General features: G+C 68.4%; 29 protein-coding genes. 21 read left to right on the forward strand and 8 right to left on the reverse strand.

Going from position 1 to position 40,498, the window contains the following annotated elements:
- Positions 1–147: 147 nt before the first annotated feature.
- A complete protein-coding gene (locus tag ARC63_RS19450; RefSeq protein WP_029379706.1) occupies positions 148–522 on the reverse strand; it encodes a DUF4124 domain-containing protein in 375 nt (124 codons plus the stop codon).
- 80 nt (positions 523–602) lie between these two features.
- Here ARC63_RS19450 and pssA point away from each other — a divergent pair, with 80 nt between their 5' ends.
- The 3 genes from pssA to rimI are packed head-to-tail and all read left to right on the forward strand — an operon-like array spanning position 603 to position 2,379.
- Entirely contained in the window at positions 603–1,379 is a 777-nt protein-coding gene (pssA, locus tag ARC63_RS19455) for a CDP-diacylglycerol--serine O-phosphatidyltransferase (RefSeq protein WP_057504174.1), read from the forward strand.
- Positions 1,376–1,885, forward strand: a complete 510-nt coding sequence (locus ARC63_RS19460) for a hypothetical protein (RefSeq protein ID WP_049482122.1) — start codon at positions 1,376–1,378, stop codon at positions 1,883–1,885. The genes pssA and ARC63_RS19460 overlap by 4 nt, the downstream gene beginning before the upstream one ends.
- Positions 1,882–2,379, forward strand: coding sequence for a ribosomal protein S18-alanine N-acetyltransferase (gene rimI, locus ARC63_RS19465; protein WP_010480714.1), 498 nt, complete (start codon positions 1,882–1,884; stop codon positions 2,377–2,379). Before ARC63_RS19460 ends, rimI begins: the two co-directional genes overlap by 4 nt.
- A gap of 104 nt (positions 2,380–2,483) precedes the next feature.
- Here rimI and ARC63_RS19470 read toward each other — a convergent pair whose 3' ends face one another.
- The 4 genes from ARC63_RS19470 to ARC63_RS19485 form a co-directional block, all read right to left on the reverse strand.
- The gene (locus ARC63_RS19470) at positions 2,484–3,305 is read right to left on the reverse strand and encodes an EamA family transporter (protein WP_057504175.1); all 822 of its coding nucleotides are present in this window, start codon (positions 3,303–3,305) and stop codon (positions 2,484–2,486) included.
- 106 nt (positions 3,306–3,411) lie between these two features.
- A complete protein-coding gene (locus tag ARC63_RS19475; protein ID WP_049482118.1) occupies positions 3,412–6,240 on the reverse strand; it encodes a valine--tRNA ligase in 2,829 nt (942 codons plus the stop codon).
- A gap of 72 nt (positions 6,241–6,312) precedes the next feature.
- A complete protein-coding gene (locus tag ARC63_RS19480; protein ID WP_010480719.1) occupies positions 6,313–6,738 on the reverse strand; it encodes a DNA polymerase III subunit chi in 426 nt (141 codons plus the stop codon).
- Positions 6,739–6,820: 82 nt separating this feature from the next.
- Positions 6,821–8,299 (reverse strand): leucyl aminopeptidase, encoded by a 1,479-nt coding sequence (locus ARC63_RS19485; RefSeq protein ID WP_010480720.1) that lies wholly within the window; start codon positions 8,297–8,299, stop codon positions 6,821–6,823.
- Between the two features lie 104 nt (positions 8,300–8,403).
- Here ARC63_RS19485 and lptF point away from each other — a divergent pair, with 104 nt between their 5' ends.
- Both lptF and lptG read left to right on the forward strand, forming a co-directional pair.
- Positions 8,404–9,486 (forward strand): LPS export ABC transporter permease LptF, encoded by a 1,083-nt coding sequence (gene lptF, locus ARC63_RS19490; protein ID WP_049410571.1) that lies wholly within the window; start codon positions 8,404–8,406, stop codon positions 9,484–9,486.
- Positions 9,483–10,589 (forward strand): LPS export ABC transporter permease LptG, encoded by a 1,107-nt coding sequence (gene lptG, locus ARC63_RS19495; protein WP_043403322.1) that lies wholly within the window; start codon positions 9,483–9,485, stop codon positions 10,587–10,589. The genes lptF and lptG overlap by 4 nt, the downstream gene beginning before the upstream one ends.
- Positions 10,590–10,679: 90 nt before the next feature.
- On the opposite strand, the gene ARC63_RS19500 is transcribed toward lptG, so the two are convergent.
- Positions 10,680–11,171: an RDD family protein gene (locus ARC63_RS19500; RefSeq protein WP_057504176.1), complete on the reverse strand. Its 492-nt coding sequence runs from the start codon at positions 11,169–11,171 to the stop codon at positions 10,680–10,682.
- 56 nt (positions 11,172–11,227) lie between these two features.
- Between ARC63_RS19500 and xerD the strand changes: the two genes are divergently transcribed.
- Positions 11,228–12,205, forward strand: coding sequence for a site-specific tyrosine recombinase XerD (gene xerD / locus ARC63_RS19505; protein WP_057504177.1), 978 nt, complete (start codon positions 11,228–11,230; stop codon positions 12,203–12,205).
- A gap of 100 nt (positions 12,206–12,305) precedes the next feature.
- Positions 12,306–13,091, forward strand: a complete 786-nt coding sequence (locus ARC63_RS19510) for a thioredoxin fold domain-containing protein (RefSeq protein WP_010480725.1) — start codon at positions 12,306–12,308, stop codon at positions 13,089–13,091.
- Positions 13,092–13,211: 120 nt separating this feature from the next.
- Here the strand turns inward: ARC63_RS19510 and ARC63_RS19515 are convergent, their stop codons facing one another.
- A complete protein-coding gene (locus ARC63_RS19515; RefSeq protein ID WP_057504178.1) occupies positions 13,212–15,311 on the reverse strand; it encodes a glycosyl hydrolase family 18 protein in 2,100 nt (699 codons plus the stop codon).
- A 454-nt stretch (positions 15,312–15,765) separates the two neighbouring features.
- Here ARC63_RS19515 and purL point away from each other — a divergent pair, with 454 nt between their 5' ends.
- The 14 genes from purL (at position 15,766) to gspD (ending at position 40,111) form a co-directional block, all read left to right on the forward strand.
- Positions 15,766–19,650: a phosphoribosylformylglycinamidine synthase gene (purL, locus tag ARC63_RS19520; RefSeq protein ID WP_231298666.1), complete on the forward strand. Its 3,885-nt coding sequence runs from the start codon at positions 15,766–15,768 to the stop codon at positions 19,648–19,650.
- A gap of 438 nt (positions 19,651–20,088) precedes the next feature.
- Complete coding sequence (locus ARC63_RS19525) at positions 20,089–27,270, forward strand: ESPR-type extended signal peptide-containing protein (protein ID WP_057504180.1); 7,182 nt, start codon at positions 20,089–20,091, stop codon at positions 27,268–27,270.
- Between the two features lie 157 nt (positions 27,271–27,427).
- Positions 27,428–29,281 carry a S8 family peptidase gene (locus ARC63_RS19530; protein ID WP_010482036.1) on the forward strand — a complete coding sequence of 618 codons (1,854 nt, stop codon included), beginning with the start codon at positions 27,428–27,430 and terminating at the stop codon, positions 29,279–29,281.
- A 136-nt stretch (positions 29,282–29,417) separates the two neighbouring features.
- Entirely contained in the window at positions 29,418–31,142 is a 1,725-nt protein-coding gene (gene gspE / locus ARC63_RS19535; protein WP_057504181.1) for a type II secretion system ATPase GspE, read from the forward strand.
- A 24-nt stretch (positions 31,143–31,166) separates the two neighbouring features.
- Positions 31,167–32,387, forward strand: a complete 1,221-nt coding sequence (xpsF, locus tag ARC63_RS19540) for a type II secretion system protein XpsF (protein WP_057504182.1) — start codon at positions 31,167–31,169, stop codon at positions 32,385–32,387.
- A gap of 49 nt (positions 32,388–32,436) precedes the next feature.
- Entirely contained in the window at positions 32,437–32,880 is a 444-nt protein-coding gene (gspG, locus tag ARC63_RS19545) for a type II secretion system major pseudopilin GspG (protein ID WP_057504183.1), read from the forward strand.
- Positions 32,881–32,886: 6 nt separating this feature from the next.
- Positions 32,887–33,381 carry a type II secretion system protein XpsH gene (gene xpsH, locus ARC63_RS19550; protein WP_010482028.1) on the forward strand — a complete coding sequence of 165 codons (495 nt, stop codon included), beginning with the start codon at positions 32,887–32,889 and terminating at the stop codon, positions 33,379–33,381.
- Positions 33,378–33,797 carry a type II secretion system protein XpsI gene (gene xpsI / locus ARC63_RS19555; RefSeq protein WP_010482027.1) on the forward strand — a complete coding sequence of 140 codons (420 nt, stop codon included), beginning with the start codon at positions 33,378–33,380 and terminating at the stop codon, positions 33,795–33,797. Before xpsH ends, xpsI begins: the two co-directional genes overlap by 4 nt.
- Positions 33,794–34,426: a type II secretion system protein J gene (locus ARC63_RS19560; RefSeq protein ID WP_010482024.1), complete on the forward strand. Its 633-nt coding sequence runs from the start codon at positions 33,794–33,796 to the stop codon at positions 34,424–34,426. The genes xpsI and ARC63_RS19560 overlap by 4 nt, the downstream gene beginning before the upstream one ends.
- Positions 34,423–35,286 carry a type II secretion system minor pseudopilin gene (locus ARC63_RS19565; protein WP_010482023.1) on the forward strand — a complete coding sequence of 288 codons (864 nt, stop codon included), beginning with the start codon at positions 34,423–34,425 and terminating at the stop codon, positions 35,284–35,286. The genes ARC63_RS19560 and ARC63_RS19565 overlap by 4 nt, the downstream gene beginning before the upstream one ends.
- The gene (locus ARC63_RS19570) at positions 35,283–36,428 is read left to right on the forward strand and encodes a PilN domain-containing protein (RefSeq protein WP_057504184.1); all 1,146 of its coding nucleotides are present in this window, start codon (positions 35,283–35,285) and stop codon (positions 36,426–36,428) included. Before ARC63_RS19565 ends, ARC63_RS19570 begins: the two co-directional genes overlap by 4 nt.
- Positions 36,403–37,116 (forward strand): type II secretion system protein GspM, encoded by a 714-nt coding sequence (gene gspM, locus ARC63_RS19575; protein ID WP_010482015.1) that lies wholly within the window; start codon positions 36,403–36,405, stop codon positions 37,114–37,116. Before ARC63_RS19570 ends, gspM begins: the two co-directional genes overlap by 26 nt.
- A complete protein-coding gene (locus tag ARC63_RS19580) occupies positions 37,106–37,900 on the forward strand; it encodes a hypothetical protein (RefSeq protein ID WP_057504185.1) in 795 nt (264 codons plus the stop codon). Before gspM ends, ARC63_RS19580 begins: the two co-directional genes overlap by 11 nt.
- Positions 37,901–37,909: 9 nt before the next feature.
- The gene (gspD, locus tag ARC63_RS19585; protein ID WP_057504186.1) at positions 37,910–40,111 is read left to right on the forward strand and encodes a type II secretion system secretin GspD; all 2,202 of its coding nucleotides are present in this window, start codon (positions 37,910–37,912) and stop codon (positions 40,109–40,111) included.
- Between the two features lie 187 nt (positions 40,112–40,298).
- On the opposite strand, the gene ARC63_RS23760 is transcribed toward gspD, so the two are convergent.
- A partial coding sequence (locus ARC63_RS23760) for a hypothetical protein (protein WP_231298667.1) occupies positions 40,299–40,498 on the reverse strand: 200 nt, incomplete at its 5' end.

Genomic DNA, 40,498 nt, shown 5'->3' on the forward strand with positions numbered 1-40,498 from the left:
CATGGATGCGGCGACCAAGCCCCCAGGGATGGGTTTACGGCGTCCCCGCAAACCCACAGTGCCCCGCCATCCCTCAGGAAGCCGCTTTGGCGTTTGACGTTGCCGTTGCTTGAAGCAGGTGCAGGGCTGCAAGCCCTGCCGATACCCTCACTCCGCCGGGCAGTAAGCCTTGATGGCGGCTTCAGCCAATCCCTTCTGCGCACTGCGCTGCTCCGGAGCCAACGGGGTATCGGCCTTGCCATCGCCATCGGTGTCCTGCATCACCTGGCCGCCACCGTCCAGCAGGGCCAGGTTGGCCCGGGCCGTGCTGCACTGCTCAGGCACCGGTGCGGCGGGGGTCTCGGCGCTGGCCGCAGCCTGTGGGCTGCGCGCCTGCGCACGGGTCTCGAATTTCCTGCCCGCCGGAGGGGTCTCCGAATACTGGGTCACGCCATTGGCGTCCTTCCATTTATAGACCGGGCCAGCCACGACGTTGGCACTGGCCAACAGCAGCAGGCATCCAAGGCAGGACAGGGCACGCATGGCAAACTCCACGGAATGGGCGTAGAACGCCGATTGCAGCATTGGCGCCGAGCACTGGCAAGTCGATTAAACTGGATTCCATGGACCCGATCACACCGCCGCCGCGTTCGCGCACGATTTACCTGCTGCCCAACCTGTTCACCACCGCCGGCCTGTTTGCCGGCTTCTACGCGATCATCGCCGCGGCCAACGGGGACTTCGTCAACGCCAGCATCGCCGTGTTCGTGGCAGCGGTGATGGATGGCCTGGATGGGCGCGTGGCGCGCCTGACCGGTACCAGCAGCGAATTCGGCGTGCAGTACGACTCGCTGGCCGATCTGGTCAGCTTCGGCATGGCCCCGGCACTGGTGATGTACCACTGGGCGCTGTCGTGGCTGAAGTTCGATGACCCGCTGCTCGGCCGCGTCGGCTGGGCCGTGGCCTTCCTGTATGCCGCCTGCGCGGCGCTGCGCCTGGCCCGCTTCAACACCCAGGTGGCGGTGGTCGACAAGCGCTGGTTCGTCGGCCTGGCCAGCCCGGCCGCGGCCGGCCTGATGATGTCCTTCGTCTGGGCGTTCGCCGATGGCAACCTGGGCTGGGACGGCAACCAGCTGCGCTACGTGGCGCTGGCGGTGACGATCATCGCGGCGCTGCTGATGGTCAGCCGCATCCGCTTCTGGAGCTTCAAGGGCGGCGCTGCCAAGGGCACCCGTTCGGACCGCGTGCCGTTCCTGGTGCTGGCACTGGTACCGGTGGCCATCGCCATCGCGGTCATCGATCTGCCGCGCGTGCTGTTCGCGGTGGGCATCCTGTACGCCTTGTCCGGCCCGGTGATGTGGGCCGTGCAGCGCCTGCGCAAGAAGCCCGAGGCCGCGTGAGCCAGGACCTGCCCGTGCTGTGGTCACCGGCCCAGCAGGCCTGGCTGCAGGCCATGGGCTACACCGTCTACCACGACGGCCAGTTGGCCGCGGAACTGGATGCCGCGCTGCAGCTGAGCGTGGCCGAAGCCGAGACGGCTGCCGCGCCAGCGGCGGAGCAGGCGCGGGCATCCACCGCACCCGCGCGCGAGCCTCTGGCTGCGGCCACACCGGTTTCCCGCCAGGAGCGTCCGGCACCCCCGCGTCGCGAGACCCCGGTCAGCGCACCGGACACCGCGCCTGCCGCTGCCCGCCCGCTGCCCGGCGGCAATGCCCGGCAGCCGGTGGTGCGGCTGCCGGATCGCCTGCAGATCGCCTTGCTGCGCGCGTCCGGCTGCAACCCCAACGATCCGGCCACGCAGGCGCTGATGGACAGCTGGCCGCTGGACCAGCTGCGCCAGGACCCGGCCGCCAAGCGCGCGCTGTGGCCGCAGCTGCGCACCCTGCGCAAGCGGGGTACGCCATGAGTGCGGTCAGCCAGCCCGGTCCGGTCAGCCTGCGTGCGCTGCGCGAGAGCGACCTCAACGCGGTGATGGCGATTGAAGTACGCGGCTATCCGTTTCCCTGGACCCGCGGCATCTTCGTTGACTGCCTGCGTGCCGGTTATCCCGGTCTGGCGATGGAGCGCGATGGCCAGCTGATCGGCTACGGCGTGCTCAGCATCGCCGCCGACGAGGCCCATGTGCTGAACATCTGCATCGATCCGTTCACGCAGTCGCGTGGCCTCGGGCGGCAACTGCTGCGGGCGCTGGTGCAGCTGGCCGGCGACCGTGGCGCGCAGCGGGTGTTCCTGGAAGTGCGTCCGTCCAACACGCCGGCGCTGGCGCTGTACCACAGCGAAGGCTTCAACGAGATCGGTCGCCGCCCGCGTTACTACCCGGCCGCACAGGGCCGCGAGGACGCGGTGGTGATGGCGATCGAACTGGTCGACGGCGACCTGCAGGCGATGCCGCCGCTGTAACCGGGAAGGATTGCCGGCCAGCGGCCGGCACTACCGACGGATCTCCGCTGTCATCGACACATCACCTGCCGTGGTAGGTGCCAACCTTGGTTGGCACGCATTGCTCACGCCAACCGCAGTGCCAATACACCGCCTACGATGAGCGCCGCCGCCAGCCAGCGCGCACGCGGAATGCGCTCGCGCAGCAGGAACACCGAGATCAGCAGCGCGAACAGGATCGAAGACTCACGCAGCGCGGAGACCATCGCCACCGGCGCCTGGGTCATCGCCCACAACGCCATCGCATAGGACGCCGTGGTGCCGACGCCGCCGGCCAGACCGAGAGGCCAATGCTGCCGCGCATAGTCCAGCACCGCGCCGCGCCGGGTGTACAGCGCCCACAATGGCAGGGGAATGCCCGACAGCAGGTACAGCCACAGCGTGTAGCTGAGCGCACTGCCGGACTGGCGCGCACCCTGCGCGTCGACCAGGGTGTAGGTGGCGATCATCGCCGCGGTCAGCAGTGGCAAGCGCAGTTGGCCGCCACGCGCACCCAGTGCCATGCACAGGATGCCGGTGCTCACCAGCACCACGCCCAGCCACGCGGCAGCTGGCAATGGTTCGCCCAGCAGGGTGCCGGCCAGCGCAACCAGGATCGGCGCGCTGCCACGCATCAGGGGATAGGCCAGGCTCATGTCGACCTGCTGGTAGCAGCGTGCGACCAGGCTGTAGTACGTCACCTGCAACAGCACCGACGCGCCCAGCCACGGCAAGCAGTGCGCGGCCGGGAACGGCAGGAAGGGCAGGGCGGCCGCCGACAGCAGCGCGGCGCTGCCCGTGACCAGCACGGTGCCGAGGAATTTGTCTGGTCCGCGCTTGACGATCGCATTCCAGCTGGCATGCAGGGCCGCAGCCGCGAGGACCAGCAGGAAAATGGAAAGAGGCATCGGGCGATGATGCCATGTCGGGAAAATGTTCCGGGTTTGGTGGGTGCCAACCTTGGTTGGCACATCGCTCAGTGCGGACCGAGGTCCGCACCCACCAGCATGGTGCTTACAGCTTCGCGCGCTGCTCGCGCAGGCCGGCCAGCTGGGTGTTCCAGTCGACCAGGCGCACGCGTTCCTGCTCGACCACCGCCGGTGGCACCTTGTCGGTGAACCTGGCCAGCTTGGTCTCGCTCTTTTCCTTTTCGGCTTCGACGCGGGCGATTTCCTTGTCCAGGCGCACGCGCTCGGCGTCGAGATCGACCAGGCCTTCCAGCGGCACCAGCAGCTTCAGCTCGCCCACGATCGCAGCGGCAGCCGGCGGTGCGCTTTCGCCTTCGGCCAGCCACTGGATGCTGTCCAGCTTCAGCAGGAACGACAGCGAAGCGCTGAAGCGTTCGATGCGCACGCGGTCCTGTGCCAGGCCGGCCTGCAGGCGCAGCGGCACCAGCTTGGACGGGGCGACGTTCAATTCGCTGCGCACGCGGCGCACGGCACTGATCACCGCCTTCAGCCATTCCACGTCGGCCTCGGCCTGGGCGAAATCGCCCTCGAACTCGGCCGCGGTCGGGTACGGGCGCAGCGACAGCGTGGTTTCGGCCAGGCCCAGGCGCGGGGCCAGCTGCTGCCACAGCTGTTCGGTGATGAACGGCGTGAGCGGGTGCAGCAGGCGCAGCAGCGCTTCCAGCACGTACAGCAGGGTGTGGCGGGTGCTTTCGGCATCGGCGCCGTCGGCACCGTTCAGGGCCGGCTTGCTCAGTTCCAGGAACCAGTCGCAGAACGCGTTCCAGGCGAACTCGTACAGGCACTGTGCCAGCAGATCGAAGCGGTAGGCGGCGAAATGGCCCTGCGCTTCGGCAGTGGTGGCGGCCAGGCGCGCGAGGATCCAGCGCTCGGCATCGGTGCGCGGCTTCGGCACGCCGGTGAACGCGGCACCTTCAGTGTTCATCAGCGCGAAGCGGCTGGCGTTCCACAGCTTGTTGCAGAAGTTCTTGTAGCCCTCGGCGCGGTTCATGTCGAACTTGATGTCGCGGCCGTGGGTGGCCAGCGCGGCGATGGTGAAGCGCAGCGCATCGGCACCGTGGGCAGCAATGCCGTCCGGGAATTCCTTGCGGGTGGCCTTTTCGATCTTCTCCACCATCTTCGGCTGCATCAGGCCGCCGGTACGCTTGGCGACCAGGTCGTCGATGGTGATGCCGTCGATGATGTCCAGCGGGTCGAGCACGTTGCCCTTGCTCTTGGACATCTTCTGGCCCTGGCCGTCGCGGATCAGGCCGGTGAAGTAGACGTCCTTGAACGGGATCTTCCCGACCAGGTTGTCGGTGGCCATGATCATGCGCGCCACCCAGAAGAAGATGATGTCGAAGCCGGTGATCAGCACCGACGACGGCAGGTAGCGGTCGAAGCCGCGCTCGGCCATCGCCTGTTCGTTCGGCCAGCCCAGGGTGGAGAATGGCCACAGCTGCGAGGAGAACCAGGTCTCCAGCACGTCGCTTTCCTGGTTCAGCACCACGTCGCTGCCGAGGTTGTTCTTCGCGCGCACTTCGTCTTCGCTGCGACCGACGTAGCAGTTGCCGGTGGCGGCGTCGAACCACGCCGGAATGCGGTGGCCCCACCACAGCTGGCGGCTGATGCACCAGTCCTGGATGTTGTTCATCCAGTGGCGGTAAGTGTTGATCCAGTTCGGCGGAACGAAGGCGATGCTTCCGTCCTCGACCAGTTCCAGGCCACGCTTGGCCAGGTCGTCCATCTTCACGAACCACTGGTCGGTCAGGTACGGCTCGATCACCTGGCCGGTGCGATCACCGCGCGGCACCTGCAGCTTGTGCGCCTTGGTCTCGACCAGGATGCCCAGGTCTTCCAGCTCGGCCAGCACGGCCTTGCGCGCGGCGTAGCGGTCCAGGCCCTGGAAGCGTTCGGGTGCGTTTTCATTCAGCGCCGCCACCGGGGTGAACAGGTTGATCATCGGCAGGCTGTGGCGCACGCCCACTTCATAGTCGTTGAAATCGTGCGCCGGGGTGACCTTGACCACGCCGGTGCCGAACGCACGGTCCACGTAATCGTCGGCGATCACCGGCACGCGGCGGCCGGTCAACGGCAGCACCACCTGCTTGCCGATCAGGTGCGCATAGCGCTCGTCTTCCGGATGCACCATCACCGCCGTATCACCCAGCAGGGTTTCCGGGCGCGTGGTGGCGACCACCAGGTAGTCGCGGGTTTCGCGCAGGGTTTCCACGCCGTCGGCATCGCGCTCGACGTGCTCGTAGCTCAGGCCTTCATCCAGCGTGTAGGCGATCGACCACAGGAAGCCGTCTTCCTCGGCGCTCTCCACTTCCAGGTCGGAAATGGCGGTCTTCAGCACCGGGTCCCAGTTGACCAGGCGCTGACCACGGTAGATCAGGCCCTGCTCGTACCAGCGCACGAAGGCTTCGTTGACGGCGGCCGACGGCTGCGGGTCCATGGTGAAGGTGCTGCGCGACCAGTCGGCGGAGGTGCCGAGGCGGCGCATCTGGCGCTCGATGGTGTCGCCGGACTGCTGCTTCCACTCCCAGACCTTGCCGATGAAGCCCTCGCGGCCCAGCGAATCGCGGGTCTCGCCCTTGCCTTCCAGCGCCAGGTTGCGGCTGACCACCATTTCGGTGGCAATGCCGGCATGGTCGGTACCGACCTGCCACAGCGTGTCGTAGCCACGCATGCGGTGGTAGCGCACCAGCGCATCCATCAGGGTCTGCTGGAACGCGTGGCCCATGTGCAGGGTGCCGGTTACGTTCGGCGGCGGCAGCAGGATGGTGTACGGCTCGCCCGTGCCGGACGGCTTGAAGTGGCCGGCCTTCTCCCAGGCCTCGTAGAGGTCGGTCTCGAAGGACTTCGGGTCGTAGCTGGAGGCGAGTTGGGTCATGCGGGGGAACCAGGAGGTAATCGTTGAAGGATCAGGGCGCGGCGGCGGCCCATCAAGGGGGCCGGGGCGCGCTTACATGTCGTGCTTGTTCAGGTCGTAACCGGCGGCCTTGTACTGGCGCCAGCGTTCGCGCAGCGGTTCGCGCGCTTCCGGGTCGGCCGGAACCACTTCCAGCACGCGCTCGCACTCGCCCAGCCAGGGTTCATCACGCAGGTTGATCACCAGCGGACGCGCCGGTGCCCCGGTGCCGGGTACGGCGATCAGCACCAGCGCTTCTTCCTCGTCCATGTCCTCGCCGGCGATCTGGTGCGGGATGTAAGCGTCGTTGTCGAACGCCCACAGCAGTTCGTCCAGCTCCTCGGCCTGGGCCTGGTCGCGGGCCAGCACCAGGGTGAACAGCCCGGCGTCGTTGGCCTTGCGTGCCAGCTCGCAGACCAGGCGCAACGGCTCGGTCAGGAAGCGGGGCTTGGCGATCAGGTAGAAGTCGGCGCGGGGCATGGCAGGGTCCGGGTCAGGCAGGGTTCCGGCGGTGCCGGGCGAGGCCCCGGCCGGCGGGCGCCGGCCAGGGTCGGGTACGGCATCAGGCGCGGGCGGCCTGGTCCAGCAGCCACTGGCTCAGCAGGCCGACCGGGCGGCCGGTGGCCATGCCACGCTTGCCTTCATCGCTGGCCACGCCGGCGATGTCCAGGTGGGCCCAGCGCTGGCCTTCGGTGAAGCGCGACAGGAAGCAGCCAGCGGTGATCGCGCCGGCCCAGCGGCCGCCGATGTTGTAGACGTCGGCGAAGGTCGAATCCAGCATCGGCTGGTACTCGTCCCACAGCGGCAGGCGCCAGGCGCGGTCGAACACGTGCTCGCCGGCGGCCAGCAGCTCGTTGGCCAGGTCGTCGTGCTTGCTCATCAGGCCGGCGGTCTGGTGGCCCAGGGCGACCATGCAGGCACCGGTCAGGGTGGCGACGTCGACCAGCGCGGCCGGCTCGAAGCGCTGCGCGTAAGTCAGCGCGTCGCACAGGATCAGGCGGCCTTCGGCGTCGGTGTTGCCCACTTCGATGGTCTTGCCCGACATCGAGGTGATCACGTCGGACGGGCGGTAGGCGTTGCCGTCGATGGCGTTTTCAACGGCCGGCACCACCACCACCAGGTTCAGCGGCAGCTTGGCCTTGACCGCAGCGACGAAGGTGCCGATGACGTTGGCGCCACCGCACATGTCGTACTTCATTTCTTCGATGCCGCCCTGGGTCTTCAGGTTGACGCCACCGGTATCGAAGGTGATGCCCTTGCCGACCAGTACATAGGGCTTGGCGTCGCCAGCACCGGTCCACTTCAGCACCACCAGGCGCGGGCGGTTGGCCGAACCACGGGCCACGGCCAGCAGCGAACCCATGCCCAGCGCTTCCATCTGGTGCTCGTCGAGGATCTCGGCTTCGGCACCGTCATGCTCGCCGGCGAACTTCACGCCCACCTCGGCCAGGTAGGCCGGGGTGCAGTAGTTCGGCGGCAGGTTGCCCAACTCGCGGGCGAACTCGACACCGGCGGCGATGGCCTGGCCCTGGGCCAGGGCCTGCGCGTCGTCACCGGCGATGGCCAGCTGGGCCAGGCCGGCGTCGTCGGCCTTCTTCTTGCCCAGGGTGGCGGTGTAGCGGTAGGCGGCGTGATCGGCGGCGATCACCGCCTGGCGGATCGCCCAGGCCGCGTCGCGGTCCTTGATGGCCACTTCGGACAGGGTGAACAGTGCGCTGCGGGCAGCACCGGCCTTCAGCGCGCGCACGGCGTCGCCGACGGCCTTCAGGTACTGCGGCACGCCGAAACGGGCGACTTCGCCCAGGCCGACCACCAGCACGCGCGGGGCAGTCACGCCCGGCAGGTCATGCAGCAGGGTGGTGGCGCCGGTCTTGCCGGACAGGTCGCCGCGCTGGGCCAGGGCGGCCAGGCGGCCACCGCTGGCGGCGTCCAGGGCCTGTGCGGCCGGGGTCAGGGTATGGTCGGCATAGGCGCCGACCACCAGGCAATCAACGGCGGCGGCGGCCGGAGCAACGTGGTTCAGGGTGAATTCGAGGGCCATTGAGCAGATTCCATTGGCGAGTCCGTACAATCGCAGGCCGTTTACGCCCAGACAGTAGACTGGGCGGCACCGCGAACGAACCCCAGAGTTTAAACCACCGCCCCATGCTGAAGCTCGACCGATACCTGCTGGGCGATTTCGTCCAGAGTTTCCTGGCTACCCTGATCGTCCTGCTGGTGGTCAGCGTGGGCGGCGTGCTGGTGGACATCCTCGGCAACATCGCCGACGGGCGGCTGCCGGCCAAGCTGCTGTTCTCGCAGCTGGGCCTGCAGTTCATCGCCTACCTGCCGCTGATCCTGCCGCTGGCACTGATGCTGGGCCTGCTGCTGGCCATCGCCCGCCTGTACCGCGATTCGGAAATGGCGGTCATCACCGCCATTGGCGTGGGCCCCAAGCGCCTGCTGCGGCCGCTGTTGATGCTGGTGGTGCCGGTGGTGGTGCTGGTCGGCACCTGCTCGCTGTGGCTGGGCCCCTGGGCCGGCCGGGTGGCCGAGCAGATGATCATCGAGGCCAACCGCAGCGTGCTGATGGCCGGCCTGGAGCCGGGCCGCTTCACCCCGCTGCCCAATGGCGGCGTGGTCTACCTGTCCTCGATCTCGCCCGATGGCACCCAGCTGGGCAACGTGTTTCTGCAGCGCCAGAAGGATGACCGCCTGGAGGTGGTGTCGGCCAATGGCGGTCGCATGTTCTTCGAGGGTACCCGCCAGCGCTTCCTGGAGCTGGATGACGGCCACCAGGTGGAAGGGCCGGTGGCCGGTGCGCTGGACTACCGCCTGGCGACCTTCGCCCGCAATGACGTGGCCCTGCCCGATGGCGCGCAGACCCGCACCGAGGATGACCCGGAACTGATGCCGACCCTGCAGCTGATCGGCGATGAGCGTCCGCAGGCGCAGGCGCAGCTGCACCGCCGCCTGGCCCCGCCGCTGATCGCGCTGGCGTTCGCCCTGCTGACCGTGCCGCTGGGCCGCAGCTCGCCGCGCCAGCAGCGCTACGGCCGCATGATGCTGGCGCTGATGGCCTACATGGTCGGCACCAACCTGATGTTCATCGGCAGCGGCTGGATCGCCAACGGCAAGATCCCCCCTGCGCTCGGCCTGTGGTGGTTGACCCTGCCGCTGCTGGCGCTGGCCATCTGGATGTATGCACGTGATGGCCGCCTGGGCCGCCCGAAGGGAGCCCGCGCATGAGGCTGCGCCCGATGCGTTTCGACCTGTACCTGGGCCGGTCGGTGTTCACCACCGTGTTGCTGACGTGGGCCGTACTGGTCGGTCTGGACGTGGTGATGGCGTTCTCCGGCGAGTTCAAGGACATCGGCAAGAACGGCTACACCCTGGGCCATGCCGCCGCCTGGGTGCTGTATACGGTGCCACGCCGCGCTTACACCATGTTCCCCACCGCCGCGGTGATCGGCGCACTGATGGGCCTGGGCCAGCTGGCGGCGACCTCGGAGCTGACCGCGCTGCGTGCACTGGGGCTGTCGCGCAAGCGCCTGAGCGTTTCAGTGGCGATCGCGCTGTCGCTGCTGACCGCGGTGATGGTGCTCAGCGCCGAGACCCTGGGCCCCTGGGGCCAGGACCGTGCCGATGCGTTGAAGTCCAGTGCCAAGTGGGGGCGGGATATCGCCACCAGCCGTTATTCGGGCCTGTGGGCACGCGAGGGCGATACCTTCCTCAATGCGCAGAGTGGCGAGGAGCAGCTGGTTGGCGACAAGGGCACGCGCCTGATCCTGCGCGACGTGCGCCTGTATCACATCGCTGAAGACGGCCGGATCGCCTCGCTGACCCATGCTGCCACCGTCGAGCATGACAAGGATGGCTGGGTATTGACGGGCGTGCGCCGGGACACCTTTGGTGAACGCTCGGCCACGCGTGAGGAAGTGGCGCGCGAAGCGTGGAATTCTTCGCTGGATCCGGCGGCGCTGGCCACCGGCATCGCCAAGCCGCGCAACCTCAGCGTGGCCGAACTGAGCACCAGCATCGCCTATCGCCAGCGCAACGGGCTGGATGCGCGCGACTTCGAGGATGTGTACTGGAGCCGCTGGTTCTACCCGGTGAACGTGCTGGCGCTATGCCTGGCGGCGGTGCCGTTCGCGTTCGGTTCGCTGCGCAGCGGCGGCATGGGCAAGCGCCTGTTCCTGGGCATCCTGTTCGCGCTGGGCTTCTGGCTGCTGCAGCTGTTCTTCGGGCGCATGGCCGGCGCGTTGAAGTTCGATTACCGCATTGCCTATGCGCTGCCGCCGATCGTGATGCTGGCGGTGTCAGGACTGCTGTTCCGGCGCAAGTCGGGCTGATTCTGGTTGTTGTAGAGCCGAGCCTGTGCTCGGCTGTCACGTACAGTGCGGAAAGCAGCCGAGCACGGGCTCGGCTCTACAGACAGCGCCTTACCGTTTCGGCATCCGCACCAGGCGGGTACCGCTGGCGCGGTCATGCCAGGTCAGGCGTTCGCGATCGACCCACGCCCACCAGAATCCCAGTCCACCCAGCAGCAGGGACAGCGTGCCCACGGCGAAGCGCAGCCACAGCTGGCTGCGCCGCAGCGGCGCGCCATCGCTGGCGTGCAGTTTCAGCCGCCACGGCCGCATGCCCAGCGTCTGCCCGCCGCGGCGCCAGCTTGCCGTCGCGTACCACCCCGTGATCGCCCAGCACACCGCCCACAGCAGCCACTGCCAGGCACTGAACGGCGCGATGTTCTCGCGCTGGGCATGGCCGCTGACGGTGTAGGCAAGGGTGAACAGGGTGCCGGCCAGCATCCACAGCGCCAGCACCGGCAGCGCGTCGTAGACCATCGCCAGCGCGCGCCATAGCAGCAATGCGCGCGGGCGGGGCAGCTCTGTAGCGGCCGCAGGGGCCGTATCAATGACGGGGCGGGACATGCGCCGAGCATACGCAATGCTGGCCGCATCCGCAGTGGCCCTCGTATCCTGCACGCATGGCCTCTGTTTCCACCCCCGCCGAACGCCGCCAGCTGGTGCAGCAACTGCCCGAGCTGCGCGCCGATGACAGCGTGCGCATCCAGCGCTTCCTCGATGCGATCTGGGCCGAGAACGGCCTGGCCCGCGCCACCCTCGACAGCTACCGGCGCGACCTGGAAGGGCTGGCACGCTGGATGGACGGGCGCGATGGTGGCCTGGCCGGCATCGAGCGTCCCGGCCTGTTCGACTATCTGGCTTGGCGTACCCGCCACGGCTGGTCACCGCGCAGCAATGCGCGGTTGCTGTCGGCGCTGCGGGCGTTCTTCGCCGATGGCGTGCGCCGCGGCGAACGCAGCGAGGATCCCAGCGCGCTGCTGGATCCGCCCAAGCTGCCACGATTGCTGCCCAAGGCGCTGGCCGAGAGCCAGATCGACGCGCTGTTGGCAGCACCGGATGTCGACAGCCCGCTGGGCCTGCGCGATCGGGCCATGCTGGAGCTGATGTATGCCGCCGGCCTGCGCGTGAGCGAGCTGGTGCTGCTGCCCGCCACCGCGGTCAACCTGCGCCAGGGCGTGCTGCGGGTGACCGGCAAGCGCAGCAAGGAACGGCTGGTGCCGCTGGGTGAGGAGTCGCAGCACTGGCTGGAGCGTTACCTGCAGCAGTCGCGCCCGCTGCTGGTCGGCAAGGGCAAGGTGCACGCGTTGGCAGACGGGCAGACACCGTTGTTCGTCGAGCCGACGCTGCATGCGCTGACCCGCCAGGCGTTCTGGCATCTGGTCAAGCGCCACGCCCAGGTGGCCGGCATCGATCCGGCGCGGATCAGCCCGCATGGCTTGCGGCACAGCTTTGCCACGCATCTGCTCAACCGCGGTGCCGACCTGCGCGCGCTGCAGATGCTGCTCGGCCACAGCTCGCTGTCGACCACCCAGATCTACACCCTGGTGGCCCGCGAACACCTGCAGAAGCTGCACGCACGCCACCATCCGCGCGGCTGAGCGCAGGCCTGAACCCCGGCCTCAAGCGTCGGGCGGTGTCGCGGCCCGGTCGCGGCAGCTGTGTCAGAATCCGGGGTCTTCTTCTGCCGCGGACCGCTCCATGCTCCGATTTGCCATCGCCGCCGTGTTCGGTGCGCTCAGCCTGACCGCCTGCGCCCAGCCGGCCCCGCCAGCTGCCAAGGCACCCGCCACCGCTGCGGCCAAGGCCAGCCCGGCCGCCAACGCGTCGGCCGATCAGGCCGTGCGCGCCGCGCTGACCGCGCTGAACCCCGGTTTCCAGGTGGACTACATCGGTGCTGCACCGTTCCCCGGCTTCCGTGAGGTCGTCGTGTCCGGCCAGCTGCTGTACGTGTCCGATGATGGCCGCTACCTGTTCCAGTCGCAGCCCTACGACACCCGCGCCAAGGGCCCGGCCAACAGCGAAGGCCTGCTCGGCTACCGCCGCGATCTGCTGGCCAAGGCCAACCATGGCGACCGCATCGTGTTCGCCGCGCCGAATGCCAAGTACACCATCAGCGTGTTCACCGACATCGAGTGTGGCTACTGCCGCAAGCTGCACCAGGACATCGCCGAGCTCAACCGCAACGGCATCACCGTCGAGTACCTGGCGTTCCCGCGCATGGGGCTGGGCAGCAAGGACTACACCGACATGATCTCGGTCTGGTGTGCAGCGGATCGCCGCCAGGCGCTGACCAATGCCAAGCGCGGTGGCAATGTGCCGGCCAAGAACTGCACCAACCCGGTGGCGATGCAGTACGCACTGGGCCAGCAGCTGGGCGTGAACGGGACGCCGGCGATCTTCGCGCCGGACGGTACCCAGCTGGGCGGTTACCTGCCGCCGGCGCAGCTGCGCGCGGCGCTGGAAAAGCTGTCGGCCAAGCGCTGATCGCCGCCGACCTTGTTTCTGTAGAGCCGAGCCCATGCTCGGCTGATGTTTCCGCAGCCGAGCATGGGCTCGGCTCTACAGGTAGGAAGCCGGGGGCGCGCAGCACCCCCGGCTTTTTTCTTACTTCAGGCCATCACTGACCGCCTTGGTCAGCGTGCCCTGTGCATCGTCACCACTGAACTCCCAGACGAACGCGCCGCCCAGGCCCTGGGTCTTCACGTAGCCCATCTTGCGGGTGATGTTGGCCGGGGTATCGAAGCTCCACAGCGTGCTGCCGTTGTAGATCCAGGTGGCACCGGCGGTGTTGTCGCTGTAGCCCGGCCACGCCAGGTTCTTCAGCACCTTCCAGTCTTCGATGCCGGCCTCGTAGGTACCCGGCGCGGCGCCGGTGGCGGTCTGGTACAGGCCGTTGTTGGCGTTGGCCACACCGGTCCAGCCGCGCCCGTAGTAGCCGATGCCCAGGTTGAGCTTGGCGGCGGGCACGCCTCGGCTGATGAAGGCCTCGATGGCGTCGTTGCTGTTGTACAGCTTCTGGTCGCCGGTGGACGGATCATTCGGCGAATCAAACAGCGCCGACTGGTGATTGGTCTTCGCATCCCACGCACCGTGGAAGTCGTAGGTCATCACGTTGATGTAGTCCAGGTACGGGTGGTACGCGGCCGGATCGGTGACGCGGATCTTGTCGATGCCGGCGCCCACCGCCACCGTCAGCAACAGGCCCGGACGCACCGCATCGAGCTGGCGGCGGAACTCGGCCATCAGTGCGGTGAAGTTGGCGTTGTCTTCCGGCTTGCCGCATTCGATGCCGCAGGCCACCGGGTATTCCCAGTCGATGTCGATGCCGTCGAACACGCCCAGCGCGGCACCGGCGCCACCGGCACCGTCGGTCACCGGCAGGTTGCCCTTGATGTAGGCGTCGATGCACGAGGCAACGAAGGCCTGGCGGTTTTCCGGGCGCGCCGCGCTGGAGAAGCCGCGCGACCAGGTCCAGCCACCCAGCGAGATCAGCACCTTCATGCCCGGGTACTTGGCCTTGAGCTGCTTGAGCTGGTTCCAGTTGCCGCGCAGCGGCTGGTCCCAGGTATCGGCGCTGCCGCTGACACTCTCGGCGGCACTGAAGGCCTTGGTGTAGTCGGCGAAGGCGTCGCCACCGGCACCGCTGTTCGGATCCGACGGCTGGGTGATGCCCACTTCGCAGCGGTTGTTGCGCACGTTGCCGAACGCGTAGTTGATGTGGGTCAGGCGTGCGGCCGAGCCGCTGCTGTCGATGTTCTTGACCCGGTAGTTGCGGCCGTAGATGCCCCACTGGGTGAAGTAGCCGATGACCCGCTTGCCGGTGGTGCCACCGTCACCGGCCAGCGTGGTGGCGCTGATCTCGGTGCCCTGTGCCGACGCATTGCCGGCGTTGTCGCGGGCGCGCACGCGGTAGCGGTAGGTGGTGGAGGCAGTCAGCCCGCCGTCGACATAGCTGGCACTGGACGGTGAACCGACCAGGCTGCCGTTGCGGTACACGTCGTAGCCGGCCACGCCGCTGCCGCCGGTGTTGTCGGTGGACGGGTTCCAGCTGAGTGCGATGCTGTTGGCGGTGCGCGTACCGACCGCCAGCCCGCCCGGCACGCTCGGTGCGGTGGTATCGCCACCGGCGGCGTTGACGGTGATGGTGATGGTCGCGGTGCTGCTGGTGGCGTTGTTGTTGTCAGTGGCCACCGCGCGCAGGGTGTGGCTGCCGGCGCTGGCATTGGCCCAGCTGGCCGCGTACGGCGCACTGGTGGCCACGCCCAGCGTGCTGCCATCACGGAAGAACTCGACCTTGGCGACGCTGCCGTCCGGATCACTGGCGTTGGCAGTCACGTTGACCGTGCTGCCGGCACTGAAGGTGGCGCCGTTGGCCGGCGAGGTCAGGCTGACCACCGGCGGCTGGTTGGCGCCGCTGCCATCGCAGGCGCCGAGGTTGGTGTAGTAGGGCGCACCGGCCGGATGGTCCGGCGGCGCGTTCCAGATGTCCTGGTTCGCCCGATAGAGGACGCCTCCTTTCTGCAGGGTATCGCCGGCCCGGTAGATCTTGGCCTGGTCCCATTGGGCCACCCCGGCACAGCTGGCGGCCTGCGCCAGGCCGGGCAGGGCGGCGGCACCGGCGGCCAGGGCAGGCAGCCAGGCCAGGCGGTGGGGACGACAGCTTCGGGTCGAACGTTCGGCACTGCGCACAATCGGGTCGTACATGGGTAAGTCTCCGATCAAAGGGCGCGCGGGCCCCGATGGCGCCGCGCGTGACGCAGGTCCGGGCATCGCCCGGGAAGGCGACGGAGGGGCCGGACGGAGGTACCTGGGAGGCCGGGGAGAGAGTCCGGCGCCAGGTAGGGACAACGTTGTCATCAATCGTGTGGTCAATCCGTGAGCAAGCGCATGGTTCGGGGAATCGGGCGGAGAGCGCGCTGAGCGCGGTCGGCGGCCATCGGCGGTGCCCCTCGTGGTTGGTCGGCACGCGAATTCAAGGGTTTGGTCGGGCGGGCGTCCCCCGCCACCGGACCCACCCCGCCATCCCACGGGAAGCCAGCTTTTGCTCTGGCCGTTGCCGTTGCCCTGGCCTCGGCGGGTGCCGGGCGCCGCCCGGCAGAGCCCTTCCCCCGCTTCCGGTACAATGTCGGGCCCGTTTCCCAACTACGGTTCCCCGGACATGATGGTCCTCGAGGGCGCGCCCGCCCTGTCGCCGTTCCGCCGCGAACGTCTTGAATCCCGCCTGCAGTCCATCGCTCCCTCCCTGCGCATCAGCGGTGCCTGGCACGTCTACTTCGTGCAGCCCGAAGGCAGCGCCGCCCCCGACCTGACCACGCTGTGCCGCATCCTCGAAGCTGCGCCGCAGGCCGAGGCCCTGGCCGAAGGCGCGGTCAGCCGCATCGTGGTGCCGCGCCTGGGCACGCTGTCGCCGTGGTCGAGCAAGGCCACCGAGCTGGTCCGTGGTGCCGGGCAGCCGGTGAGCCGGGTCGAGCGCGGCCTGCGCATCGACGTGCAGGGCTGGCCGGCCGATGCCGCCGCCCAGCAGGCGCTGGTCAAGGCGCTGCACGACCCGATGACGCAGTCGGTGCTGGAGACCGTGGAGCAGGGCCAGGCGCTGTTCTCGGCGCCGGCCCGTGGCGAACTGGAACGCGTGCCGGTGGACCAGCTGGAGGCCGCCAACCAGCGCCTCGGCCTGGCCATGGCCCAGGACGAGATCGACTACCTGCGCGAACGCTTCACCGCGCTGGGCCGGTCGCCGTCCGACGTGGAACTGATGATGTTCGCGCAGGCCAATTCCGAGCACTGCCGCCACAAGATCTTCAACGCCAGCTGGACCATCGACGGCCAGGAGCAGGACCGCTCGCTGTTCCGGATGATCAAGAACACCCACCAGCAGACCCCGCAGCACACGCTCAGCGCGTACAGCGACAATGCCGCGGTGATTGAAGGCCATCCGGCGTCGCGCTACCGCCCCGATCCGGCCAGTGGCGAATACCGCCGCGAAGCACAGGTGCCCAGCGCGTTCCAGATCAAGGTGGAAACGCACAACCACCCGACCGCGATCGCACCGTTCCCGGGCGCATCGACCGGCAACGGTGGCGAGATCCGCGACGAAGGCGCAACCGGCCGCGGCGGCAAGCCGAAGGCAGGCCTGTCCGGTTTCTCGGTCTCGCACCTGCGCATCCCGGAGCTGCCGCAGCCGTGGGAAGCACCGCGCGCGCTGAACCCGCGCATGGCGCCGGCGCTGGAAATCATGACTGACGGCCCGCTGGGCGGCGCTGCGTTCAACAACGAATTCGGCCGCCCGAACCTGCTCGGCTACTTCCGCAGCTTCGAGCTGCCGGAAGGCGCCGATCTGGTCCGCGCCTACGACAAGCCGATCATGCTGGCCGGTGGCCTCGGCGCGATCGATCGCGTACAGGTTGACAAGATCCCGCTGCAGGCCGGTGATGCGGTCATCGTGCTCGGTGGCCCGGCGATGCTGATCGGCCTGGGCGGCGGCGCCGCCAGTTCGGTGGCCTCCGGTGAAAGCGCCGAGGACCTGGACTTCGCCAGCGTGCAGCGCGACAACCCGGAAATGGAGCGTCGCTGCCAGGAGGTCATCGACCGCTGCGTGGCAATGGGTGCCAACAACCCGATCAAGTTCTTCCATGACGTCGGTGCAGGTGGCCTGTCCAATGCCATCCCCGAACTGCTGCACGACTCGAACGTCGGTGGTGTCATCGACCTGGGCAAGGTGCCCACCGATGACCCGTCGCTGTCGCCGATGCAGCTGTGGTGCAACGAATCGCAGGAACGCTACGTGCTCGGCGTGGCCCAGGAGCGCCTGGCCGAGTTCGCCGCGCTGTGCGCGCGCGAGCGCTGCCCGTTCGCTGCCGTTGGCGTGGCCACCGCTGAAGAGCACCTGGTGGTCGCCTACGGCGCCGTGCCGGGCCACACCCCGGCCGATGCGCCGATCGACCTGCCGATGGACGTGCTGTTCGGCAAGCCGCCGAAGATGCACCGCGACACCGCGCACCCGCCGGCACCGCGCTGGCCGGCGCTGAAGACCGGCGGCCTGGACCTGCAGGACGCCGGCCTGCGCGTGCTCGCGCACCCGACGGTCGCTTCGAAGAACTTCCTGGTCACCATCGGTGACCGCAGCGTCGGTGGCCTGACCGCGCGCGAACAGATGGTCGGCCCGTGGCAGCTGCCGGTGGCCGACGTGGCGATCACCCTGGCCGACTTCGACGGCGTGGCCGGCGAAGCGATGTCGATCGGCGAGCGCACCCCGCTGGCCCTGCTCGATGCGGCTGCTTCGGCACGCATGGCGGTGGGCGAAGCGCTGACCAACCTGTGCGCGGCCCCGGTCGATGCGCTGGATGAGATCAAGCTGTCGGCGAACTGGATGGCCGCGGCAGGCCACCCCGGCGAAGACGCGCTGCTGTACGACGCGGTGAAGGCGGTGGGCATGGAACTGTGCCCGCAGCTGGACATCAGCATCCCGGTCGGCAAGGACTCGCTGTCGATGCAGGCGCAGTGGCACGACCAGGGCGAAGCGCACAAGAGCGTGTCGCCGGTGTCGCTGGTGATCTCGGCGTTCGCGCCGGTGGCCGACGTGCGCCAGCAGCTGACCCCGCTGCTCGATCGTGATGTGGACAGCGAGCTGTGGTTGATCGGCCTCGGCGCCGGCAAGCAGCGCCTGGGCGGTTCGATCCTGGCGCAGGTGCATGCCGACCACGGCGACCTGCCGGCCTTCGCCGGCGCCGCACCGGACCTGGACGACCCGCAGCGCCTGCGTGGCTTCTTCGAGCTGATCCGCGATGCGCGCCAGGCCGGCCTGCTGCTGGCTTACCACGACCGCAGCGACGGCGGCGCCTTCGCCGCGCTGTGCGAAATGGCCTTCACCTCGCGGCTGGGCCTGGACATCACCCTCGATGCCTGGGGCGACGATCCGTTCCGCAGCCTGTTCAATGAAGAGCTGGGCGCGGTGGTGCAGATCGCCCGCGAAGACCGCGCCGCCTTTGCCGACCTGGTCGAGCGCCATGCACTGATCGAGTGTGCACAGCGCATCGCCAAGCCGACCACCGCACCGGTGGTGCGCGTGTCGCTGGCCGGCGAGAACCTGGCCGAATGGCGCTGGGAAGCGCTGTTCGACGCCTGGTGGTCGGTCACCCACGCGATGCAGAAGCGCCGCGACAACCCGGCCAATGCCGATGCCGAGCGCGAGATCGCCCGTGCCTTCACTGCGCCGGGCCTGAAGCCCAAGCTCAGCTTCGACCTCAATGAAGATGTGGCCGCCCCGTTCATCAGCACCGGCGCGCGTCCGCGCGTGGCGGTACTGCGCGAGCAGGGCGTCAACGGCCAGATCGAAATGGCCAACGCCTTCGAACGTGCCGGCTTCCGCGCCTTCGACGTGCATATGAGCGACCTGATCGAAGGCCGCGTGGCATTGCAGGACTTCACCGGCCTGGTCGCCTGCGGTGGCTTCAGCTACGGCGACGTGCTGGGTGCCGGCCGCGGCTGGGCCACCTCGATCCTGGAGCGCAGTGCGCTGCGTGATGCCTTTGCCGCGTTCTTCGCGCGCGAGGACAGCTTCGCGCTGGGCGTGTGCAACGGTTGCCAGATGATGAGCCAGCTCAAGGGCATCATTCCGGGGGCCGAGCACTGGCCGCAGTTCCGCCGCAACGCCAGTGAGCAGTTCGAAGCCCGTACCGCGCTGCTGGAAGTGGTGGAGTCGCCGTCGATCCTGCTGCGTGGCATGGCTGGTTCGCGCCTGCAGGTGGCGGTGGCGCATGGTGAAGGCCAGGCCGTGTTCGACAATGCCGTCGACCAGGCAGCCGCTCGCGTTTCGCTGCGCTACATCGATGGCAACGGCAACGTGGCCAGCCAGTACCCGCTGAACCCGAACGGTTCGCCGGACGGCATCACCGGCCTGACCAGCAGCGACGGCCGCGTCACCATCATGATGCCGCACCCGGAACGCACGCCGCGCGCGCTCAACATGAGCTGGGCGCCGGCCGAGTGGCAGGGTGACTCGCCGTGGATGCGCATGTTCCGCAACGCGCGGGTATGGTGCGGCTGATCGCAGCGTTCTGCGCAGGCCGCAATGCCGCTGCGTACGGAAAAACCCGCCGTTGATCGGCGGGTTTTTCTATGGGCGCGTGAAACTCCTGTCCCGACCGCTAGTTACATCGATTTTCATGCGGCGGAACTTCGTCACGCTTGCCTAACAAAACACTTTCATAAACAGGTGAAAGGGTGAACTGCTTCACGGCAATAGGATTTGTCGTGTCAAAGTCTTGACGATTTGGAAAGTTGCCGTTAACACTTGAACCCCGTTTCAGAATCATTCATTTCGCAGTAACCGGTTGGCGCACGCGCTCGGTTTTCTGTCGCTGCGCGCCGTTCGGCAATACCCCGCAGTAAATCACGCGAATAAACGCCCCCAGGGGACGTTGGGCCGGAAAGCCCAGCGGTGGCGTTGCTTTGCCCAAAACCAGTCCAATCAGGAGCCGTACCGATGAATCGGATTTATCGCAAGGTCTGGAACAAAGCATTGGGTCAGTTGGTGGTGGCCTCGGAACTGGCTTCCTCCGACAGCAGCAGTGGCGGGGTCGTCGACCAGCGCCGCGATGCGACGCAGGCCACGCCCGCACTGCTGGCGGTGGCACTGGGCCTGGTATTGGGGTTGGGCGTGAGCGGCACCGCCGCAGCACAGTCGGTGCAGATCGGCGGCAGCGCCACCTGCGTGGCATTCAGCGGCAAGCTGCTCGAAAAGTGCCTGATCGAAGGCTCGGCCAGTGCCAAGGGCAGCAACGCGGTGGCGATCGGCAGCAACAGCAGCGCCACTGCCGCCAACAGCGTAGCGCTGGGCGCCGGCTCCAAGGCCACGCGGGCCAACACGGTGTCCGTGGGTGATACCGGCAAGGAACGCCAGATCACCAATGTTGCCGCAGGCACCCAGGCCACCGATGCGGTAAACAAGTCACAGCTGGATGCGCAGGCGCGCGCCACGCAGGCCGCGCTGGCCGATGTCGCCGCAGATGGAAACCGCTATTTCAAGGCCGACGGCGCAGGTGATGACAGCGACGCGGCGAAGATCGACGGCCAGGGCGCGGTTGCGGCGGGTGCGGGTGCACAGTCGCTGGCCAACGCCACCACCGCCATCGGTACCCAGGCCATTGCCGCGGGCCTGGGCGCAAGCGCGTTCGGCCAAGGCGCATTGGCGATCGGTGACGCCAGCGTGGTGGTCGGGCAGAGTGCTGCCGCGTTCGGTCTTGGTGACACCGCCGTCGGCGCCAGTGCCTATGCCGCAAGCGAGAATGGCGCGGCCACCGCACTGGGTGCCTTGTCCGAAGCCACCGCCGATGGCGCGACCGCTGTCGGCGGCGGTGCCGTGGCGATGGGCCCGGGCAGCACCGCATTGGGCCGCGGCGCCACCGCCGCCAACGAAGCATCGATCGCAGTCGGTGCGTTCAGCACTGCTGTCGGTGAATACAGCACCGCGCTGGGTTCGAATTCCGCTGCGGTTGCCACCGGCAGCGTGGCGCTGGGCGCGGGTTCGCTGGCCGACCGCGTCGATACCGTGTCAGTCGGTGCCGCCGAATACGGCCTGACCCGGCAGATCACCAGCGTTGCCGCAGGCACCGAAGACAACGATGCAGTCAATGTCGGCCAGCTGAAGGACGTGGCCGCCGTGGCCGATGCCACCGCCAAGCGCTTCCAGGCCACCGGCAGCAGCAACAGCGATGCCGGTGCACTGGCCGAAGGTGACGATGCACTGGCGGCCGGCGAGGCCGCCAATGCCCTCGGCAACGGCACCACGGCCGTCGGTGCAGGGGCAGCGGCCGTCGCGCAGAACGCGACCGCCGTGGGCAACAACGCACTGGCCTCGGGCCAGAACAGTGCCGCGTTCGGCAACAACGCGCAGGCCAACGGTCCAGGCAGCGTTGCCGTGGGTGGTGCTGCGGTGGATGCCGACGGCAACCCGCTGATCACCAGTGGCGGCGTACCGGTGGAAACCGGCGCGACCAGCGCAGGCGTCGGTGGCACCGCGGTGGGCGCCAGTGCCGAAGCCAGCGGATTTGCGGCGTCGTCCTACGGTGTGGGTGCCTATGCGGCCGGCGCGCAGGCATCCGCGTTCGGTGCGGTGGCCAATGCCATCGGCGACTATTCCACCGCACTGGGTACCCAGAGCAATGCGACCGGCACCAGCAGCGTCGCCATCGGTGGCCCGGCCGACCTGATTCCCGGCCTGGGCTTCTTCGTGCAGACCCAGGCCAGCGGCGAAGCCGCGACCGCCGTCGGTGCCGGCGCCATCGCCAGTGGCGATCGTGCGGTGGCCAACGGCAGCCTTAGCGAAGCCTCCGGTGCTGAAGCCTCCGCTGTTGGCTACTTCGCCTATGCACCGGGTGAGAACGCCAGTGCGCTGGGCGCGCAGACCTGGGCCAGCGGTGCGCAGAGCACTGCAGTGGGTTACTACGCCACCGCACGCGGCGCCAACAGCGTCGCGCTTGGCGCGAACTCTGAAGCGGTGCGTGCCAACAGCGTGGCCGTTGGCAGTGCAGGCAACGAGCGGCAGATCACCAGCGTTGCTGCGGGCAGCGAAGCCACCGATGCAGTGAACAAGGCGCAGCTCGATGCCGTGGCCAGCACCGCCGACCGCACCGCGCGCTTCTTCCAGGCACAGCCGGAAGCTGACAGCGATGCCGGCGCGCTGGCCGAGGGCGAGGGCGCCGTCGCCGCCGGTTCGTCGAGCAATGCGATCGGCGCCGGCGCAGTAGCCCATGGCGCGGCTGCGTCGGCCATCGGCGATGACAGCGTGGCCGTGGGCCGCAACAGCGCGGCCACCGGCAATGGCGGTGTCGCCATCGGTGGCCTCGGCCAAGCCTACGACGAGTTCAACCAGCCGATCATTGGTGCCGATGGCACGGCACAGCAGGTGGGCACCACTGCCGTCGCCGATGCCACCGCGGTGGGCAGTGGCGCGCAGGCCACCGGGGCCGCCAGCAGCGCCTTCGGTAATGCGGCCAACGCCAGTGGTGACAACAGCTTCGCCGCAGGCGGCAAGTCGCGCGCCACCGGCAGCTATGCGGTCGCGGTCGGCGACAGCGCCTTCGCCAGCAGCGATGACAGCACCGCAGTAGGCGGCTACAGCTGGGCCACTGCCAGTGGTGCAGCAGCATTCGGTTCGGGTGCATGGGCCACCGCCACCAATGCCTCGGCGTTCGGTAATGCGGCGTGGGCCAGTGGCAGCGGCGCCACGTCCATCGGTTACAACAGCTGGGCCAACGGCGCCAGTTCCACGGCGGTCGGCCGCGGCGCCTTCGGCTATGGCGACAACAGCGTGGCACTGGGCTTCCAGGCGCTGGGCAACAGCATCAACAGCATCGCCATCGGCACCAATACAGTGGCCGGTGGTGAAAGCGCGATCGCGCTTGGCGCCGGCAGTAACGCCAGCGCCAGCAACGCTGTCGCGCTCGGTGCCGGTTCGGTTGCCAGTCGTGCACGTACGGTATCGGTGGGTAGCAGCGGCAACGAACGCCAGGTCACCAACGTCGCCGCGGGCACCCAGGCCACCGACGCAGTGAACAAGGCACAGCTGGATGCGGTTGCGACCACCGCCACCACCACCAGCCGCTTCTTCCAGGCCAGCGGCAACGGCGACGACGTAGCCGGTGCACTGGTGGAGGGTGACAACGCACTGGCGGCCGGTGATGCCGCCAACGCCATCGGCAATGGCGCCACCGCACTGGGCAGCGGCGCCAACGCGCTGGCCAGCAACGCACAGGCGCTGGGTTTCAATGCACTTGCAACCGCGGCCAACGCCAGCGCTGTCGGTGCCAACGCACAGGCCACGGGCGAGTACGCCACCGCGCAGGGTGCGGAAAGCGAAGCCAGCGGCGAGCAGAGCGCGGCGTTCGGTGCGGCCAGCATCGCCAGCGGCGCCGGTAGCACTGCCAATGGCGTGCTGTCCGAAGCGTCCGGCGAAGAAGCCGTGGCCGTGGGCTACTTCAGCAATGCCAGCGGCGACGCGGCCACCGCTGTCGGCAGCGAGAGCGTGGCCAGTGGTACGGCGTCGGCGGCCTTCGGTATCGGTGCCGAAGCCAGCGGCGGTTACAGCACTGCCATCGGTGGCTATGCACAGGCCTCGGCCTTCAATGCCACCGCGTTCGGCAACTTCGCCAATGCCTCCGGTTCCAACAGTGTGGCGGTGGGTGGCGATTCGGAAGCCTCCGGCGCCTACAGCACCGCCACCGGCCAGGGCAGCCTGGCGACCGGCACCAACAGCGTCGCCGTGGGCGGTTCGTTGTTCGGCGTGCTGGCCACCGAGGCCTCGGGCAACTACTCCACCGCGGTGGGTGGTGGTGCCTGGTCGGGCGGCATCAACAGCACCGCGCTGGGCAATGCCGCCGAATCGCGCGGCGCCAACAGCGTGGCGCTGGGTGCCGATTCGATTGCCGATCGCGACAACACCGTGTCGGTGGGCGGCGGTGGCAACACCCGCCAGATCACCAATGTGGCCGATGGCACGCAGGGCAATGATGCGGTCAACAAGAACCAGCTCGACGCCGTCGCCGCGGCAGCGGAAAAGACCCGCCGGCAGTTCCAGGCCAGTGGCAACGCCGACGGTGAAACCGGCGCGTTGGTGGAGGGTGACAACGCGCTGGCGGCCGGTGATGCGGCCAACGCGATCGGCAACGGTGCCACCGCGCTCGGCAGCGGTGCCAATGCGCTGGCCGCCAACGCCACCGCCGTGGGCATCGATGCGCTGGCCACCGGCAGCAACGCGGCTGCCCTGGGCAGCACGGCACAGGCCACCGGCGAGGACAGCCTGGCCCTGGGCAGCGGTGCCGGCGCCAGCGAGGTTGGTGCAAGCGCGGTGGGGGCGCGTGCACAGGCCAGCGGCGCCTACAGCACGGCCACAGGTACAGAAGCCAATGCCAGCGGCGGGCAGGCGCTCGCCAGCGGTTTCCGCAGCGCGGCTTCGGCTGATGGCACCACCGCAGTGGGTGGCTACGCCGAAGCCAGCGGCCGCCTCGGCACCGCCCTGGGCTATGGCTCGGCGGCCAGCGCTGCCAACACCACTGCAGTCGGCTTCGGTGCCGCGGCGGCCGGTACCGGTGCCGTTGCCGTAGGTCAGTCCAGCGAGGCCAGTGGCGAGGAGAGCGTGGCCATCGGCGGCAGCACCTTCTTCGGCCTGATCCCGTCGCGTGCCAGTGGGACCGGTGCGGCGGCGTTCGGCGCCGGTGCATGGGCCACCGAAGACTACGCGACCGCGATTGGCTGGAACTCGTGGGCGGCAGGCAGCAGCGCCACCGCGCTGGGGGCCAACGCCACCGCCAATGGCAGCAACAGCGTCGCGCTCGGTGCTGGCTCCAAGGCTGACCGTGACAACACCGTAGCCGTCGGCAAGGCCGGCGGTGAGCGCCAGGTGACCCACGTCGCGGCGGGCACCGAAGCCACCGATGCGGTGAACAAGGGCCAGCTGGATGCGGTCGCCAGCGTCGCCGACAAGACCAGCCGGCAGTTCCAGGCCAGCGGCAATGCCGATGGCGAAGCCGGTGCACTGGTCGACGGCGACAACGCACTGGCAGCCGGCAATGCGGCCAATGCCATCGGCAACGGCGCCACCGCGCTGGGCAGCGGCGCCAATGCCATGGCCGCCAATGCCACTGCCGTGGGCTTCGATGCGCTGGCCACCGGCAACAATGCGGCGGCGCTCGGCAACGCGGCGCAGGCCGGAGGTGTCGACAGCGTAGCCGTGGGCAGTGGCGCCAGTGCCAGCGAACTCGGCGCCAGTGCTACCGGCGCCGGTGCCCAGGCCAAGGGTGCCTACAGTACCGCCAGCGGTGCGCAGGCCACGGCCAGCGGCACCCAGTCGCAGGCCAGTGGTTTCCGCGCCAATGCCTCGGCCGATGGTGCGTCTGCGCTGGGCAGCTATGCCGAGGCCAGCGGTCGCCTGGGTACCGCGGCCGGCTACGGCAGCAAGGCAACCGGCGCCAATGCCACGGCGGTAGGTGTGAGTGCCACCGCCAGTGCCGCAGGCAGCGTGGCGTTGGGCGCGGGCTCGGTCGCCGACCGTGCCAACACTGTGTCGGTCGGCAGCGCGAGCAGTGATCGTCAGATCACCCGTGTCGCTGCCGGTACCGAGCGCACCGATGCGGTCAATCGTGGCCAGCTCGATGCGGTCGCGGCGACCGCCGATGGCACGGCCCGCTACGTCAAGGCCACCGGCGCAGGTACCGCCAGTGCCAACGGCAGCGATGCCGCCGCGATCGGTTCGGCAGCCACTGCCAGCGGCGCACGCAGCAATGCCCTGGGTGCCAATGCGATGGCCATCGGCAACGGTGCCTTGGCACTGGGCACCAGCGCCGGCGCATCGGGCGCGAACTCGGTGGCGCTGGGTGCCGGTTCGCGTGCACTCGATGCCAACGTGGTGTCGGTCGGCGGTGGCAATGGCACCGATGGTCCGGCCACGCGCCGCATCGTCAATGTGGCCGATGGCCGCATCGCCGCCGGCAGCAGCGATGCCATCACCGGTTCGCAGCTCAACGTCACCAACCAGCGGGTGGGCGCGGTGGAAACCCGCGTCGGTGATTTCGATTCGCGCATCGCCACCGTGGAAACCACGGCGGCCAGCGCAGTCGGCTATGACGACGCCAGCCGTGACCGCCTGACCCTGTCCGGTTTCCAGGGCACCACCATCGACAACGTCGGTGCCGGCAGCATCGCTGCGGGCAGTCGCCAGGCGATCAACGGCGGCCAGCTGTTCCAGTCGCTCAGTGATGCCGCCAGCTTCCTCGGCGGTGGTGCCAGCGTTGGCATGCAGGGTGTGTTCGTGGCGCCGAACTATGTGATCCAGGGCGCCACCTACAGCAATGTCGGCGATGCGCTCGGCGCGCTGGACCGCAAGGTCAGCGAGATCGACCGCCGCACCGCCGGTGGCACGCGTGCCGGGACTGCCAGCCTGCGCGCAATGAGTACCCCGCTGGATGACAGCCCGCTGGCCAGCGCCGCCGATGCACCTGCAACTGCCGACGCGGCACCGGCCAGCACCGCGCGCGTGCAGGGCACGCCGACCGCTGCCGCCGCCGGTGCCGGGATTCCGGTCGGCACCCCGGCGACGGGCTTCAACGCCGTCGCCATGGGCGAGGGCGCCGTTGCCAGTGGCGCCTCGTCCACCGCCATCGGCCAGGGCGCCAATGCCACCGCGGCGAACGCGGTGGCACTGGGGCAGGGCTCGGTTGCCGATCGTGCCAACACGGTCTCGGTGGGCAGTGAAGGCAACGAGCGCCAGGTCACCAACGTGGCGGCCGGTACCACGGCCACCGATGCGGTCAACAAGGGCCAGCTCGACCGTGGCATGGCCACGGCCAACAGCTACACCGACAGCCGCCTCCAGGCCGTCGCCGACAGCTTCGATGTGTTCAAGGGCGAAATCGACGGACGCCTGCGCCACATGGATCGCCGCATCGACCGCCAGGGGGCGATGAGCGCGGCGATGCTCAACATGGCCACCAGTGCCGCCGGTATCCGCACCCAAAACCGGGTCGGCGTCGGCATTGGCTTCCAGGGCGGCGAGTCGGCGTTGTCGCTGGGCTACCAGCGTGCGATCAGCGATCGCGCCACGGTGACCTTCGGTGGTGCCTTCAGCAGCGACGACAGCTCGGTTGGCGTCGGTGCCGGCTTCGGCTGGTAAGCCACTCCATCGCGCCGGCGGCCACCCACGCCGGCGCAGCACCTGCAATGAGGGCCTGGGGGGAGGTCACGGCAATCCCGGCTGGGCCGGCCGGGAGTCGTCAAGGAATGATGGCCGCAGTGTTGGTTCGATCCATGACCCAGAAGAGGAATTCGACGTGATCAAGAAGCAGAACCTTCGCATCAATGTGCTTGCCGCCGCCGTGCTGTCGATGACGGCTGTCGGTGCCGTCCACGCCGCTGGACTGCCGACCCGTGAACCGGTGCGCCAGGCCAGCACCGCCCAGCCGGGAACCGAGCGCATCATCGTCAAGTACCGGGCCGGTGCTGCTGCCGCCACTGACCGCTCGGCGAAGCTGTCCACCGTGCAGTCCGCACTGACCCGTGCCAGCCTCTCCGGCGGCACATCCCGCGCCAGCACGCTCGGCCCGCAGGTGGTCCGCAAGCTGTCTACCGGGGCGGACCTCATCCGTGTGCAGGGCCGCCTGGCCCCGGCCGAACTGCAGCGCGTACTGAAGGAGCTGAAGGCCGACCCGTCGGTGCAGTACGCCGAAGCCGACGTGAAGCTGCGCCGCACCGAACTGCGTGCGGGCAACGTACAGCCGGCGTTGGTGCCGAACGATCCCTTCTACCAGCAGAACCAGTGGCATCTGCACAATGCGGTCGGCGGCATCAACGCACCGGCGGCATGGGATGTCTCGCAGGGCGAGGGCATCGTGGTGGCGGTGATCGATACCGGCATCCTGCCGCAGCATCCGGACCTGGTCGGCAACCTGCTGGAGGGTTATGACTTCATCAGCGACGCGGAGACCTCGCGGCGCCCGACCAACGATCGCGTGCCGGGTGCGCAGGACTACGGTGATTGGGTCGAGAATGACAACGAGTGCTATGACGGTTCGCTGGCCGAGGACAGTTCCTGGCACGGCACCCACGTCGCCGGCACCGTGGCCGAGCAGACCAACAACGGCGTCGGCATGGCCGGTGTCGCCTACAAGGCCAAGGTACTGCCGGTGCGCGTGCTCGGTAAGTGCGGTGGCTACCTGTCCGACATCGCCGATGCGGTGGTCTGGGCATCGGGTGGCACGGTGGCCGGCATTCCGGCCAACACCAATCCGGCCGAGATCATCAACATGAGCCTGGGTGGCGGTGGCGCCTGCGCCAGCACCTACCAGGACGCGATCAACGGCGCGATCTCGCGCGGTACCACCGTGGTGGTGGCGGCCGGCAATGAAGCCGACAACGCGTCCAAGTACCAGCCGGCCAGCTGCGAAGGCGTGGTGACCGTGGGTGCCACCCGCATCACCGGTGGCATCACCTACTACTCCAACTACGGCACCCGCGTGGACCTGTCCGGTCCGGGTGGCGGTGGCAGTGTGGACGGCAACCCGGGCGGCTACATCTGGCAGACCGGCTCCAATGCGGCCACCACGCCGGAATCGGGCACGCCGGGCTACATGGGCATGGGCGGTACCTCGATGGCCTCGCCGCATGTGGCCGCCGTTGCCGCACTGGTGCAGAGCGCGCTGATCGCCAAGGGCAAGGATCCGTTGACCCCGGCCGCGATGCGTACCCTGTTGAAGGAAACCGCACGTCCGTTCCCGGTCGCCATTCCGGCGGCGACCCCGATCGGTACCGGTATTCTCGATGCCAAGGCCGCGCTGGCCAAGGCACTGGAAGAACCGTGCACCGAGAACTGCGGGCCGGTGGCCACGCCGCTGACCAACAAGGCCGCCGTGGGTGGCCTGAACGGTGCCGCCGCCAGCAGCCGCCTGTACAGCTTCGAAGCCGTCGCCGGCAAGCAGCTCAGCGTGATCACCTACGGTGGCACCGGCAATGTCTCGGTCTACATCGCGCAGGGGCGTGAACCGAGCGCCAGCGACAACGACGCCAAGTCGACCCGTCCGGGCACGTCCGAGACGGTGCGGGTGAACAAGCCGGTGGCCGGTACCTACTACATCAAGGTAGTCGGCGAAGCGGCCTACAACGGCGTGAGCATCCTTGCCACGCAGTAAGCTGGAACTGTCGTAATTGAATGGCCGAAGCCCGTCATCCCGTGTGACGGGCTTCGTCTTTTTACGAAAGGTGGTGGAGGGGCGGCGGAAATCATGGCTTAACTGTTAAAGTCGAGCCGATTGACAGGAGAGTCATGTGAACGCGCTTGCTGCTACCGCCGCTGCCGACAACGCTGAAGGCCGCATCCTGGATGCGCTGCTGGCGCGCGGCCGGCTGAAGGAAGGCGATCTGGCACGTGCGCGGCCGCTGCACGCAGAGGCCGGCGGCAGCCTGCTGGGCCTGCTGGTGCGGCTGGGGCTGGTGTCCGAGCGTGACCAGGCACAGGCCAGCGCCGAAGTGCTGGGCCTGCCGCTGCTGGAAGGCAAGCAGCTGCCGGAAGCACCGCCACAAGGGCTGGCGGAAGGCCTGCCGTTGTCACTGCGCTTCCTCAAGCAGTTCCACGTCTGCCCGCTGGCCCTGGATGAACAGGGCGTACGGCTGTGGCTGGCCGACGCCCATGATCCCTACCCGCAGCAGGCGGTGCAGCTGGCACTGGGCGTGCCGGTGACGCAGGTGCTGGGCATGCGTGCGGAGATCGATGACCTGGTCGAGCGCTGGTTCGGCCAGGGCCGCAGCGCGATGGGCGCGATCGTCGAAACCGCCGATGGCGAGGGCGGTGCGGTCGATGACATCGAGCACCTGCGCGACCTCGCCTCGGAAGCGCCGGTGATCCGCCTGGTCAACCTGGTGATCCAGCGTGCAGTGGAGCTGCGCGCGTCGGACATCCATGTCGAACCATTCGAGAGCCGGCTGAAGGTGCGCTACCGCGTCGACGGTGTACTGGTGGAGGGCGAAAGCCCGCCGGCCAACCTCACCGCGGCGGTGATCAGCCGCATCAAGATCATGGCCCGGCTCAACATCGCAGAGCGCCGCCTGCCGCAGGATGGCCGCATCATGCTGCGCGTGCAGGGCAAGGAGCTGGACCTGCGTGTGAGCACGGTCCCGACCGCGCATGGCGAAAGCGTGGTGATGCGATTGCTGGACCGCGAAACGGTGGTGTTCGATTTCCACCGCCTCGGCTTCACCGATGCGTTCCTGCCGCAGTTCCGCAAGGTGCTGGAGCAGCCGCATGGCATCCTGCTGGTGACCGGCCCCACCGGCTCGGGCAAGACCACCACGCTGTATACCGCGCTGAGCCAGCTCAATACCGCCGACGTCAAGATCATCACGGTCGAAGACCCGGTGGAATACCAGATCGAGGGCATCAACCAGATCCAGGCCAAGCCGCAGATCGGCCTGGACTTCGCCAACGCCCTGCGCAGCATCGTGCGCCAGGATCCGGACATCATCATGATCGGCGAAATGCGCGACCTGGAAACCGCGCGCATTGCGATCCAGTCGGCGTTGACCGGCCACCTGGTGCTGTCCACCCTGCATACCAACAACGCAGCGGGTGGCATCACCCGCCTGCTCGACATGGGCGTGGAAGACTACCTGCTCACGTCCACCATCAACGGCATCCTCGCCCAGCGCCTGGTGCGCCGGCTGGAACCGACCCACGCCGAGCGCTATGAGGCCTCGCCGGAGGAAATCGAACGATTCGAGCTGCGCCGCCTGCAGCCGGAAGGGCCGATCCACCTGTATCGCCCGAAGCCCTCCGCGCTGGCGCCGACCGGTTATCTCGGCCGCACCACCATCATGGAATTCCTGGTGATGAACGATGCGCTGCGGCGCGCGGTGATGCGCCGCGATGGCATGGGCGAGATCGAACGCATCGCCCGCGAAGCGGGCATGCGCACGATGTACGAAGATGGCCTGTCCAAGGCCCTCAGTGGCCAGACGACCATCGAGGAAGTCCTGCGTGTCACCGAGGAAAGCTGATGCGCGCAGGACGCCGGGGCTGACATGCCGACCTACCGTTACAAGGCACTGAATCCGCACGGCGAGATCTTCGACGGGCAGATGGAAGCGGCCAGCGAGGCCGAACTGGTCGCGCGCCTGCAGGACCAGGGTCATCTGCCGATGGAAACGCAGCTGGCCGATGGCGGTGCGATCGGCGGCAGTACCTGGCGCAACCTGTTCCGCCAACGGCCGCTGCAGGGCGCGGCATTGCTGCAGTTCACCCAGCAGCTGGCGACACTGCTCGGTGCAGGCCAGCCGCTGGATCGCGCGCTGTCAATCCTGCTCGGCCTGCCGGAAGACGAACGCTCGCGCCGTGCGATCACCGACATCCGCGATGTGGTGCGCGGTGGTGCGCCGCTGTCGACCGCACTGGAGCGCCAGCATGGGTTGTTCTCGCGCCTGTACGTGAACATGGTGCGTGCCGGTGAGGCCGGCGGCAGCCTGCACGAAACCCTGCAGCGCCTGGCCGACTACCTCGAACGCAGCCGGGCCCTGCAGGGCAAGGTGATCAACGCGCTGGTGTACCCGGCCATCCTGCTGGTGGTGGTGGGCGGTGCGCTGCTGTTCCTGCTCGGCTACGTGGTGCCGCAGTTCGCGCAGATGTACGAGAGCCTGGATGTTGCGCTGCCGTGGTTCACCAACGCGGTATTGCAGCTGGGCCTGTTCGTGCGTGACTGGTGGGTGTTGCTGCTGGTGGTGCCGGCAGTACTTGCGCTGTTCTTCGAACGCAAGGCACGGCAACCGGCCTTCCGGCTGGCGCTGGATGGCTGGCTGCTGCAGCGTCGCAGCATCGGCCGCCTGCTGGGTGAACTGGAAACCGCGCGGCTGGCCCGCACGCTGGGCACCCTGCTGCGCAATGGGGTGCCGCTGCTGGGTGCCCTGGGCATCGCCCGCAACGTACTGGGCAACCGCGCGCTGGCCGCCGATGTGGAAGCTGCCGCGGATGAAGTGAAGAACGGTACCGGCCTGTCGCTGGCACTGTCGCGCGGCAAGCGTTTCCCGCGCCTGGCGCTGCAGATGATCCAGGTCGGCGAGGAATCCGGTGCACTCGATACCATGCTGCTGAAAGCGGCTGATACCTTCGAACAGGACAGCGCCCGGCGCATCGACCGCCTGCTGGCGGCGATGGTGCCGGCGATCACCCTCGTACTGGCCTCGGTAGTCGGCGCGGTGATCGTCGCCGTGCTGGTGCCGCTGTACGACCTGACCAATGCCATCGGTTGACGATGGATCCCTACGCAACCCCGACACTCCGCAACTGAAAGGACCGACCATGATTGCTTCCCGTCGACCGATCCGCCTTTCCTTCACCGCCGCGCGCAACCAGTCGGGCATGAGCCTGCTGGAGATCATCATCGTCATCGTGCTGATCGGCGCAGTGCTGACCCTGGTCGCCAGCCGCGTGCTGGGTGGCGCCGACCGCGGCAAGGCCAACATCGCCAAGGCACAGGTGCAGACCGTCGCATCCAAGGTCGACAACTACCAGATCGATACCGGCAAGCTGCCCGGCTCGCTCAATGATCTGGTGACTGCACCGGCTGGCGTCGGTGGCTGGTTGGGCCCGTATGCCAAGCCGGCCGATCTGAACGATCCGTGGGGCCATGCGCTGGAGTACCGCACGCCGGGCGAAGGCCAGCCGTATGAGCTGATCAGCCTGGGCAAGGACGGAAAGGCCGGCGGCAACAGCGTCGACGCTGACATCCGCTACCAGCCGTAACCGGGCATGTCGCATTTCCTGCCGCGCCGGTTGCCACGCCCGCGCCTGCCCGGCAGGCGCGCAGCGGGCCTGTCGCTGCTGGAAATGCTGCTGGTGATCGCGCTGATCGCCGCGATCGGCCTGATCACCGCTGCCGGCCTGTCGCGCGGTTTCGCCGGCATGCAGCTGCGCAGCGCCGGCAAGGACATCGCCAACCAGCTGCGCGTGGTGCGCGCGCAGGCGATCGCCCGCGGCGAACCGCAGCGCTTTGTCATCGAGCCGGCCAAGCGGCGCTGGGAAGGCGCCAACCAGCGCCACGGCGACGTGCCGGCACAGCTGCAGGTGCAGTTCGAAGGCGCCGCGCAGCTGGCCACCGCGCCAGGGCAGGGCGTGATCGAGTTCCATCCCGACGGCGGCTCCAGCGGCGGTCGCATCCGGCTGCAGCGTGATGATGCCGAATGGCGCATCGACGTGGGTTGGCTGACCGGTGAGGTCCGCTCCGGCCCCTGGCGGGCGCAATGAAGCGGCGCGCCCGCGGCTTCACCCTGCTGGAAGTGATCATCGCCTTTGCCCTGCTCGGGCTGGCGCTGACCCTGCTGCTGGGCAGCCTGTCAGGCGGCGCCAGGCAGGTGCGTGAGGCCGAACTGCGCACGCGCGCAATACTGCATGCGCAGTCGTTGCTGGCCGAAACCGGCGTCGCCACGCCGCTGCAGGTGGGCAGCCAGCAGGGCGACTGGGAGCAGGGACGCTACCACTGGGAACTGCAGGTGCAGCCGTGGGTGGAGCCACGTGCAGGCAGCGTCGTGCAGACACAGTCAGCCGGTGCCCCCTGGCTGGCCGAACTGCAGCTGCAGGTGCGTTGGGGTGACAGCGAACGCGAGCAGCTGCGCTGGCGCAGCCTGCGCCTGCTGCCGCCGGATCTGGAGCGTGCGCGATGACGCGCCGTGCTGCAGGTTTCACGCTGGTTGAAGTGATGCTGGCCACGGTGCTGTTGGCCGGTGGCCTGGCGCTGGCGTTCGCCAGCGTGCGCTCGGCGATGGCGGTCAGCCAGCGTGGCGAGCAGATTGCGGCCGAGAGTGAGCGCATGCGCGCGGTGCAGGCCCTGTTGCGGCGGCAGCTGGCCGGTGCGCTGCGCACGCCGCTGGAAGTCCCCGATCCCACCCGCGAACCGATCTTCTTCCAGGGCGAAGAACAGCGCATGATGTTCGCCGCTGATCTCCCGGGTTACCTCGGCCGTGGCGGAGCCTACCTGCACGCGCTGCAGGTGGACGGCCGCGATGGCCAGCAGCGCCTGCTGCTGGACCTGGTGCTGCTGCAGGAAGGCGAGCGCATCGCCGAAAATCCGCCGCGCCCACCGGAAGTGCTGGTGGAGAACCTGAAGTCGGTGCAGCTGCGCTATCGCGGCATCGATGCCAGTACCGGCCAGATGAGCGACTGGATGCCGCGCTGGGACGATACCCGTCGCCTGCCGATGCTGGTGGAGATCCAGATCGTGCCCGCCAAGGGGGCGCCCTGGCCCACGCTGGTGGTGGCACCGCGCGCTGGCGGCAGCGGAGGCGCGCGATGAACCGGCAACACGGTGCGGCACTGGTCCTGGTGCTGTGGTTGATCGCATTGATGACCGCGCTGGTCGGTGCGTTCGCGCTGAGCGCACGGGTCGAGCATCTGCAGCAGCGGGTGCTGGATGACGACGCACGCGGCCAGGAACGGGCGCGCGCCGGCCTGGAGTACGCGCTGCTGCGGCTGTCCGCCGATCCGCTGCGGGCGCCCTGGCGTGCCGATGGCCGCACCTACCGCTGGCAGTTCGATGACGCCAGCATCGAGATCAAGGTGCTGGACGAGAACGGCAAGATCAACCTGAACCTGGCCGACGTGACCCTGCTGACCGCGTTCCTCAAGGCGCTCGGCGAAGACGAAGGGGCGGCCCGGCAGATGGCCGGCGCCATTGTCGACTGGCGTGATGAAGACAGCCTGCTGCAGCCGGGTGGTGGCGCCGAAGCGCCGGACTATGCGGCGGCCGGGTTGCCGTATGGCCCGCGCAACAAGCGTTTCGAGACGCTCGGCGAACTGCAGCGGGTACTGGGGATGCGCGGTCCGCTGTACAAGGCCATGCTGCCGCACCTGACCCTGTACAGCCGCCAGGCGCGCCCGGATCCCCAGTTCGCCAGCGCGCCGGTGCTGACCGCACTGGGCCTGGATGCGGATACCGTGCTGGCGCAGCGCGCGCAGCAGGAGCGTGACGCAGATACCGCTGGCGGTGCGACAACGCTTGCCAGCAGCAGCGGCACCTATAGTATCGAGTCTCGTGCAACCGATGGCAGTGGACGCCGGTCGGTGTTGCAGGCAGTGGTACGCAATGGCTCGGGCGGGGTTCCCGGGCGGTCCTACACAGTGCTTCGCTGGGAGCAGGGAATGACAGCAAGATGACGGCATGGCAGGACAGTGTGCGGCAGGTGCAGGGCCGGATCGGCCCTGGCGCCGGCCGTTTCCTGCGCTGGTGGCGGCAATCGCTGCTGGCCTGGGTGCCGGCGCGTTGGCAGTGGGCACTGGGCTGGGCACAGGCGCGCCTGCTGCTGCAGCGCCAGGGTGACCAGCTGCAGGTCTGGCGAGAGGCCGGTGAGCGCCGCGAAGCGGTGGCCAGCGTGCCGTGGCCGCTGTCGCCGGCCGAACTGGACCGCGTGCTGGAACCGCGACTGCGCAGCCTGCCGCGGGCGTGGCTGCTGCCGGCCAGCGAAGTACTGCGTCGTCATCTGCGCCTGCCTGCGGCTGCAGCCGACCGCCTGCGCGCCGTGGTCGGTTTCGAGATCGACCGCCAGACGCCGTTCGAATCCAGCCAGGTCAGCTATGACGTGCGTGAACTCGGGAGCGCGGCCGAAGGCCAGCTGCAGGTCGAACTGGTTGCCTGGCCATTGCGCCAGCTTGAAGCGTGGCGCGCCAGCGTGGGCGAGTGGGCCGATGCGCTGGCCGGTGTCGATGCCATAGACGCCCACGGTGACCCCCTGCAGGTGAATCTGTTGCCGCCGGGGCAGCGCCAGCTGCGGGTGGATCCGACGCGGCGCTGGAATGTGCTGCTGGCCGTGGCCGCGCTGGTGATGCTGGTGCTGGCGGCCCTGCAGCTGCTCGACAACCGCCGTGCCGCCGCCGATGAGCTGCGTGCGCAGGTTGAACGCAGTGCGCGCAGTGCGCGTGGTGTCGCCAGCGAACGCGCGCAGCTGCAGGCACTGATCGATGGTGCCGCATTCCTGGAAAAGCAGCGCAGCCAGCGCGCCGGAACGGTGGAAATCTGGAATGAACTGACCCGGCGCCTGCCGGAGGGCACCTACCTGGAAAAGCTGGCCATCGAGAACAACAACCTGCAGCTGATCGGCCTGAGCCGCGAGGCCTCGCAGCTGGTGCAGCTGCTGCAGGACGCGCCGCAGTGGCGCAAAGTCAATCTGACCGGCGTACTACAGGCCGATGGCGCCGCCAGTGGCCGTGACCGCTTCACCATGACCGCCGAACTGCAGCCGTTGCAGGCTGCGGCCCCGACCCGGGAGGCGGCCGATGCCGATGCCAAGCGCACGCCGTGACCGCTGGCTGGCACTGGCGCTGCTGCTGGCAGTGCTGGGCCTGGCCTACCTGCTGCTGGTGCACCCCTGGTTCACCCAGCCGCTGCGCGAAATCGATGCCGACGTGGCCGCCCTGCGCGAGCGCGAACAGCGCGTGCAGGCGCAGCTGCAGCAGCAGCCGCAGATCGAACAACGCCTGCGCGCCACCCGCGAGGCACTGCAGCAGCGGCCGGGCTTCCTGCGTGAAGCCACCGCCGAAGCTGCAGCCGCTGCGCTCGGCGCGAAGCTGCAGGATGCGGTGGCGATGGCCAGCCCGGGCAACCGCAGCTGCACCATCAGCAACCGCACGCCACTGACCGACAACCGTCGTGACGCCGAGTTCGTGCGCGTTGCCATGCAGGTGCGCCTGCGTTGCGGTGTGGCCGAACTGGCCACGGTGCTGCACAGCCTGGAAACCGGCAGCCCGCGCCTGTTCGTCGACAACCTCAACCTGATCGCGCAGCGCTTTCAGCAGTCGCCGAATGAATCCGGGCTGGGCCTGGACGTGTCGTTCGAACTGGCCGGCTACCTGCTGCCCGGTGCCGCTGCCGATGGCGCTGCGCCGGCACCTGCAGCCGAGCCGGGCGCGGCGCCGCAACCGCCTTCGGCTGCACCGGCACCCTCACCGGCTGTGCCGGAAGAGGGGCAGGAGGTGGCCGATGAAGCTTGAGCAGATCAGCCTGCGCACCGGTTTCCTGCTGGCACTGGTCGGCTGGGCGGCAGCGGTCTGGCTGGCCACCGGCTTCGGCCTGGGCAGCCAGCTGCCAGGTGCGGATGGCGATGCCGATGCAGTGCCTTCGTTGCCGGTGCTGCCGCCGTTGGCCGCAGAACGCATGGCCAGCGCCGACAGCTACAGTGCCATCGGCGAGCGACCGCTGTTCGCCGAGGACCGCAGGCCGAAGCCCTACCTGCTCGGTGGCAGCGAGCCTGCCGCCAGCGCCGCGCTGCGCCTGACCGGCGTGCTGCTGACCGGCGACTTCGGCATGGCCACCTTCACCACCGAACAGAACCGTTCGTTGCGCCTGCGCCTCAACGGTGAAGCCGTCGACGGCTGGCAGCTGGTGGCACTGCAGCCGCGCCAGGCCACCGTGATCGGCCCCGGTGGCAACCAGGTGCTGGAACTGGCGGTCTTCAACGGCCAGGGCGGTGAGCCGCCGACCGTGCTGCGCGGCGCCAACGGTGCGCAGCCGGCAGGTGCGATCGTTGTGCCGCCCCCGGCAGGTGCTCCGCCGACACCGCCGCCGGCTGCGGCAACCCCATCGCCGTCGCCTGCTGCCAGTACGCCCGCGCCCTCGGCTGCGGCGGCCGCCACACCGCCTGCCACCAACAACGGCCCCAGCGAAGCGCAGATGCAGGCCATCCGCGAACGCATCCAGGCCCGTCGCCGCCAGCTGCAGCAACAACAACAGCAGCAACAACCGTCGCCGCCCCCGGGCGATGGCACCAACCGATAGAGTGAATGCATGAGCCTGCGTTTCCTTCCCTGGTCCTTTGCCCTCGCGCTGCTGGTCGGCTGCAGCACCGTGTCCGCGCCGCACGTGCAGCGCAAGGGCAATCTGTCGCCCACTGCCGAGGCCGGCCAGGCGGCCAATGTCGCCGCGGATGCTGCCCGTGACGCCCAGGGCGCTCCGCAGGCAGTGATCCGCCGTGGCACCGGCACCATGATCAACCGCGAAGCAGCACGCGCACCGGCACCGGCACTGCATGGCGCCAGCACCGGTGAAGCAACCTTCAATTTCGAAGGCGAATCGGTGCATGCGGTGGTCAAGGCCATCCTCGGTGACATGCTGGGCCAGAACTACGTGATCGCACCGGGGGTGCAGGGCACGGTCACCCTGGCCACGCCCAAGCCGGTGTCGCCGGCGCAGGCGTTGAACCTGCTGGAGATGGTGCTGGGCTGGAACAACGCACGCATGGTCTACAGCGGTGGCCGCTACAACATCGTCGCCGCGGACCAGGCGCTGGCCGGTACGGTCGCGCCGAGCACGGCGCCCGCTGCCAGTGCGCGAGGCTTCGAGGTACGGGTCATCCCGCTGCAGTTCATCTCCGCCACCGAAATGAAGAAGGTACTGGAGCCATATGCGCGGCCCAATGCCATCGTCAACGTCGACAGCGGCCGCAACGTGATCACCCTGGGTGGTACCCGCGCCGAGCTGGAAAACTACATGCGCACCGTCGAGATCTTCGACGTCGACTGGCTGTCGGGCATGTCGGTGGGCGTGTTCCCGATCCAGTCGGGCAAGGCCGAACAGGTGGCTGCCGACCTGGAGAAAGTGTTCGGCGAGGAGAGCAAGACGCCCAGCGCCGGCATGTTCCGCTTCCTGCCCCTGGAAAACGCCAACGCGGTGCTGGTGATCACCCCGCAGGTGCGCTACCTGGACCAGATCCAGCAGTGGCTGGACCGCATTGATACGGCCGGTGGCAGTGCCCGCCTGTTCTCCTACGAGCTGCGCTACATCAAGGCGCGTGACTTGGCCGAACGGCTCAGTGAAGCCTTCGCTAGCAGCGGCAACCGTGGCGGTTCCAGCCCGGCCTCGCTGGCCCCGGGTGCGATGCCGTCGCAGCTGGGCAGCGACGGCGACCGTGGCATGGACAGCAACAACAGCAGCAGTTTCGGCTCGACCCCGGGCAGCGGTTCCAGTGGTGCCGGCAACGGCAGCATGAACCTGCCGCAGCGCCAGTCCGGCAACGTCAGCGTCAGCCTGGAAGTGGAGGGCGATCGCGTGGGCGTGTCGGCGGTGGAGGAAACCAATACCCTGCTGGTGCGCTCGACCCCGCAGGCCTGGCGCTCGATCCGCGAGGTGATCGAGAAGCTGGACGTGATGCCGCTGCAGGTGCACATCGAAGCGCAGGTGGCCGAAGTCTCGCTGGACGGTGACCTGAAGTACGGCGTGAACTGGTTCTTCGACAACGCCGTGGCCGGGCGCGCACTGACGGGAGCCCTGGGCGGCGTGACCCTGCCGGCAGCAGCGGGTGGCTCCTGGAGCAGCTTCGCCGGTGCCGCGACCGGTGGCGAAGGCCTGGGCTGGGCGTTCACCGGTCACAATGGTGCGGCGGTGGTGAGCGCGCTGGACAAGGTCACCGATGTACGCCTGCTGCAGACCCCTTCGGTGTTCGTGCGCAACAACGCCGAGGCCACGCTCAACGTGGGCGACAAGGTGCCGATCAACACGACTACGGTGAACACCGGCATCGGCACCAGCAGCTACAGCTCGGTGCAGTACATCGACACCGGCGTGATCCTGAAGGTACGCCCGCGCGTGACCCGCGACGGCACGGTGTTCCTCGACATCGTGCAGGAAGTGAGCAGCGCCTCGAACGTACCGGAGAACTGCAACCCACAGGAGCGCAACTGCAACCCGCGCATTTCCACCAAGAAGCTGTCGACCGAAGCGGCGGTGCAGAGTGGCGACACCATCATGCTGGCCGGCCTGATCACCGATACGGCCACCGATGGCAGCAGCGGCATTCCCGGCCTGAGCCGGATTCCGGTGGTGGGCGCGCTGTTCGGGCAGAAGAGCCGCACCAGCCGTCGTTCGGAGGTGATCGTGCTGCTGACCCCGAGCATCGTGCGCAACAGCCAGGAAGCACGCAATCTGACCGACGAGTACAGCCAGCGCTTCCGCGCGATGGAACCGCTGAACCAGCCGCGCGCAAAGAAGTAAGGGGGTTGCGGCAGGGCTGCGCCCTGCACCCGCAGAGGCTGAAGCTGGAGCAACGGCAACGGCAACGGCAACGGCAACAGCAACAGCAACAGCAACAGCGGGTTTACTGAGGGATGGTGGGGCACTGTGGGTTTGCGGGGACGCCGTAAACCCGTCCATGGGGGCTTGGTCGCCGCATCCATGCGGCTCACACCCCGCAAACCCACAGTGCCCCGCCTTCGACAGTTTCCTGCTGCTGTTGGTAGGTGTCGACCTTGGTCGACACGATCCACGCCATGTGTGGATGACTCTCCATCGAAATCGAATATTTCGATATATGTGAGATCTGAGCCGAGCATGGCTCGGCTCTACAGAAGAGCAGGCAGGTCGCGGAAATCTGTCGAAGGC

The sequence above is a fragment of the Stenotrophomonas geniculata ATCC 19374 = JCM 13324 genome (assembly GCF_001431625.1).
In the GTDB taxonomy this organism is placed as follows: domain Bacteria; phylum Pseudomonadota; class Gammaproteobacteria; order Xanthomonadales; family Xanthomonadaceae; genus Stenotrophomonas; species Stenotrophomonas geniculata.

Excerpts from the sequence above, each read along its gene's own strand:
- xpsI (WP_010482027.1), top strand. The coding sequence starts at position 33,378 with ATGAAGCGGCGCGCCCGCGGCTTCACCCTGCTGGAAGTGATCATCGCC.
- ARC63_RS19565 (WP_010482023.1), top strand. The coding sequence starts at position 34,423 with ATGAACCGGCAACACGGTGCGGCACTGGTCCTGGTGCTGTGGTTGATC.
- ARC63_RS19470 (WP_057504175.1), bottom strand. The coding sequence starts at position 3,305 with ATGCCTCTTTCCATTTTCCTGCTGGTCCTCGCGGCTGCGGCCCTGCAT.
- ARC63_RS19475 (WP_049482118.1), bottom strand. The coding sequence starts at position 6,240 with ATGACCCAACTCGCCTCCAGCTACGACCCGAAGTCCTTCGAGACCGAC.
- rimI (WP_010480714.1), top strand. The coding sequence starts at position 1,882 with ATGAGTGCGGTCAGCCAGCCCGGTCCGGTCAGCCTGCGTGCGCTGCGC.
- ARC63_RS19570 (WP_057504184.1), top strand. The coding sequence starts at position 35,283 with ATGACGGCATGGCAGGACAGTGTGCGGCAGGTGCAGGGCCGGATCGGC.
- lptF (WP_049410571.1), top strand. The coding sequence starts at position 8,404 with ATGCTGAAGCTCGACCGATACCTGCTGGGCGATTTCGTCCAGAGTTTC.
- gspM (WP_010482015.1), top strand. The coding sequence starts at position 36,403 with ATGCCGATGCCAAGCGCACGCCGTGACCGCTGGCTGGCACTGGCGCTG.
- xpsF (WP_057504182.1), top strand. The coding sequence starts at position 31,167 with ATGCCGACCTACCGTTACAAGGCACTGAATCCGCACGGCGAGATCTTC.
- ARC63_RS19450 (WP_029379706.1), bottom strand. The coding sequence starts at position 522 with ATGCGTGCCCTGTCCTGCCTTGGATGCCTGCTGCTGTTGGCCAGTGCC.
- ARC63_RS19560 (WP_010482024.1), top strand. The coding sequence starts at position 33,794 with ATGACGCGCCGTGCTGCAGGTTTCACGCTGGTTGAAGTGATGCTGGCC.
- gspD (WP_057504186.1), top strand. The coding sequence starts at position 37,910 with ATGAGCCTGCGTTTCCTTCCCTGGTCCTTTGCCCTCGCGCTGCTGGTC.
- xpsH (WP_010482028.1), top strand. The coding sequence starts at position 32,887 with ATGTCGCATTTCCTGCCGCGCCGGTTGCCACGCCCGCGCCTGCCCGGC.
- ARC63_RS19500 (WP_057504176.1), bottom strand. The coding sequence starts at position 11,171 with ATGTCCCGCCCCGTCATTGATACGGCCCCTGCGGCCGCTACAGAGCTG.
- ARC63_RS19510 (WP_010480725.1), top strand. The coding sequence starts at position 12,306 with ATGCTCCGATTTGCCATCGCCGCCGTGTTCGGTGCGCTCAGCCTGACC.
- purL (WP_231298666.1), top strand. The coding sequence starts at position 15,766 with ATGATGGTCCTCGAGGGCGCGCCCGCCCTGTCGCCGTTCCGCCGCGAA.
- xerD (WP_057504177.1), top strand. The coding sequence starts at position 11,228 with ATGGCCTCTGTTTCCACCCCCGCCGAACGCCGCCAGCTGGTGCAGCAA.
- ARC63_RS19485 (WP_010480720.1), bottom strand. The coding sequence starts at position 8,299 with ATGGCCCTCGAATTCACCCTGAACCACGTTGCTCCGGCCGCCGCCGCC.
- gspG (WP_057504183.1), top strand. The coding sequence starts at position 32,437 with ATGATTGCTTCCCGTCGACCGATCCGCCTTTCCTTCACCGCCGCGCGC.
- lptG (WP_043403322.1), top strand. The coding sequence starts at position 9,483 with ATGAGGCTGCGCCCGATGCGTTTCGACCTGTACCTGGGCCGGTCGGTG.
- ARC63_RS19525 (WP_057504180.1), top strand. The coding sequence starts at position 20,089 with ATGAATCGGATTTATCGCAAGGTCTGGAACAAAGCATTGGGTCAGTTG.
- pssA (WP_057504174.1), top strand. The coding sequence starts at position 603 with ATGGACCCGATCACACCGCCGCCGCGTTCGCGCACGATTTACCTGCTG.
- ARC63_RS19480 (WP_010480719.1), bottom strand. The coding sequence starts at position 6,738 with ATGCCCCGCGCCGACTTCTACCTGATCGCCAAGCCCCGCTTCCTGACC.
- ARC63_RS19580 (WP_057504185.1), top strand. The coding sequence starts at position 37,106 with ATGAAGCTTGAGCAGATCAGCCTGCGCACCGGTTTCCTGCTGGCACTG.
- ARC63_RS19515 (WP_057504178.1), bottom strand. The coding sequence starts at position 15,311 with ATGTACGACCCGATTGTGCGCAGTGCCGAACGTTCGACCCGAAGCTGT.